The sequence below is a fragment of the Pseudoduganella sp. UC29_71 genome (assembly GCF_042693265.1).
Lineage (GTDB): Bacteria > Pseudomonadota > Gammaproteobacteria > Burkholderiales > Burkholderiaceae_D > Rugamonas.
This window is the reverse complement of the sequence record NZ_CP170549.1, coordinates 3,637,426-3,693,082: the sequence shown is the minus strand read 5'-3', so window position 1 is coordinate 3,693,082 and position 55,657 is coordinate 3,637,426. Positions and strand designations below refer to the sequence as shown.

General features: G+C 64.8%; 49 protein-coding genes, 7 tRNA genes and 2 pseudogenes (2 of these 58 running past the window's edge). 33 read left to right on the top strand and 25 right to left on the bottom strand.

What is annotated here, in order from left to right; genetic code table 11:
- From carB to ACFJI2_RS16250, 3 genes are all read left to right on the top strand, one after another.
- Nucleotides 1-790, top strand: the 3' end of a protein-coding gene (carB, locus tag ACFJI2_RS16260) for a carbamoyl-phosphate synthase large subunit (RefSeq protein ID WP_377700960.1). It extends 2,441 nt beyond the left edge of the window; the window shows 790 of its 3,231 coding nt (coding positions 2,442-3,231); its start codon lies beyond the left edge, outside the window; its stop codon occupies nt 788-790.
- A gap of 96 nt (nt 791-886) precedes the next feature.
- Nucleotides 887-1,363 carry a transcription elongation factor GreA gene (gene greA, locus ACFJI2_RS16255; protein ID WP_028833866.1) on the top strand — a complete coding sequence of 159 codons (477 nt, stop codon included), beginning with the start codon at nt 887-889 and terminating at the stop codon, nt 1,361-1,363.
- A gap of 11 nt (nt 1,364-1,374) precedes the next feature.
- Nucleotides 1,375-1,815, top strand: coding sequence for a DUF4149 domain-containing protein (locus ACFJI2_RS16250; RefSeq protein WP_377700959.1), 441 nt, complete (start codon nt 1,375-1,377; stop codon nt 1,813-1,815).
- Between the two features lie 80 nt (nt 1,816-1,895).
- On the opposite strand, the gene ACFJI2_RS16245 is transcribed toward ACFJI2_RS16250, so the two are convergent.
- Complete coding sequence (locus tag ACFJI2_RS16245; protein ID WP_028833864.1) at nt 1,896-2,363, bottom strand: YhbY family RNA-binding protein; 468 nt, start codon at nt 2,361-2,363, stop codon at nt 1,896-1,898.
- 43 nt (nt 2,364-2,406) lie between these two features.
- On the opposite strand from ACFJI2_RS16245, the gene ACFJI2_RS16240 reads away from it, so the two are divergent.
- From ACFJI2_RS16240 to ACFJI2_RS16210, 7 genes are all read left to right on the top strand, one after another.
- Nucleotides 2,407-3,075, top strand: coding sequence for an RlmE family RNA methyltransferase (locus ACFJI2_RS16240; protein WP_028833863.1), 669 nt, complete (start codon nt 2,407-2,409; stop codon nt 3,073-3,075).
- A gap of 188 nt (nt 3,076-3,263) precedes the next feature.
- Nucleotides 3,264-5,147, top strand: coding sequence for an ATP-dependent zinc metalloprotease FtsH (ftsH, locus tag ACFJI2_RS16235; protein WP_057155559.1), 1,884 nt, complete (start codon nt 3,264-3,266; stop codon nt 5,145-5,147).
- Between the two features lie 74 nt (nt 5,148-5,221).
- Nucleotides 5,222-6,055 carry a dihydropteroate synthase gene (gene folP, locus ACFJI2_RS16230; RefSeq protein WP_377700957.1) on the top strand — a complete coding sequence of 278 codons (834 nt, stop codon included), beginning with the start codon at nt 5,222-5,224 and terminating at the stop codon, nt 6,053-6,055.
- A gap of 17 nt (nt 6,056-6,072) precedes the next feature.
- Nucleotides 6,073-7,422, top strand: coding sequence for a phosphoglucosamine mutase (glmM, locus tag ACFJI2_RS16225; RefSeq protein WP_377700956.1), 1,350 nt, complete (start codon nt 6,073-6,075; stop codon nt 7,420-7,422).
- Between the two features lie 56 nt (nt 7,423-7,478).
- A tRNA-Pro gene (locus ACFJI2_RS16220) sits at nt 7,479-7,555 on the top strand.
- Nucleotides 7,556-7,636: 81 nt separating this feature from the next.
- A tRNA-Arg gene (locus tag ACFJI2_RS16215) sits at nt 7,637-7,713 on the top strand.
- 91 nt (nt 7,714-7,804) lie between these two features.
- Nucleotides 7,805-8,677, top strand: coding sequence for a hypothetical protein (locus tag ACFJI2_RS16210; RefSeq protein ID WP_377700955.1), 873 nt, complete (start codon nt 7,805-7,807; stop codon nt 8,675-8,677).
- Here the strand turns inward: ACFJI2_RS16210 and ACFJI2_RS16205 are convergent.
- From ACFJI2_RS16205 to ACFJI2_RS16195, 3 genes are all read right to left on the bottom strand, one after another.
- On the bottom strand, nt 8,663-9,784 hold the full coding sequence (locus tag ACFJI2_RS16205; protein WP_377700954.1) for a hypothetical protein: 1,122 nt from the start codon (nt 9,782-9,784) through the stop codon (nt 8,663-8,665). The genes ACFJI2_RS16210 and ACFJI2_RS16205 overlap by 15 nt on opposite strands.
- A 178-nt stretch (nt 9,785-9,962) precedes the next feature.
- Complete coding sequence (locus ACFJI2_RS16200) at nt 9,963-10,697, bottom strand: substrate-binding periplasmic protein (protein WP_377700953.1); 735 nt, start codon at nt 10,695-10,697, stop codon at nt 9,963-9,965.
- 52 nt (nt 10,698-10,749) lie between these two features.
- A complete protein-coding gene (locus ACFJI2_RS16195; protein WP_377705852.1) occupies nt 10,750-11,796 on the bottom strand; it encodes a type II asparaginase in 1,047 nt (348 codons plus the stop codon).
- A gap of 174 nt (nt 11,797-11,970) precedes the next feature.
- Here ACFJI2_RS16195 and ACFJI2_RS16190 point away from each other — a divergent pair, with 174 nt between their 5' ends.
- From ACFJI2_RS16190 to ACFJI2_RS16155, 8 genes are all read left to right on the top strand, one after another.
- On the top strand, nt 11,971-12,852 hold the full coding sequence (locus tag ACFJI2_RS16190; protein ID WP_377700952.1) for a LysR substrate-binding domain-containing protein: 882 nt from the start codon (nt 11,971-11,973) through the stop codon (nt 12,850-12,852).
- Nucleotides 12,853-13,138: 286 nt separating this feature from the next.
- Nucleotides 13,139-13,300, top strand: coding sequence for a hypothetical protein (locus ACFJI2_RS16185; protein ID WP_181260071.1), 162 nt, complete (start codon nt 13,139-13,141; stop codon nt 13,298-13,300).
- A gap of 196 nt (nt 13,301-13,496) precedes the next feature.
- Nucleotides 13,497-13,871 carry a LiaI-LiaF-like domain-containing protein gene (locus ACFJI2_RS16180; RefSeq protein WP_132137441.1) on the top strand — a complete coding sequence of 125 codons (375 nt, stop codon included), beginning with the start codon at nt 13,497-13,499 and terminating at the stop codon, nt 13,869-13,871.
- On the top strand, nt 13,861-14,595 hold the full coding sequence (locus ACFJI2_RS16175; protein ID WP_377700951.1) for a LiaI-LiaF-like domain-containing protein: 735 nt from the start codon (nt 13,861-13,863) through the stop codon (nt 14,593-14,595). Before ACFJI2_RS16180 ends, ACFJI2_RS16175 begins: the two co-directional genes overlap by 11 nt.
- Nucleotides 14,596-14,610: 15 nt before the next feature.
- Entirely contained in the window at nt 14,611-15,684 is a 1,074-nt protein-coding gene (locus tag ACFJI2_RS16170) for a sensor histidine kinase (protein WP_377700950.1), read from the top strand.
- A 2-nt stretch (nt 15,685-15,686) separates the two neighbouring features.
- Nucleotides 15,687-16,439: a LytR/AlgR family response regulator transcription factor gene (locus tag ACFJI2_RS16165; protein ID WP_377700948.1), complete on the top strand. Its 753-nt coding sequence runs from the start codon at nt 15,687-15,689 to the stop codon at nt 16,437-16,439.
- Nucleotides 16,436-17,095 carry a hypothetical protein gene (locus tag ACFJI2_RS16160; protein ID WP_377700947.1) on the top strand — a complete coding sequence of 220 codons (660 nt, stop codon included), beginning with the start codon at nt 16,436-16,438 and terminating at the stop codon, nt 17,093-17,095. The genes ACFJI2_RS16165 and ACFJI2_RS16160 overlap by 4 nt, the downstream gene beginning before the upstream one ends.
- A complete protein-coding gene (locus ACFJI2_RS16155) occupies nt 17,062-17,220 on the top strand; it encodes a hypothetical protein (protein ID WP_377700946.1) in 159 nt (52 codons plus the stop codon). Before ACFJI2_RS16160 ends, ACFJI2_RS16155 begins: the two co-directional genes overlap by 34 nt.
- Here the strand turns inward: ACFJI2_RS16155 and ACFJI2_RS16150 are convergent.
- Nucleotides 17,195-19,106: pseudogene (locus ACFJI2_RS16150) on the bottom strand (ATP-dependent DNA helicase). The gene ACFJI2_RS16155 and the pseudogene ACFJI2_RS16150 sit on opposite strands and share 26 nt — an antisense overlap.
- Here ACFJI2_RS16150 and ACFJI2_RS16145 point away from each other — a divergent pair.
- Nucleotides 19,014-19,430, top strand: coding sequence for a hypothetical protein (locus ACFJI2_RS16145; RefSeq protein ID WP_377705935.1), 417 nt, complete (start codon nt 19,014-19,016; stop codon nt 19,428-19,430). The pseudogene ACFJI2_RS16150 and the gene ACFJI2_RS16145 overlap by 93 nt on opposite strands.
- Before the next feature lie 125 nt (nt 19,431-19,555).
- On the opposite strand, the gene ACFJI2_RS16140 is transcribed toward ACFJI2_RS16145, so the two are convergent.
- From ACFJI2_RS16140 to ACFJI2_RS16120, 5 genes are all read right to left on the bottom strand, one after another.
- Nucleotides 19,556-21,199: a VRR-NUC domain-containing protein gene (locus ACFJI2_RS16140; RefSeq protein ID WP_377700945.1), complete on the bottom strand. Its 1,644-nt coding sequence runs from the start codon at nt 21,197-21,199 to the stop codon at nt 19,556-19,558.
- 86 nt (nt 21,200-21,285) lie between these two features.
- Nucleotides 21,286-21,825 (bottom strand): phasin family protein, encoded by a 540-nt coding sequence (locus ACFJI2_RS16135; protein WP_107870425.1) that lies wholly within the window; start codon nt 21,823-21,825, stop codon nt 21,286-21,288.
- A 71-nt stretch (nt 21,826-21,896) separates the two neighbouring features.
- The gene (locus ACFJI2_RS16130; protein ID WP_377700944.1) at nt 21,897-22,091 is read right to left on the bottom strand and encodes a hypothetical protein; all 195 of its coding nucleotides are present in this window, start codon (nt 22,089-22,091) and stop codon (nt 21,897-21,899) included.
- A gap of 7 nt (nt 22,092-22,098) precedes the next feature.
- The gene (locus tag ACFJI2_RS16125) at nt 22,099-23,958 is read right to left on the bottom strand and encodes an ATP-binding protein (protein ID WP_377700942.1); all 1,860 of its coding nucleotides are present in this window, start codon (nt 23,956-23,958) and stop codon (nt 22,099-22,101) included.
- A 138-nt stretch (nt 23,959-24,096) separates the two neighbouring features.
- Nucleotides 24,097-24,528 carry a winged helix-turn-helix transcriptional regulator gene (locus ACFJI2_RS16120; RefSeq protein WP_377700941.1) on the bottom strand — a complete coding sequence of 144 codons (432 nt, stop codon included), beginning with the start codon at nt 24,526-24,528 and terminating at the stop codon, nt 24,097-24,099.
- Between the two features lie 97 nt (nt 24,529-24,625).
- Between ACFJI2_RS16120 and ACFJI2_RS16115 the strand changes: the two genes are divergently transcribed.
- Nucleotides 24,626-25,477, top strand: a complete 852-nt coding sequence (locus ACFJI2_RS16115) for an SDR family oxidoreductase (RefSeq protein ID WP_377700940.1) — start codon at nt 24,626-24,628, stop codon at nt 25,475-25,477.
- A 47-nt stretch (nt 25,478-25,524) separates the two neighbouring features.
- Here ACFJI2_RS16115 and ACFJI2_RS16110 read toward each other — a convergent pair whose 3' ends face one another.
- Nucleotides 25,525-26,529 carry an NAD(P)-dependent alcohol dehydrogenase gene (locus ACFJI2_RS16110; RefSeq protein WP_377700939.1) on the bottom strand — a complete coding sequence of 335 codons (1,005 nt, stop codon included), beginning with the start codon at nt 26,527-26,529 and terminating at the stop codon, nt 25,525-25,527.
- Between the two features lie 99 nt (nt 26,530-26,628).
- On the opposite strand from ACFJI2_RS16110, the gene ACFJI2_RS16105 reads away from it, so the two are divergent.
- The gene (locus tag ACFJI2_RS16105; RefSeq protein ID WP_377700938.1) at nt 26,629-27,507 is read left to right on the top strand and encodes a LysR family transcriptional regulator; all 879 of its coding nucleotides are present in this window, start codon (nt 26,629-26,631) and stop codon (nt 27,505-27,507) included.
- A gap of 53 nt (nt 27,508-27,560) precedes the next feature.
- Here the strand turns inward: ACFJI2_RS16105 and ACFJI2_RS16100 are convergent.
- The 7 genes from ACFJI2_RS16100 to ACFJI2_RS16070 all read right to left on the bottom strand — a co-directional run bounded on the left by ACFJI2_RS16100 (nt 27,561) and on the right by ACFJI2_RS16070 (nt 31,249).
- Nucleotides 27,561-27,645 (bottom strand) — tRNA-Leu (locus ACFJI2_RS16100).
- Nucleotides 27,646-27,717: 72 nt separating this feature from the next.
- Nucleotides 27,718-29,259, bottom strand: a complete 1,542-nt coding sequence (locus ACFJI2_RS16095; RefSeq protein WP_377700937.1) for a S41 family peptidase — start codon at nt 29,257-29,259, stop codon at nt 27,718-27,720.
- 110 nt (nt 29,260-29,369) lie between these two features.
- Nucleotides 29,370-29,454, bottom strand: a tRNA-Leu gene (locus ACFJI2_RS16090).
- Nucleotides 29,455-29,504: 50 nt separating this feature from the next.
- Nucleotides 29,505-29,589 (bottom strand) — tRNA-Leu (locus ACFJI2_RS16085).
- Between the two features lie 164 nt (nt 29,590-29,753).
- Nucleotides 29,754-29,838 (bottom strand) — tRNA-Leu (locus ACFJI2_RS16080).
- Between the two features lie 76 nt (nt 29,839-29,914).
- The gene (locus tag ACFJI2_RS16075) at nt 29,915-31,006 is read right to left on the bottom strand and encodes an NF038122 family metalloprotease (RefSeq protein ID WP_377700936.1); all 1,092 of its coding nucleotides are present in this window, start codon (nt 31,004-31,006) and stop codon (nt 29,915-29,917) included.
- Nucleotides 31,007-31,164: 158 nt separating this feature from the next.
- Nucleotides 31,165-31,249 (bottom strand) — tRNA-Leu (locus tag ACFJI2_RS16070).
- Nucleotides 31,250-31,581: 332 nt separating this feature from the next.
- Here ACFJI2_RS16070 and rnr point away from each other — a divergent pair.
- From rnr to cysE, 3 genes are all read left to right on the top strand, one after another.
- Nucleotides 31,582-34,047, top strand: a complete 2,466-nt coding sequence (gene rnr, locus ACFJI2_RS16065) for a ribonuclease R (protein WP_377700935.1) — start codon at nt 31,582-31,584, stop codon at nt 34,045-34,047.
- A gap of 51 nt (nt 34,048-34,098) precedes the next feature.
- Nucleotides 34,099-34,845 (top strand): 23S rRNA (guanosine(2251)-2'-O)-methyltransferase RlmB, encoded by a 747-nt coding sequence (rlmB, locus tag ACFJI2_RS16060; RefSeq protein ID WP_107870406.1) that lies wholly within the window; start codon nt 34,099-34,101, stop codon nt 34,843-34,845.
- Between the two features lie 122 nt (nt 34,846-34,967).
- A complete protein-coding gene (gene cysE, locus ACFJI2_RS16055) occupies nt 34,968-35,711 on the top strand; it encodes a serine O-acetyltransferase (RefSeq protein WP_377700934.1) in 744 nt (247 codons plus the stop codon).
- Here cysE and ACFJI2_RS16050 read toward each other — a convergent pair whose 3' ends face one another.
- Nucleotides 35,712-36,629 (bottom strand): LysR family transcriptional regulator, encoded by a 918-nt coding sequence (locus ACFJI2_RS16050; RefSeq protein WP_377700933.1) that lies wholly within the window; start codon nt 36,627-36,629, stop codon nt 35,712-35,714.
- A 101-nt stretch (nt 36,630-36,730) separates the two neighbouring features.
- Between ACFJI2_RS16050 and ACFJI2_RS16045 the strand changes: the two genes are divergently transcribed.
- The 7 genes and pseudogenes from ACFJI2_RS16045 (at nt 36,731) to ACFJI2_RS16015 (ending at nt 43,644) form a co-directional block, all read left to right on the top strand.
- Nucleotides 36,731-37,795 (top strand): tartrate dehydrogenase, encoded by a 1,065-nt coding sequence (locus ACFJI2_RS16045; RefSeq protein WP_377700932.1) that lies wholly within the window; start codon nt 36,731-36,733, stop codon nt 37,793-37,795.
- Nucleotides 37,796-37,859: 64 nt separating this feature from the next.
- Nucleotides 37,860-39,224 carry a dicarboxylate/amino acid:cation symporter gene (locus tag ACFJI2_RS16040; protein ID WP_377700931.1) on the top strand — a complete coding sequence of 455 codons (1,365 nt, stop codon included), beginning with the start codon at nt 37,860-37,862 and terminating at the stop codon, nt 39,222-39,224.
- A gap of 160 nt (nt 39,225-39,384) precedes the next feature.
- Nucleotides 39,385-40,632 carry a glycerate kinase gene (locus ACFJI2_RS16035; protein ID WP_377705851.1) on the top strand — a complete coding sequence of 416 codons (1,248 nt, stop codon included), beginning with the start codon at nt 39,385-39,387 and terminating at the stop codon, nt 40,630-40,632.
- Nucleotides 40,622-42,040, top strand: coding sequence for a pyruvate kinase (gene pyk, locus ACFJI2_RS16030; protein ID WP_377700930.1), 1,419 nt, complete (start codon nt 40,622-40,624; stop codon nt 42,038-42,040). The genes ACFJI2_RS16035 and pyk overlap by 11 nt, the downstream gene beginning before the upstream one ends.
- A 63-nt stretch (nt 42,041-42,103) precedes the next feature.
- Nucleotides 42,104-42,781: a YceH family protein gene (locus ACFJI2_RS16025; RefSeq protein WP_107870391.1), complete on the top strand. Its 678-nt coding sequence runs from the start codon at nt 42,104-42,106 to the stop codon at nt 42,779-42,781.
- 87 nt (nt 42,782-42,868) lie between these two features.
- Entirely contained in the window at nt 42,869-43,282 is a 414-nt protein-coding gene (locus ACFJI2_RS16020) for a MerR family transcriptional regulator (RefSeq protein ID WP_377700929.1), read from the top strand.
- Nucleotides 43,263-43,644, top strand: a pseudogene (locus ACFJI2_RS16015) (carboxymuconolactone decarboxylase family protein). The gene ACFJI2_RS16020 and the pseudogene ACFJI2_RS16015 overlap by 20 nt, the downstream one beginning before the upstream one ends.
- Nucleotides 43,645-43,660: 16 nt before the next feature.
- Here ACFJI2_RS16015 and xdhB read toward each other — a convergent pair.
- From xdhB to ACFJI2_RS15990, 5 genes are all read right to left on the bottom strand, one after another.
- Nucleotides 43,661-46,012, bottom strand: a complete 2,352-nt coding sequence (gene xdhB, locus ACFJI2_RS16010) for a xanthine dehydrogenase molybdopterin binding subunit (protein ID WP_377700928.1) — start codon at nt 46,010-46,012, stop codon at nt 43,661-43,663.
- Complete coding sequence (gene xdhA, locus ACFJI2_RS16005; protein ID WP_377700926.1) at nt 46,009-47,496, bottom strand: xanthine dehydrogenase small subunit; 1,488 nt, start codon at nt 47,494-47,496, stop codon at nt 46,009-46,011. Before xdhA ends, xdhB begins: the two co-directional genes overlap by 4 nt.
- Before the next feature lie 11 nt (nt 47,497-47,507).
- Nucleotides 47,508-48,809: an NCS2 family permease gene (locus ACFJI2_RS16000; RefSeq protein ID WP_377700925.1), complete on the bottom strand. Its 1,302-nt coding sequence runs from the start codon at nt 48,807-48,809 to the stop codon at nt 47,508-47,510.
- Between the two features lie 123 nt (nt 48,810-48,932).
- Nucleotides 48,933-50,774, bottom strand: coding sequence for an allantoate amidohydrolase (locus ACFJI2_RS15995; protein ID WP_377700924.1), 1,842 nt, complete (start codon nt 50,772-50,774; stop codon nt 48,933-48,935).
- A gap of 253 nt (nt 50,775-51,027) precedes the next feature.
- Nucleotides 51,028-51,963, bottom strand: a complete 936-nt coding sequence (locus ACFJI2_RS15990) for a LysR family transcriptional regulator (protein ID WP_377700923.1) — start codon at nt 51,961-51,963, stop codon at nt 51,028-51,030.
- A gap of 303 nt (nt 51,964-52,266) precedes the next feature.
- On the opposite strand from ACFJI2_RS15990, the gene ACFJI2_RS15985 reads away from it, so the two are divergent.
- Together ACFJI2_RS15985 and hutH are read left to right on the top strand one after the other, a co-directional pair.
- Complete coding sequence (locus ACFJI2_RS15985; protein ID WP_377700922.1) at nt 52,267-53,544, top strand: urate hydroxylase PuuD; 1,278 nt, start codon at nt 52,267-52,269, stop codon at nt 53,542-53,544.
- 23 nt (nt 53,545-53,567) lie between these two features.
- A complete protein-coding gene (gene hutH / locus ACFJI2_RS15980; RefSeq protein WP_377700921.1) occupies nt 53,568-55,202 on the top strand; it encodes a histidine ammonia-lyase in 1,635 nt (544 codons plus the stop codon).
- A 25-nt stretch (nt 55,203-55,227) separates the two neighbouring features.
- On the opposite strand, the gene ACFJI2_RS15975 is transcribed toward hutH, so the two are convergent.
- Nucleotides 55,228-55,657: the 3' portion of a hypothetical protein gene (locus ACFJI2_RS15975; protein ID WP_377700920.1), read on the bottom strand. It continues 74 nt past the right edge of the window; the window shows 430 of its 504 coding nt (coding positions 75-504); its start codon lies off the right edge, out of view; the stop codon is at nt 55,228-55,230.

The following is a 55,657-nucleotide window of genomic DNA, read 5'->3' as shown; positions in this document are numbered from 1 at the left end:
GAACGTGGTCGGCCTGATGAACGTGCAGTTCGCCATCCAGAAGCAGGAACGCGATGGCCAGCTGCGTGACGTGGTGTACGTGCTGGAAGTGAACCCGCGCGCCTCGCGCACCGTGCCTTACGTGTCGAAGGCGACCGGCCTGCAGCTGGCCAAGATCGCCGCGCGCTGCATGGTCGGCCAGTCGCTCGAATCGCAGGGCATCACCAAGGAAGTCGTGCCGCCTTACTTCAGCGTCAAGGAAGCCGTGTTCCCGTTCGTGAAATTCCCGGGCGTGGACACCATCCTCGGCCCTGAGATGAAGTCGACCGGCGAAGTGATGGGCGTGGGCATGACGTTTGGCGAAGCCTTCGTGAAGTCGCAGCTGGGCGCCGGCGTGAACCTGCCGAAGTCGGGCAAGGTGTTCCTGTCGGTAAAGGCGTCCGACAAGCCGCGCGCCGTGAAAGTGGCGAAGGACCTGGTGGACATGGGCTTCACGCTGGTGGCCACCAAGGGCACCGCAGCGGTGATCGCGGCGGCCGGCATCCCGGTCACCCCGGTCAACAAGGTGGCCGAGGGCCGTCCGCACGTGGTCGACATGATCAAGAACCACGAGATCAAGCTGGTCATCAATACGGTGGAAGAGAAGCGCAGCGCCATCACGGACTCGCGCGCCATCCGCACCTCGTCGCTGGCCGCCCGCGTGACGACCTACACCACCATTGCCGGCGCCGAAGCGGCCGTGGCCGGTATCCGCCATTTGGACGAGTTGCGCGTGTACGATTTACAAGGCCTGCATAAAACCTTACACTAAGCTCCTTTAAGCGATACGCAATCCAAATCGCTGACACAGAGCCCGCGCCGAAGCATGGCGCGGGCTCTGTGCTTTTCGTAACCTAGAGAGACAATTATGACTTCAGTTCCATTGACCAAATTCGGCGCAGAACTCCTGAAGGAGGAGCTGCACCAGTTGAAGACCAAGGAGCGCCGCATCGTGATCGACGCGATTGCCGAAGCGCGTTCGCACGGCGACTTGTCCGAAAACGCCGAGTACGATGCCGCCAAGGAGCGCCAGGCGTTCGTGGAAGGCCGCATTGCGGAACTGGAAGGCAAGCTGAGCGCAGCGCAGATCATCGATCCAACCCAGCTGGACGCCGAAGGCCGCGTGGTGTTCGCCTCCACGGTGGACCTCGAAGACCTGGAATCGGGCGCCAAGGTGACCTACCAGATCGTCGGCCTGGACGAGGCCGACCTGAAACTGAGCAAAGTGTCGGTGACCTCGCCGATCGCCCGCGCGCTGATCGGCAAGTCGGCCGGCGACGTGGTGGAAGTGCAGGCGCCGTCCGGCCCGCGCGAATACGAGATCCTGGAAGTGCGCTACGTCTGATGCGCGATTACATGGTGAAAGTCCGCCTGCTGGTGGCTGCCCTGTGGGCCGGCAGCCTGTGGGCGGTCGGCTACCTGGTGGCGCCCACGCTGTTCGCCACGCTGAGCGACCGCGTGCTGGCCGGCACCATCGCCGGCAGCATGTTCCACGCGATGGCGCTGCTGTCGCAGGGCTGCGGCCTGGCCATGATGCTGCTGCTGTGGCGCGCCACCCCGGACTGGGACGGCAAGCGGCGCCGCACGGTGCTGGCGATTATCGTGCTGATGGTGATGTGCACCGTGGCCAGCCATTTCGGCCTGCAGCCGATGATGGCCGAACTGCGCGCGGCGGCGGGACCGTCCGGCGTGATGGAATCGGCCATGAAAAGCCGTTTCGGCATGCTGCATGGTGTATCGAGCGGCATCTACCTGATCCAGAGCCTGCTGGCCGGCTGGCTGGTGCTGAAGCAGTGATAAAAAAAACGGGGCGCCAACCCCGGTTTCGTCGAACTGTAGGGCGGGTCAGCACGCAGTGCGTAACCCCCCATGCCGGTTCAAGCCAGCGACGATTTTTTGGTGCTTTTCTGGCGCACCTTGGCACGCTTGATGGTGCCACCCTCGGTCACACGCTCATTCCCCTTCAGCAGAACCTTGTTGACCGACGGCTTTTTGGTGCCGCTGGCGCTAGGCTTGACGATGGTAACCATGCGCATGCCCTTGCCGGCCTTGGTGCTGCGTTCCTTCTCCACTTCCTTTTTCGGGCGGTACAGGACCAGCAGTTTGCCGATGTGCTGCACCGGCGCGGCGTCCAGCTGCTCGCAAATGGTGTCGTACATGCCGGCGCGGGCTTCGCGGTCGTCGCCGAACACGCGCACCTTGATCAGGCCGTGGGCGTCGAGGCCCAGTTCGATTTCCTTGATGACGGCAGGCGTCAAGCCCGCTTCGCCTATCATGACGACAGGTTTCAGGCCATGGGCCTCGGCGCGCAGGGCAGCGCGTTCAACGGGTGTGAGTTTGATCATAATATTTTTTTCGGTAGTTCTCTAAAGGCAGTATTCTACGCGAATGGCAAAGAAGAAATTAAACAAAAACTGGTTGCATGACCATATTAACGATCCTTACGTGAAAGCGGCGCAGAAAGACGGCTACCGTGCACGGGCCGCTTACAAGCTCAAGGAGATCGACGAGGACGAACATCTGGTCAAACCAGGGCAGGTGATCGTCGACCTGGGCTGCACGCCCGGCAGCTGGGGGCAGTACGTGCGCCGCAAGCTGTCCGGCAAGGAGGGCGGGGGCATCAACGGCACCATGATCGGCCTCGACATGCTGCCGATGGAGCCGATCGCGGACATGCATTTTATACAAGGCGACTTCCGCGAGATCGAAATCCTGGAGCAGCTGGGCGAAGTGTTGCAGGGGCGCAAATGCGACCTGGTGCTGTCCGACATGGCGCCCAATCTATCCGGTATTGCCACGGCCGACGCCGCGCGCATGGAAGATCTGATCGATTTGGCCATCGAATTCTCCCAATTGCACCTGAAACCGGGCGGCGCGCTGCTGGTCAAATGCTTTAAGGACATGGGCTTCAACGGCATTTACGAGAAGTTCCGGGCCGAGTTCAAGACCGTGACGCAGAAAAAACCCAAGGCCAGCCGGGACAAATCGTCGGAAATCTTCCTGCTGGGGCGCGGGCTGAAGAATCCTGTGGAAAATAAGTCCAATCCCATAGTGTAAAGGCCTTGATATTTGCCGTGCCGGCCGCAAATCCTGCGGTGAGGAGCGGATTTGCGTCTCTTCGCGGCAGGTGCGCGCCGGATTTGTGCACCGTACGGGGCAGGTTTATGGCACGGTAGGCGGTATTGCGAGTAAAATCGGATTTCTAGCTATCGGTCAAAGATGCGCCCCGCATCCAAGGAGTTTTCGTGAATAACATGTTTTCCAAATCAGCCATTTGGGTCGTCGTTGCCCTGCTATTATTCATGCTGTTTAAGCAATTCGAGAATCATGGCACGGCCGCTGGTTCGAAGACGATTGCTTATTCCGATTTGCTGGATGAAGTAAAAGCCCGGCATATCAAAGACGTGGTGATCGAAGGGAATACCATCACCGCCACCAAGGACGACGGCAGCAAGGTCCGCACCACCTCGACCTATCTGGACCGCGGCCTGATCGGCGACCTGCGCGACAACAATGTGCGCTTCGACGTGAAACCGCCCGAGGAACCATCGTTCCTGCAGCAGGTGTTCGTGTCGTGGTTCCCGATGCTGCTGCTGATCGGCGTGTGGATCTTCTTCATGCGGCAGATGCAGGGCGGCGGCAAGGGCGGCGCATTCTCCTTCGGCAAGTCGAAGGCGCGCATGCTGGATGAAACCAACAACACCGTCACCTTTGGCGACGTGGCCGGCTGCGACGAAGCGAAAGAGGAAGTGACCGAGATCGTCGACTTCCTGAAAGACCCCACCAAATTCCAGAAACTGGGCGGCCGCATTCCACGCGGCGTGCTGATGGTCGGCCCTCCTGGTACCGGTAAAACCCTGCTGGCGCGTGCCATCGCGGGCGAAGCCAAGGTGCCGTTCTTCTCGATTTCCGGTTCGGACTTCGTTGAAATGTTCGTCGGCGTGGGCGCGTCCCGCGTGCGCGACATGTTCGAGAACGCCAAGAAGCATTCGCCTTGCATTATCTTCATCGACGAGATCGACGCTGTCGGCCGCCACCGCGGCGCCGGCATGGGCGGCGGCAACGACGAGCGCGAACAGACGCTGAACCAGCTGCTGGTGGAAATGGACGGCTTTGAAGCCTCGTCCGGCGTGATCGTCATCGCCGCTACCAACCGCGCCGACGTGCTGGACAAGGCGCTGCTGCGTCCGGGCCGTTTCGACCGCCAGGTGTCGGTGGGCCTGCCGGACATCCGCGGCCGCGAGCAGATCCTGAACGTGCACATGCGCAAAGTGCCGATCGGCACCGACGTGAAAGCCGACATCCTGGCACGCGGCACTCCCGGCTTCTCGGGCGCCGACCTGGCCAACCTGGTCAACGAGGCAGCGCTGTTCGCCGCGCGCCGCAACAAGCGCCTGGTCGACATGCAGGACTTCGAGGACGCGAAAGACAAGATCTTCATGGGTCCGGAACGCAAGTCCATGGTGATCCGCGAGGAAGAACGCCGCAACACGGCTTACCACGAGTCCGGCCACGCCGTCGTGGCCAAGCTGCTGCCGAAGGCCGATCCGGTGCACAAAGTGACCATCATGCCGCGCGGCTGGGCCTTGGGCCTGACCTGGCAGCTGCCTGAGCACGACAACATCTCCGGCTACAAGGACAAGATGCTGGAAGAGATTTCCATCCTGTTCGGCGGCCGTATTGCCGAGGAAATCTTCGTCGGCCAGATGTCCACCGGCGCGTCGAACGACTTCTCGCGCGCCACCAAGCTGGCCCGCTCGATGGTGACCCGCTTCGGCATGTCCGACGCGCTGGGCGTCATGGTGTACGAGGATAGCCAGAACGAAGGCTTCATGGGCGGCACCAACAAGACCATCTCGGAAGCCACGCAGCAGAAGGTGGATGCGGAAATCCGCAACATCCTGGACACGCAATACGCGCTGGCCCGCAAGCTGCTGGAAGAGAACCGCGACAAGGTGGAAGTGATGACGAAGTCGCTGCTGGAATGGGAAACCATCGACGCCGACCAGATCAACGACATCATGGCCGGCATCGAGCCGCGTCCGCCGAAAGCCGGCGTCACGCTGCGCAAGCAGCCTAGCGGCGACGGCCCCGGCGCCACGCCGAACAGCGCCACCGCACCGGCCTAAGCGCCGCGCGGCAGACAGAAAGGGTGAGGAGCAATCCTCGCCCTTTTTCCTTTTAAGAGCCCTTTACCCGTTTTATGCGACAGACCATACCGTTCGGCCGTTTCAACCTCCCGCTGCATCCGGCGGGCGCCCTCGTCATGGGCATCCTCAACGTCACCCCCGATTCCTTTTCCGACGGCGGCCAGCATGCTTCGCTGGAATTTGCCATCGCGCACGCCGAAGAGATGATAGAGCAGGGCGTGGACATCATCGACATCGGCGGCGAATCGACCCGCCCCGGCGCCCCGGCCGTGCCGCTGGAAGACGAACTGCGCCGCGTGATGCCGGTGGTGTATGCGCTGCGCGACTGCGGCAAAGCCATTTCCGTGGATACCTACAAGCCCGCCGTCATGCGCGAAGCGGTGCTGGCCGGCGTGGACATGATCAACGACATCAATGCTTTCCAGGCCCCGGGCGCCATCTCTGCCGTGCGCGACAGCGACTGCGCGTTGTGTATTATGCACATGCGTGGCGACCCGGCCACCATGCAGCAGCAGCCCGAATACGTCGACGTGGTGCGCGAGGTGGCGGACTTCCTGCGGGCGCGCATCGCCGCCCTGACCGAAGCCGGCATTGAGCGGCGTCGCATCTGGATCGATCCAGGGTTTGGCTTTGGCAAGACAGTCGAGCATAATTATGCTTTGATCAAGGCTGGCCGCCAGCTGGTGGACGAACTGGGTGTGCCGCTGCTGGCGGGCCTGTCGCGCAAGTCCATGATAGGCGCGGTGACCGGCAAGCCGGTCGAGCAGCGCATGGCGGGCAGCCTGGGCGGCGCGCTGGCGGCAGTGGCGCACGGCGCGCAGATAGTACGGGTACACGACGTTGCAGAGACCGTGGATGCATTAAAAGTGTGGCAAGCGGCAAACTAACGATAAAGAGAACTGACATGGCACGTAAATATTTTGGAACCGACGGCGTACGCGGCCTGGTGGGCGTTGCCCCTATCACCCCGGACTTCGTCATGCGCCTGGGCTACGCCGCAGGCAAGGTGCTGGTCAAGAACATGAGCGGTTCGGCCCGTTCGACCGTGCTGATCGGCAAAGACACCCGCATTTCCGGCTACATGCTGGAAGCGGCGCTGGAGGCGGGCTTCGCGGCCGCCGGCGTGGACGTGATGCTGGCCGGCCCGATGCCGACCCCGGCCATCGCCTACCTGACGCGCGCGCTGCGCCTGCAGGCCGGCGTGGTGATCTCCGCCTCGCACAATCCTTACCAGGACAACGGCATCAAGTTCTTCTCCGACCAGGGCGCCAAGCTGCCCGATGCGGTGGAGCAGGACATTGAAGCCCAGCTGGACCTGCCGATGGAGTGCGTGGCGCCGGACAAGCTGGGCCGCGCCAAGCGGCTGGACGACGCGCAAGGCCGCTACATCGAATTCTGCAAGAGCACCTTCCCGAATGCGCTGGACCTGCGCGGCCTGAAAGTGGTGGTGGACTGCGCCCACGGCGCCGCCTACAACATCGCGCCGCACGTGTTCCATGAACTGGGCGCGGAAGTGATCGCCATCGGCAACAAGCCGTCCGGCTACAACATCAACGACGGCCATGGCGCCACGGCGCCGGCCGCCATGGCTGCCGCCGTGGTCGAGCACGGGGCCGACCTGGGCATCGCGCTGGACGGCGACGCCGACCGGCTCATCATGTGCGACGCCAAGGGCCGCCTGTACAACGGCGACGAGCTGCTGTACGTGATGGTGATGGACCGCTGCGCCACCGGCCAGGTGGAGGGCGCCGTCGGTACGCTGATGACGAATATGGCGCTGGAAGTGGCGTTCAGGGAAAAGAACATTCCGTTCGCGCGCGCCAAGGTGGGCGACCGCTACGTGCTGGAAGTAATGCAGGAGCGCGGCTGGCTGCTGGGCGGCGAGGGCTCGGGCCACCTGCTGGCGCTGGACAAGCACACCACGGGCGACGGCATCGTGTCGGCGCTGCAAGTGCTGTCGGCGCTGAAGCGCAGCGGCAAATCGCTGGAGCAGTGCGCCGCCGAGCTGGTGCTGTTCCCGCAGACCCTGATCAATGTGCGCGTGCCGGCCGGTTTCGACTGGCAGAAGAACCCTGCCATGGTGGCCGAGAAGGAAGCCGTCGAGCGCGAGCTGGGCGACAGTGGCCGCGTGCTGATTCGCGCCTCTGGCACCGAGCCGCTGATCCGCGTGATGGTGGAGGCGCGCGACGCCGCCGCAGCCGAAAACTGCGCGCGCCGCATTGCGGACAAGGTGGATGCGAAGTTAGCGGCCTGAAACTTTTCTTCCGCTGCATTGACGCCACAGGGGGCCAGCACCTATAATACGTTCATCGGAGTGTAGCGCAGCCCGGTAGCGCACCTGGTTTGGGACCAGGGGGTCCAAGGTTCGAATCCTTGTACTCCGACCAAGAACTGTTAAGACGGGCTGTCGAAAGACAGCCCGTTTTTCATTTCCGCAGAGCTTCTCTGCCGGCATAAAATTACCCTGACTGCCCATAGCTCAGTTGGATAGAGCATCAGCCTTCTAAGCTGAGGGTCGCTGGTTCGAACCCAGCTGGGCAGGCCACTCCTCTGCGCACGATGACAAGGGTCAAGCGTAAGCAGGTTAGCCTGCTGTCCAGATTGACATCGGCGCCCGCAGGCGTGACCATGGGACCATGAACGCGCGAGACGAATCATGGGAACGCGACCTGTCCGCAGTGAAGATTGCGGTTGAAGTGATTCGTTCAAACTATGCCTCGCACAGCGATGTCCAGTCCGTGAAAACGGAATTGGCCGCAGCAAAGCAAAAACTCGATTCCGAACTCCCGCATTTAGCGACGAAAGAGGACGTTCAGTCCGCCGAGGCAGCGGCGAGCGCAGCAAGGCAAAAGCTGGATTCCGTGCTACCCCATCTGGCGACAAAAGAGGACGTTCAGTCCGCCAAGGCTGAAGCGAGCGCGGTAAGGCAAAAGCTGGATTCTGTGCTGCCCCATCTGGCGACGAAAGAGGACGTTCAATCCGCCAAGGCCGAAGCGACTGCGGTAAGGCAAAAGCTGGATTCCGTCTTGCCCCATCTGGCGACGAAAGAGGACGTTCAGTCCGCCAAGGCCGAAGCGATTGCGGTAAGGCAAAAACTCGATTCCGTCTTGCCCCATCTGGCGACGAAAGAGGACGTTCAGTCCGCCAAGGCGGAGGCGAGCGCGGTAAGGCAGAAACTGGATTCCGTCTTGCCCCATCTGGCGACAAAAGAGGATGTGCAGACAGCTCGAGGCGAGATGAGGGCGCTGGCGGAACGATTCGAAGCAGTCATCCCTCGCTTCGCCACCAAGGCGGATCTGCACGAACTCAGAAGCGACACCCGGACTTGGATTGTCGCCACTGCGATCACGCTGATGGTAGCACTGGGCGGTATGCAGTTTTCCTTTTACAGCATGTTAAAAGACAGCCTTGCTCAGCAAATCGCGGCGACCAAGCGCCTGGAAAACGAGATCTTGCCAGCCAAACCAGCAATGGCGCCGGTGCCTGATACCAACTCAGGCGTCAAATAAGTACTTCTTCACCTTCGGATTGCCCTGCCGCCACAGCACATTGTCGATCAGGTAGTGGTGCACATTGATGAAGATCCAGCAGCAGGCGACGGCCAGGGCGGTGCCGCCGAGTCGGGGCACTTTGCCTGTGCGCGCATAGTCCAGTGCGCCGGGGAGCAGCCAAAAGCCGATAGCGCCGAGCACGGCCCCCGTCACGACAAAACTCAGCAACTGTCCCTTGCCCCACCCGCCGGCTTTGGCTTCATTTGCCTTATAGCGGCCGATAACCGTTAAATATTGCAGCGAATGGAAAAATGGAATGGTCAGCACAAACGCTGCGTCCAGGCTGATCAAGCCCATCCAGACGTACAACGTAACCAGATAAGCCGTCAGGCCGGCCAACGGCAGCTGTTTCCAATTCAATTGCTGTGCGTGCCATTGTTTAATGGCCCGGTATATTTCCAGCCCGCACCACGCTGTTGTGCCAGCGGCGGTGATGCACGCGGCAATGACAACAATGCCGGGAACATTCATTGCGATACCGAGCACGCCCCATAAATCCCGCGCTATTTGTGTGCTGTTCCCTAAGGCCCACGCGGCAACCCAGCAGGCATAGGCGTTCATCAGCAATGCCTTGCGGGTGGCGGCAGGCCAATAGCGTTTTTTGTATGCCGCGTCCATCATGGCCATGCCGAAGCCTTGTTTCACATAATGCCAGCCCACCAGTAATCCCATCAAATTCAAACCAATGCCCAATACCAGCGGATAGCCGTTGAGCCACAGGATGGCGCCGATTGCCAAGCCCAACGCCAGCGCGGCGGGCGCGATAAAGCCCGCCAGCCACCAGCGGCGCGTTAAATCGGCCGGCATGGCGCCATGTTTAACGTCTTTCCATGAGCCGTAGAATAACTGATAGGAATAAGCGAAATGCGGGTGGTTGACGAAATTGGCGAGAACCAGCATTACAATGGCGAGCTGGGCGACTATTGCGGCATTCAGATGCAGCGCTTTAAAGATCAGCAATGCAATCACCGAGCCGCCGCCCAGCAATATAACGTCGGTCCAAGGGGTGAATAATGCGCGGTGCTGGACTGGGGAATGGAAATCCGTTTGGGTCTGGGTTAGCATGGCGGGACTCGAGAGGGTGTTGCTTCATGGTATCACTGGCGCCGCTGGTGTCAAGGAATGGCGGCGGGCTGTTGCTCGCCAGGGCAGGCCGCTCGCATATCGTGCCCGAAACTGGTGTGAGTAAGCCAACATCTGGCATGGTTTCGCCGCAGTCAGGCGGCTAGCGGGGCCGGATGCCTTAATTCGATGCCGGCCGGTAACGGGAGTGCATGGCCTGGATGTCGCCCCGGCTCTTCATTGCCTGAATGGCGCGGTTCACTTTCGCTGCCGGCCACTTGCCTTGCGGGGCCAGCGCGCAGTAGGTATCAAACGAGGTGATTTTAAAAGAGACGTCATTCAATTGTTCGCGCTCGGGATGCGCCTTGCGCTGATAGTCGAAATACAGGGAATTGGTCAGCATGTAATCAAAACGGCGCGTCAGCAATTTGCTGAGATTGTTATCGTCCGTCAGTGCTTCGTCGCGCAAGAAGGCTTTGCCGAGGATATATTCGATTTCCTGATACCGGTATCCGAGCAAAGTGCCTACGCGAATATTCGCCAGGACGTCCAGCTGCGAAACCGGTGGCGTATCTTTGCGGCTGGCTACGGTCATATTGTTGGTGAAGACGGTATCGGTCCAATGCCAGTCTTTATGGTCCAGCCATTCAGGGCGCAAATCGCAGATCAGATCAACCTGGTGCGCAACCAATGCAGATTCGACCCGCTTGCGGGGAAAGGTAATATAACGCGGCGTGGCCTGTAATTGGCGTGCCAGTGCATCACCGAAATCTTTTAATAGCCCGGCTGTCAGCGCGCCGTTGCGGAATTCCGTCATCGGCATGGCGCTGCCGGTGGAAACGCCGAAAACCAGGTCTTCGGCCAGACAAGGCTGGCCGAACAGGAGGCTGATAAGAAAAAGGGACGGGTGTTTCATAATAAAAAGGCCTTCCGCAAGGAAGGCCTTATGTCTTCAATGCAGCTCTGTCTTAGTAAGTGTAGAACATGCGCTGCAGTTCTTTGGTGCTATTGGTCTTGGTCAGGCCCAGCATCAGCAGGATACGTGCTTTTTGCGGGCTCAGCGTGTCCGACACAACGAAGTCCAGTTCGTCGTCGTTGGCTTCGCCGTTACGTGCCAGGATACCCTGGCCGACGCGGCTGGCGCGCACGATGATGGCGCCGCCTTTGCGCGCCGCAACCAGGCCAGGTTTGACCTTGGCGGCAACGCTGCCGTCGCCGGTACCGGCGTGGATGATGCCCTTGGCACCAGCGGCCACGAACGCGTCCAGCGCCACGGTGTTCATGTTGGCGTAGCCGTAGACGATGTCCACTTGCGGCAGCGCGCTCAGGTTGGCGATATCGAACTCGGTGTCAGCCGTGTGCTTGCGGGTGGTCACATGGTAGAAGTAGGGCTTGCTGCCCTGGATATAGCCCAGCATGCCCAGTTCGGTGGTCTTGAACGCATCCGGCGTGGACGTGTTGGTCTTGCTCACGTCGCGCGCGCCGTGGATCTGGTCGCCCATGGCCACCAGTACGCCTTTGCCGGCGGCGGATGGATCGGCTGCCAGCAGCACTGCGTTGTACAGGTTGATCGGCCCATCGGCCGACATGGCGGTCGATGGGCGCATGGCGCCGACCAGCACGACCGGCTTACGGCTCTTGACCACCAGGTTCAGGAAGTAGGCGGTCTCTTCCAGCGTGTCGGTGCCGTGGGTGATAACGACGCCGTCGACATTGTTCTGGGCCAGCAGGGTGTTGACGCGCTTGGCCAGCGTCAGCCAATGGTCGTTGGTCATGCTCTCGCTGGCGATCTGGAATACTTGCTCGCCGTTAACATTGGCCACTTTGGCCAATTCCGGCACGGCCTTGATCAGCTGCTGTACGCCCACCGTGGCGGCGGTGTAGCCGACCGTGGTGGTGGACGTGGCGCCGCTGCCGGCGATGGTGCCGCCGGTGGCCAGTATGGTCACGTTGGCAAGCTTGGGGGCCTTGGCCGCGTCCTGGGCATGGACCTGGGCGGTGGCAATGATGAACATACCAACTACAGCGGCCATGAATTGAGCCGTCTTTTGTTGCAGCATTTTTTCTCTCCTGTTAAAGCTGACGAGCGGCGATGGTAACAAATCTCGCCGTATGTTGTCAGTTTTTCAGGATTGTCGTCTGGCGGTTCCTAAATTCAACAATGCCATGTGTGCGGTCTATAATCCGGCATGGATATCAATTCGGACGACCTGAAGATCTTCGTTGCCGTGATCGACAGCGGCACGCTCAGCGCCGCTTCGGTACATCTGGGGCAGACTACCTCGGGTGTGAGCCGCGCGCTGTCGCGGCTGGAGGAGAAGCTGGCCACCACGCTGCTGACCCGCACCACGCGCCGCATGGAGCTGACCGAGGAAGGCCAGCTGTTCCTGGAGCAGGCGCGGGCCATCCTGGCCGCGATGGAGGAGGCCGAGGAAACCATCCGCATCCGGCGCCAGAAGCCGGCCGGCCGCCTGTGCGTCGATGCCGCGTCGCCCTTCATGCTGCATTGCGTGGTGCCACACGTGGCCGAGTTCCGCGCCATGTACCCGGACATCCGCCTGGAACTGACCAGCAACGACCAGATTGCCGACCTGATCGAGCACCGCACCGATATCGCCATCCGCATCGGCACGCTGAGCGATTCCACCCTGCATGCACGCGCGCTCAGCTCCAGTCCGCTGCATGTGCTGGCCAGTCCCGGCTATCTCGAACGGCACGGCACGCCCTCCACGCCGGAGGAATTGGCGCAGCATGAGCTGCTCGGCTTTGCGCAGTACGAGCTGGGCAACGTCTGGCCGCTGCGCCACGCGGCCGGCAACAGCTTGCAGGTGACGCCGGCCCTGGCCGCATCCAGCGGCGAGACCTTGCGCCAGCTCGCGCTGGCAGGTCAGGGCATTGTCTGCTTGTCCGATTTCATGACGCGCGCCGACATCGCCGCCGGCCGCCTGGTGAAGCTGCTGGAAGCGCATTCCACCGGCTTCCACCAGCAGATCCACGCGGTCTATTACCGCAACACGCAGCTCTCGCAACGTATCAGCTGCTTCCTCGAATTCCTGCAAAAAAAGCTCTGAAAATCGTCTGTAAGAATTTGCACTAGCCCTTACAGCGCTTAGTCCTACAGGGTTTTGACCTATCTCAAAGAATCGGCGCGCAAAGTGTGCGTTAACGTACGGTCTGCAGCGCGCTACAGGAATAATATGAACTTGCGTGATTGATGCAGGGCGCCGCGAAAAAAGCGCAGCGCAAACGCTCCTCCGCAGGTTAGCCGGCCGCCTCGAGTACCGGCACCAATTCCAAAGTAGTGAGCCGGTTACGGCAGCGCCGGACCGAATTGCAGACAGACATACGGAGGCCATCATGACGCAGGCAAACCATCCATCGAAGTACGTGGTCCGCGAGTATCTCGAACGCCGCTCGCAGGAAGTCAAACCTCCTCCCACCCCGGAGGAAATCCGCCGCCAGCTAGGCTGGGGCCTGATGATGTATGACCAGAAAATGAGCACAGGCGACCGGGTATGAAACGTCGCCGCAGCGCCGCCCAGGGTTCGCACCGCAAGGTCCGGACCCTTTTCTTTTGCCGCATTCTCCGCCCCCGCACCGCCATTCGCTGAAAACAGCGTCATTCACCGACGCCGGCCCGCCATTAACCGAATGGCGGTATCGCCGTGCGCGCTTCCCCCGTATTGTTACGTCACACATTCACACGGAGGCGGCAATGAGCAACGAGAACGAGCAAAACTGGCGCAAACAGCTAACCTGGGGCATTATCCTCACCGGCGCCGGCGTGGCCTTCTTGCTGGACCGGTCCGGTGCGCTGCACCTGGGCACCATCTGGCGCTACTGGCCGGTGCTGCTGGTGGTGGCCGGCATCAGCAACCTGGTGCCGCCGACCAATGTCAAGCTGGTGCTGGACGGCCTGTCGCACATTTTCTTCGGCGCCTGGTTCTACTGCGCTTTCGAGCATGTCTGGGGACTGACCTTCGGCAACAGCTGGCCGCTGCTGCTGATCATGTGGGGCGTGACGCTGGTGCTCAAGCCGGTGCTGCACAATTACTTCGAATCGAACAAGGAGCATTACGATGGAAAATAGGCGTCCACAACATGGCGTGGGCCAGGTCCTGATAGGCGTGGCGGTGATTGCCCTGGGCTGCTTGTTCCTGCTCGAAAATCTTGGCATCCTCGACTTCGATTACACGCTGCAGTTCTGGCCGGTGCTGCTGATACTGGCCGGCGCGCTGAAGCTTTCGCAAAGCAGCGACACCCGCAGCAGGGTCGTCGGCGGCGTGCTGATCGCCTTTGGCGCCACGCTGATTTTGAAAAGCACCGGCCTGCTGCATATCGGCTGGCGCACGCTGGGGCCGCTGCTGCTGATCGCGGTGGGCTTGCTGGTGATCTTCAAGTCCAACTATTACCGCAAACCCGGGCAGTCCTACGACAAACTGGGCAAGCTGGACAAGATGGACGGGCACGACGGCCATGCCGGCGACGACAGCGTCATCAACGTTACCGCCATCCTGGGCGGCATGGAGCGCCGCATCACCACCAGCGATTTCCGTGGCGGCGAAGTGACGGCCATCATGGGCGGCTGCCAGCTGGACCTGCGGCATGCGTCGATGCAGGGCGGGGCCGTGCTGAACGTGTTTGCCTTGTGCGGCGGCATCGAGATCAAGGTGCCGGACGACTGGACCGTCAGCCTGCAGGGCACGCCTTTGCTTGGCGGCTTCAGCGAGAAGACTCTCCCCAACCGGGACGCGGGCAAGCGCCTGATCGTCCGGGGCTACGCCATCATGGGCGGCCTGGAAGTGCGCAACTAAAGGGGCGCCGCAACGATGCAAGGCCTGATCTCCAGCCGCCGCGGCGCCGCGCTCTATCTGCTAGCCTGGCTGTTCCTGGGCGCGGCGCTGGGCGGCGTCACTGTGGCGGTGGAGGACGCACCCTGGCCCAATGCGATGCTCTTTGCCATCCCGGTCACGCTGGTGTATGCCGTCAGCGCCGGTTTCTCCGCTTATTACTTGTGCCGGGCCTACCCGCTGGCCGAGCGCGGCGCCGCCAACGTGCTGCTGGCGCTGAGCGCCGCCGCCATCGTCTCCACGCTGCTGTGGAACGCCGTCGTGCGCGGCTGGAACGAAGCCTGCCTGCTGCCGGGCGTGCCGTGGGCCGGCGTGCCCTTCAGGCCGCAGCTGGCGATCCTGATCTTCGGCCTGGGCATGCTGCTGTATGGCCTGCTGGCCGCCATCAACTACCTCGTGACGGAATTCGACAGGGCGCGCGTCGCCGAACACCGCGAACTCGAATCGCGCCTGATGGCGCAGGACGCCGAACTGCGCATGCTGCGCACGCAAATCGATCCGCATTTCCTGTTCAACAGCCTGAACTCGATTAGCGCGCTGACATCGCAGAACCCGAAGGGCGCGCGCGAGATGACCTTGCAGCTGGCGGGCTTTTTCCGCCAGAGCCTGAGCATGGAAGCGCACAAGAAAGTGGCGCTGGAACAGGAGATGGCGCTGATACGCCATTTCCTGGCGATCGAAAAAGTGCGCTTCGGCGAACGGCTGGCGCTGCAGGACGATGTGCAGGAAGGCGCCGGCGATTGCCTGGTGCCGCCGATGATGATCCAGCCGCTGGTGGAGAACGCCATCAAGCACGGCATCGCGCAGTTGCCTGAGGGCGGCTGGATTAAAGTATCGGCACGGCGCGCCGGCTCGCTGCTGCACATCGGCGTGGAGAACGCGGTGGATGAGGACGATGGAGCGGATGGCCTGGAAGGCAATGGCATCGGCCTGGCCAACGTGCGCCAGCGCCTGGCCTGCGCCTACGGACACGAGGCGAGCATACGCTGGGCGCGCGAAGGCGCGGTATTCAATGTGGCGATCACCATGCCGGCAGAGATCAAGGAAGGATAGCTATGCGCATTATCATTGTGGACGACGAGGCACTGGCGCGCGGCGTCGTGCGGGAATACCTGGCCGAGCACGCGGACGTGGAAGTGGTGGCCGAATGCGCCAACGGTTTCGAGGCCGTGAAGGCGATCACCGAACTGGAGCCGGACCTGGCGATACTGGACATCCAGATGCCCAAGCTGGATGGCTTTGAAGTGGCCGAGCTGGCGGCGGGCAAATGCCGCTTCATGTTCGCCACTGCGTTTGACCAGTACGCCATCAAGGCCTTCGAGTATCATGCGCTGGACTATCTGCTCAAGCCCTTCAGCCAGCAGCGTTTCGACCAGGCACTGGCCCACGCGCGCGCCAGTATCGGCAAGGCGGACCCCGCGCAGCCACCGGCGCAGGAGGGCGTGCAGGAAGTGGTGCGCGACGCGGCGGCGCGCAAGGGGCCGCTGGGTCGGGTGCTGATACGCGACGGCGCCAGGGTGCATGTGATCGCGGCCGGGAAGATCGACTATATCGAGGCGCAGGACGATTACGTGCAGATCCGCACCGAGGGCAAGTCCTATCTGAAGAACCAGCGCCTGTCGGACCTGGAGCGCCAGCTGGAGGCGGACAAGTTCCTGCGCATCCATCGTTCCTACCTGCTCAATATCGAATGCATGAGCCGCATCGAGCAGGCCGGCAAGGATAGCCACGTGGCCGTGCTGAAGGACGGCACCAAGCTGCCGATCAGCCGCAGCGGCTACCAGAAAGTGCGCAGCGTGATCCAATGAACAGGCTGACCGACATCCCGGTGGCGGCGCCTTGGCCGCAGCCGCGTCTGCGGCCTCCGGCCCCGGGGCCGGCCTCGGCCCTTGCCTTGGGGCTGGCGTTGGCGCTGGCGGCGGGCTGCTGCGGTGCGGCGCAGGGAGCGGCGCCAGGAAAGGCGCCGGACAGGGCGCAGGACAGGGCGCAGGACAGGGCGCGCCAGCCCGCCGCTGCGGAAACGCGCGCGGCCACCGAGGCGGAAATCAAGTCCTTTGAAAGCTGGTTTGGCCAGCGTGCCGCAGCAGCAGGTGGCGGCCCCGCGCCGAAAACGTCCTACGAGGTTCAGCGTGCCGAGGGCGCGCGCGATTGGAGCGTGACGGCATGGGCCGAGCGCGCGCCGCAGCGCGCCGCATGGCGCCTGTGCCTGGTGCAGAGCGATGGCTTTGACTATGACCCGAAAGCGCAGCGCTGGAGCGAGAGCGGCCGGCAGCGCAAATACGTGTGGCTGGACCGCTCATCCGACTGCGGCGTGTCGCCCCAGCGCGTGCACCTGAAGCAGCCGCTGGGCGACCGCGACATCGTCACCGTGCTGGAACAGCAAGGCACGCTGCTGCAAGGCGCGCGCCTGCTTTTCGCCGGCAACACGCAGTGCGCCCGCAGCGCGCCCACAAATTCCAGCTGACCGCCATCGACGTCACGCCCGACCAGTTCTACCAGCTGACCTACGCCAGCGACCGTGGCGGCAGCGCCGTCATCACCGTGCGCAAGCGCGCCCGCGAACTCACTGCCTGGGCTGCGCGCTGCTGATGCTCCACCACGACGGCAGTAGCGCCTGGATCTCCGGCCGCGCGTAGCGGTCGTCGATCAGGTAGACCGTGCCCCGGTCGGTCTCGGTGCGGATCACGCGTCCGGCCGCCTGCACGATCTTTTGCATGCCGGGATAGGTGTAGGTGTAGTCGTAGCCGGAACCGAAGATGGCGTCCATGCGCTGGCGGATCTGTTCGTTCACCGGATTGAGCTGCGGCAGGCCCAGCGTGGCAATGAAGGCGCCAATCAGGCGCGCACCCGGCAGGTCGATGCCTTCGCCGAAGGAGCCGCCCAGCACCGCGAAGCCGATGCCGCTGCTCTCGGCGCTGAAGCGCGCCAGGAACTGCTCGCGGCCCGCCTCGTCCATGCGCCGCGTCTGCAGCCACACCGGCACGCCGGGATGCTTTTCGGCGAACAGCGTGGCCGCCTTTTCCATGTAGTCGAAGCTGCTGAAAAATGCCAGGTAGTTGCCGGGTTGGCGTTGGTACTGTTCGCCCATCAGTTCCGCTATCGGCGCCAGCGAGCGTTCGCGGTGCTGGTAGCGGGTGGAGATGTGGCCGGCCACGCGCACTGACAGCTGCTCGGCAATGAAGGGCGATTCCACGTCCACCCAAGCGGTGTTGTCGGGCATGCCCAGCGTGTCGCAGTAGTAGTTCCACGGGCTGAGCGTGGCCGAGAACAGTGCGGTGGAATGCGCCGCGTCGAAGCGCGGCTTCAGGAACGGCGCGGGCACGATGTTGCGCAGGCAAAGCACGGAGTTGATGCGCGTGCCGGCGCCGCTGACGGTGATGTCGAACAGCGAGTGCTGGCCGTAGCTCTCGGCCAGGCGCGTGAAGCCCATGGCGTCGAAATAGAAGCGCTGCAGCTTCTTCGTCCACGTAGGCGGGGTGCTCCGCGTAGTATTCGCCGATGGCGGTAACGGCCGTCTGCAGCGCGTTCATGAATTTTTCCGGCAGCTCGGTGTAGACCTGGTATTCGCTGCTGTGGCTCTGCTGCTGTTCCTTTTCCAGCGCGGACCACTGGCGGTGCACGCGGTCGAGCGGCTTTTTCAGCGTCTCGGGCGCCGTTTTGCGCAGCATGCGCAGGCCGGCGTGTTCCAGTTCGGCCGAGTACATCTTGCGCGCGCGCGACACCATATTGTGCGCCTCGTCCGCCAGCACGCTGATCTTCCAGTCGTTTTGCAGCGTCAGGCTGTAGAGCATGGCGCTGATGTCGAAGTAGTAGTTGTAGTCGCCCACCACCACGTCCGCCCAGCGCGCCAGTTCGGTGCCGAGGTAGTAGGGGCAGACCTGGTGCGCCAGCGCGATCTCGCGCACGGCGGCCTTGTCGAGCACGGGCGCCGCAGCGTGCTGGGCTGCGTCCCCTGCGTCCCCTGCCTCGGCCTGGACGGCGCCGGGAGCGGGCCTGCCGCAGGCGGCGAGAGCCGCGCTGCGGGCAGCAGGCAGGCGGTCGTAGAAGCCCTGCGCCAGCGGGCACGATTCGCCATGGCAGGCTTTGTCCGGATGCTCGCACGCCGTATCGCGTGCCACCAGCTCCAGCGCGCGCAGCGGCAGCAGCGGCGCGGACGCACGGATGGTCTCCACCGCGTCCAGCGCCATGCGGCGGCCGGAGGTCTTCGCGGCCAGGAAGAACACCTTGTCCAGCTTGTGCTCCGCGCTTGCCTTCAGCAGCGGGAATAGGCTGCCCACCGTCTTGCCGATGCCGGTGGGCGCCTGCGCCAGCAGCGAGCAGGCGCGCGTGCTGGCCTTGTACATGGCTTCCGCCAGCTGGCGCTGGCCGGGCCGGAAGTCCGCGTGCGGGAAGCGCATCGCCTTCAGTTCGGCGTCGCGCTGCGCGCGGTGCGCCATCTCCTGCTCGGCCCAGGCGAGGAAACGGCCGCAATGCAGTTCAAAGAAGGTACGCAGGCTGTCCGCGTCGGCGTTCTCTGTGAGCAGCGTCTCCTTCTGGCTGCCCACGTCGAAGTACACCAGTGCCAGCCGCACCGACGTCAGCCCGCGCGCGAGGCACAGCAGATGGCCGTAAATCTTCAGCTGCGCCCAGTGCAGCTGGCGGTGGTTGTCCGGCATGCGCGCCAGGTCGCCGCGGAAGGTCTTGATTTCCTCCAGCTGGTTTTGCTGCGGGTCGTAGCCGTCCGCGCGGCCGCGCACGTGCAGCGGGCCGAAAGTGCCGGACAGGCTTACTTCCTTCTCGTAGCTGTCGCCGCGCCGTGACGCCACCAGCGCATGGCCGGCGATGCCTTCCTGCGCGGTGGGCGTGGGCGTAAAGCGCAGATCGAGGTCGCCCGCCTTGGCGGTGAACTCGCACAGTGCGCGCACGGCGACCGTGTAGCTTGCCGTCATGCGTCCGCCCATTGCAGGTAGCACACTGTGATCGGCATCTGGTGCTCGGCGCAGTAGCTGATCCAGCGCAGCTGGTTGTCCTGCAGGCGGTCGCCCGGGCCTTTCACTTCGATCATGTGATAGCGCCGCTCGGCCGGCCAGAACTGGATCAGGTCCGGGAAGCCGCTGCGGTTGGCCTTGATGTCCAGCAGTATGCGCTCGAACCACTTCTTCAGGTGCGCGGCCGGGATGCAGGCCAGCGCCAGTTCCACCAATTCCGCGTCCAGCGCGCCCCAGAACACGAAGGGCGACTGGATGCCATCCTTGGCCACCAGGTTGCGGCGTATCGTGTCCAGGTAGCTGCCATCGTCCAGCTGGCCCAGGCAAGCCGCGAACTGCGCGGCGCGGCGGCGGTGGAAGTCGGCACTGTGCAGGTCGGCCGGACCGTGGTGGAAGGGATGGAAGAAGGCGCCGGGGATGCTGGTGAAGACCGCGTCCCAGCACAGCAGGCCGAACAGGGAGTTGATCAGCGCGTTTTCCACGTAGTAGACGGGCGCGTCCTCGCGCGTCAGGTGGTCGCGCACCACGCCTTCCACCCACCAGTCCTCGGATGGCATCGGCAGCGACAGGTCCAGCCGCACCACCGGCGCCGGCTGCGCGCGCGCCGGCTTGGGATGGCCCAGCTTGCGCTTCAGGCGCGGCAGCATGCGCAGCAACTGCTGGCGCTCGTGCTCGCTCTCCGGCTGGGCCATGGCTTGCAGCAGCAGCGTGTGCGCGGCGCCGCAGCGCTCGCTCTTTTCCAGCACGCGGATGGCGCGCGCACGCGCGCCCGGATAGGCGCTTTCGGCGTAGATGGCGTGCGCGCCGTCCCAGTCCTGCTGTTTTTCCAGGTGCTGCGCCATCTGGAACAGCAGCTTGTCGCGCCGGCTGTTGAGCCATTCGTTGCCGCTTGTGGCGGGCGGCAGGTCGCGCAGCACGTCCCGCGGCGGCTCGCCTTCGGCAAACCGTTCGCGGCAATGGTGCAGGGCCAGGTAGTCGTCGATGTCGCGCCGGCTGCGGAAGCCGCGCGCGGAGGGCGAGAATTCCACCTTTTCGTATTTGTACACGCCCAGGTCGGACAGCACGAATTCGGACCAGTCCTGGTGGTAATTGCCGAAGAAGATAAGGCGCAGGCGGTCGCACAGTTCCTGCGCCAGCACCTGGTAGACATGGTCGAAGGCCGCGCCGCACCAGGCCGAAAAGCGGTGCGCGCCGTCGTGGCGCTCGCGCAGCGCTTCCAGCTGCTCGGGCTTGCGGGCGCTCTTTTCATGCCCGGCCAGCTGGAACACGCGCACGATTTCCGGCTTTTGCAGCAGCGCGAACAACTGGTCCAAGGTCAGCACCGGGTCGGCGTCTATCCAGCCCAGTTCGGCCAGCGGCCGCGCGGCTTCATGGGCGCAGCCGATTTCGGCGTACACCAGTTTGCTGGCGCGGAACAGCTGGCCCTTGCGCATGACCATGCGCACGAACAGCGCGCGCGACGCGCGGGGCAGGGCGGGGAATTGGGTGAGAAAGGCGCGTTCCTCGGCATTGAGCAGGTCGTCGTAGCGCTCGCCGATCCACTGCAGTACCTGGTGGAAGTTATCCAGGTAATAAAACTCGTTTTCCAGAACTCTGATCATTGCAACGCGCTGCGGACTGTATGTTCATACAGTGTAACGCGTTACCGGGCCGGGAGCAACCGGCGGCGCCGGCCGGCCCGTGGGGTTTATTTCTGCGTTGGCGTCACGGTGGCGGCGGCTTTGGCAATTTGCGCCTCCACGTTGGCGACAGCCTGGCGCGTGGCATTGGTCACCTGCTCATAGCCTGCGAAGGCATTGTCGATGGCTTGCTTGACGATCTGCACCGCGTTTTCCGAACCGGGGCGCACATTCTTGGTGACGTCGCAGATCAGCGCGCTCAGCGTGCTTTTTGCTTCGGTCATATGGGCGTCGGCGGCGCGGGTGAATTCCTCGCGGATCTCGGCGATGATGCCGCCCAGCTGCTCGTTGTAGGCGGCGGCGTTGGCGATGCCGGGCTGGACCTTGGCTGCGGCCACGGCCAGCACGGCTTTCGGGTCGCGCGCCACGCTGATTTCCTTGCCGGCGGCCAGTTGCTCCTCCACGCTGGTCTTCGCGGTCGCCATATTCAGCGCCACCACCTGCTCCACGCCTTGCACCGCTTTCGTGGTCAGCGTGTTGAAGGTTTCTAGCTGGAATTCAAACAGTGCCTTGGTGGTGGCTGCGAACTGCTCTGGACTCGTAAACATTCGTTCTCCTCGGTGATGGGAATAGAACTACTACTTACCGGCCTGCATCAGGGCGTATTGTTATGGCCCCATTATTTGGCAAACGCTAATTTTTCGCAACGGCTATCTTTGTAGGGGCGCTCCACCCGTTCCCAGCCCGCGCCCAGCGGGCCTTGCGCGCATACGCGCGAGCCGTCCACTTTGCTCACCCACCAGTAAAACGGGGCGGGCGCGGCATTCAGGGCGGTGCTGCACAGCAGCAGCACGGAGGCGATCAGTCTTTTCATGGGACGATTATAGCGGCGCGGACGGCGGCAGCAGCAGTGTGAAGGTGGCGCCCTGGCCAGGCTCGCTGGCGACCCTGATGCGCCCGCCCAGCACGCTGGTGACGATGTTATGCGCTATATACAGGCCCAGGCCGGACCCGCCGGTGCCGCGCCGCGTGGTGAAGAAGGGGTCGTACACATGGCCCAGGTGCTGCTGCGCGATGCCGTTGCCGTCGTCGGCGTACACCAGCACCACTTCGCCCTTGCCGTTCAGGCTGGCGCTGATGCGCACATGGCCTTTGGCGCGCCCTTCGAAGCCGTGGGTCACGCTGTTTTCGAACAGCGCCTGCAGCACCTGGTTCAGCTGGCCGGGATAGCTGTCCAGTTCCAGATGCGGCGCAATGTCCAGCTCGACTTCCACCGCTACGTGCTTGGCCGCGGCCTGCAGCGCGGGAATCTGGCCGGCCACCAGCGGCGCCAGCTTGAAGCGGCTGCGCTGGCTGTTGTCGTGGTCCACGGCAATGGCGCGGAAGCTGTGCAGCAGCGCCGCCGCCCGCTTCAGGTTGCGCACCACGATGTCGTCGGCCTGCGCCGCTTCGTCCAGATAGGCGTCCAGTTCCGATGGCCTGGCGCCGCCGGCCATGGCGGCGCGCAGCGCCTGGGTGCGGTCGGCCATGGTGCCGGCCGCCATCAGGCTGTTGCCGATGGGCGTGTTCAGCTCGTGGGCCACGCCGGCCACCAGCGCGCCCAGCGCAGCCAGCTTTTCGCGCCGCACCAGTTCGTCCTGGGTCATGCTCAGGTTGTCCAGCGCGGTGGCCAGCTCGTCGTTCACCTGCTCCGCGCGTTCCTTGGCCTTGCGCAGCTCGGCCGTGCGTTCGGCCACCAGCGCCTCCAGTTGCGTGCGGTGGCGGCGCAGTTCGTCCTCGTGGCGGGTGCGGGCGATGGCGATGCCGGCCAGGTGGGTGGCCACGCCGATCAGGCGCATGTCGCCCGCGCTGGGGCTGCGCACTTCGCGGTAGTACATGGCGAAGGTGCCAAGCACGGTATCGCTGTCGAGCAGGATGGGCACGGACCAGCAGGCGCGCAAGCCATACTGCGCGGCGATGGCGGCATACGGCGCCCACAGCGGGTCCGTCTGCGTATCGGAGACGATGACCGCCTCCTTGCGGTACATGGCCGTGCCGCACGAGCCGGCCACCGGGCCGATGGGCAGGCCGTCGATGGCTGCCATGTAATCGCTTGGCAGGCTGGGGCCGGCCCCGGTGCGCACGGTGCGGCCGTCGCTGTCGAGCAGCAGGGTGGAACACAGCACGCCGGGCGATTGCTCCTCGATCAGCAGCATCAGCTTGTCCAGTGTGGTTTGCAGCGGCGCGCCGCGCGCCACCAGTTCCAGCAGCTGGTTCTGGCCTTCGCGCAGCGCTTCGGCCAGCTGATGGCTGGCGGCGTCCGCCAGCCGCAGCTGGCGCAGCTGCGCAATGCTGGCGCTCAGCTCGTCCGCCGATCGCGGCGCGGGCAGGTGGGCCAGGATCTGTTCGAGCACGGCCCCGGTACTGAAGGGCAGGCGCAGGCAGGCGCAGGCGCCGGCAGCCCGGGCGCGTTTTTCTTCGTCGTCCAGGTCGGCGGGAGAGCCAGACCCGGCCGGTGTCAGCAATATGATGGGCAAAGCCGGCGCGGAACTGGCGGCTTGCAGGTAGCCGCACAGCTCGTAGCTGGAACTGCCTGCCTGCGCCGCATCCAGCAGCACCATGGCCACGCCGCCTGCGCGCACGGCATTGAGCGCGCTGTCGGCACGGGTGACCGCGAGCAGGCCCAGACCGGACGTCGCCAGCGCGCCTTCCAGCGCCGCCAGGTCAAAGCTGGCGCCAGTAACGATCAGTATGGTTTGCAATTTAATAGGCGGTATCGACGTCATTGCCCGTTCCGTAATGCGGGGTGTCAGGGGCAAGTGTAGTACAGGATGCCGCGCGGCGGCGCTGTAATTGGTAAGCAAATGATGCTAGCAAACCGCAAGTAATCGCCAGACAAGCTAGGCGGCCTCGGCTGAACCGGCGGCCGGGGCCGCCCCCGATGCGGCGCGGGCCTCGGCGATTCTCGGATAGTTCTCCTCTATCCAGTCCACCAGCGCTTCCAAGCGTTGCGCCAATTCGCGGCCCATGGGCGTCAGGCTGTATTCCACGCGCGGCGGGATCACCGGGTGGGCGTAGCGCAGCACGAAGCCGTCACCCACCAGCGCGTCCAGCGTCTGCGCCAGCATCTTTTCGCTGACGCCGCCCACTTCGCGGCGCAGTTCGCTGAAGCGGTGCATGCCGCCCAGCAGGATCACCAGCACCAGCACGCCCCAGCGGCTGGTGACGTGGCTGAGCACGGCGCGCGAAGGGCAGGCCGCCACCATCAGCTGGCCGCGGCGTGCTTCATTGTGCGCGGCCAGGGCGGCGCGCAGGGTTTTCGGTTCGGACATCGGAGCCTCCTGGGTACTTACTAAAATGTGCGTACTTACAAATAGTAAGTATAGGCGCTAAGATGGATTTACTCCAACTGAATTGAAAGGAAGCACCATGATCGTCATCACCGGCGCCAACGGCCAACTGGGCCAACTGATTGTTGCGGAACTGCTGAAAACCCATTCCGCCTCGTCCATCGCCGCCGCCGTGCGCGACCCTGCCAAGGCAGCCAGCCTGGCAGCGCTGGGCGTACAAGTGCGCAAGGCGGACTACAACGATCCGGCCACGCTGGACGCGGCCTTCGCCGGCGCCGACAAGGTCTTATTGATTTCGTCCAGCGAAGTGGGCCAGCGCCTGCCGCAGCACCGCAATGTGATCGAGGCGGCCAAGCGCGCCGGGGTGGGCCTGCTGGCCTACACCAGCCTGCTGCACGCGGACACTTCGCCGCTGGCGCTGGCCGGCGAGCACAAGGCCACCGAGGAACTGCTGCGCGCGTCGGGCCTGCGCTACAGCATCCTGCGCAACGGCTGGTACTACGAGAACTACACGGCCGGCCTGGGCGGCGCGCTGGCGCATGGCGTGCTGCTGGGCAGTGCGCAGGATGGCCGCGTGTCGGCCGCCACGCGCGCGGATTACGCGGCGGCCGCCGCTGCCGTGCTGAACAGCGCCAACCCGGAGCCGGTGTATGAGCTGGCGGGCGAGCGCGGTTTTTCGCTGCCGGAACTGGCGGCCGAACTGTCGCGCCAGGCGGGCAAGCACGTGCCTTACAAGGACCTGCCGGAGGCCGAATACAAGGCGGCGCTGCTGGGCGCAGGCTTGCCCGATTGGCTGGCAGCGCTGCTGTCGGAGTCGGATGCCGGCGTGGCCAAGGGCGCGCTGGAGGACAACAGCGGCACGTTGTCGCGCCTGATCGGCCGGCCTTCCACGCCGCTGGCTGACGCGGTGCGTGCCGCGCTGGCGCAGTAAGCGCGGCGGCGCATCAGCAGCGCCATCGATGCGCCATCACCGCGCCATCAATGCGCAATGGCGAGCTTGCCGAAGTGGCGGCCGCCGGCGGCCAGTTCCGCGTACGCTGCAGCGGTCTCGCCGATGTCGTACACGCGGTCGATGGCGGGCACAATCTTGTGCGCCGCCACCGCGCGTGCGGCCTCGGCCAGGTCCGCCACCGAGCCCGTGTTGTTGCCCACCACGCGCAGGGCCTTCACGATAATCGGCAGCAGGTCGATCGAGGCGGCTGTGCCCGCCACGAACCCCACCGTGAATACCGTGCCGCCCATCGCCGCCGCATTCAGCGAGCGCGCCAGCGTGGCGGCGCCAGCCGTTTCCACTACCAGGTCGGCGCCGCGTCCGCCGGTCAGTTTCAGCACTGCCTCGTCCCAGGCCGGCGTGGCGCGGTAGTTGATCAGGTGGTCCGCGCCCAGCTGCCCGGCGCGTTCCAGTTTGGCTTCCGACGACGACGCCAGGATCACCGTCGCGCCCGAGGCCTTGGCAAACTGCAAGGCGAAGATGCTCACGCCGCCCGTCCCCAGCAGCAGCACTACCGACCCCGGCCGCAGCTGCGCCGCGCGCACCGCATTCCAGGCCGTGGTGGCGGCGATCGGCAGCGCCGCGCCGTGGACATAATCCAGGTGGGCGGGCAGCGCGGCCAGGCTGCTGGCGGGCACCGCCACGTACTCGGCCAGCGAGCCCGGCAAGCTCAGTCCGCGCATGGCGGCCACATTGTGCGGCGTGATGCCGCCGCCCTGCCAGTTCGGCATAAAGTGCGGAATCACGCGCTCGCCCACGGCCCAGCCGCTCACGCCTTCGCCCAACGCGGCAATCTCGCCCGCGCCGTCCGCCACCGGCACCAGCGGGAAGGCCGGCGCCGGGAAGTTGCCGGTGGCGATGGCCACGTCCAGATAATTCAGCGTCGCGGCGCGCATGCGCACCAGCACCTGGCCGGCGGCCGGCGCGGGATCGGGCAGCTCCGCCCGGCGGAAAGCGTCGAGGGAGGGAGCGGTCAGTTGGATGGCTTTCATGATGTCTTTCTACGAGTGCAGGAAAGGCTTCAGTGTTATTTAGAATTCATTCGCGATAAACTGCGTTCCATTTGATGTATTCATAATTGAGGCTTTTAAATGGATCTGCTGGAAAGCATGAAGGTCTATGTCCTGGCGGTGGAGAAGGGCAGCCTGAGCGCTGCGGCCGTGGCCGGCGGCATCTCCGCGACGATGGCGGGCAACCATTTGCGCATGCTGGAGCAGCGCCTCGGCATGCGCCTGCTGAACCGCACCACGCGGCGGCAGTACCTCACCGCTTTCGGCGAGGACTACTACCAGCGCTGCAAGGACATCCTGCGGCTGGTGGCGGAAACGGACGCGCAGGCGCAGAACCTGCAACTGGCGCCGGCCGGCAAGCTGCGTGTCACCGCGCCGGTCACCTTCGGCGCGGAAGCGCTGATGCCTGCGCTGGCCGGCTATCTGGAGCGCCATCCGCAGGTGGATGTGGACGTGGTGCTGAGCGACCGCGTGGTGGACCTGGTGGAGGAGGGCTGCGAGGCGGCCATCCGCATCGGCCACCTGCCGGATTCGGCACTGATCGCCAGGCCGCTGGCGCCCTATCAACTGATGATCTGCGCCTCGCCCGGCTACCTGGCGCGCAGGGGCACGCCGGCCCGGCCGGAAGAGTTGGGTGGCCATGAATGCCTGTCGTTCTCGACCGCCGCGCTGGCGCACTGGCGCCTGACAGGCGAGGATGGCGACCTGTGCGTGCCGGTGGCCGGCCGCGTGCAGGTGAACAACGGCCAGGCCTTGCGCGTGGCGGCGGTGCACGGCATGGGCATCGTGCTGCAGCCGGCGATCTTGCTGGAGGAGGATGTGAAGGCGGGGCGCCTGGTGCGGCTGTTTCCGGAGCATGCGCTGCCGAGCCGGCCAATGAACCTGGTCTACCTGCAGGACCGCTATCGTTCGCCCAAGCTGCGCAGCTTCGTGGACTTCATGGCGGAACGTTTCGGTTAATTGCGCCGGAAATGAAAAACGCCTCCCGGGGGAGGCGTTCTTGCGGAATTCTGTGGTGCCCACGGAGGGACTCGAACCCCCACACCTTGCGGCACATGGACCTGAACCATGCGCGTCTACCAATTCCGCCACGTGGGCACTGTTACTGCTTGCTTCGCTGCGCTGTTCTGCAACAGAAGGCACGCATAGTAATGGACGGATGAGCAGCCGTCAAGGGGTGGCTTGCAGGCGCGGCTTCGCATTGGCCGAGGCCGCCATCGCGGCCAGCGCGGCCAGCGTTTCAGCGCGCACGGCCGCGTCGTCGTCCAGGTCCGCCTTCAGCACGATGCCCGGCGCCAGCGCCTCGTCGCTGCCGCGCAGGCGGTTGCGCCATACTTTTTGCGGCACCACCAGCACATTGCCGCTCGGGAGCGTGGCGCGCCCGGTATCGATGTACAGCGTGTCGGCGCTGGTGGTGCGGCCCGCGTGGATGGCGCCGGGGACGCTGAGCACCAGGTCGGCGAAATCGAGGCAGGCGCTGGCGCAAGCCGAGTCCGTCAGCAGCACCACGGGGCCGCTGTAGCGCCGCAGCTTGCCGCCGCGCCTGGCGATCTCGGCGCGCGTGAGCAGGTGGCCACCGGGCTGCTCCACCCAGGTTGCGCCCTTGGCTTTCGCCTCCTGCACCTGCTTGAGGAAGGCGCTGGACTGGCGCGCCTGCGCACTGTCCGGTCCGTAGCGCTCGGCGAAGCTCAGGGCGAACTTGCTCGTGGTCTCGAGCAGCAGATCGGACACGCGCCATTGCGCGTAGGTGCGCGGCAGCTTGTCGATGTCTTGCTTGTCGTAGTCCAGCCCGCCGGTGGCTGCGGTGAAGATCCTGTCGCCGATGGCGCTGCTGCCGCCGCCATTGCCGCGCACGTCGAACACCATCAGGCGCACCCCTTCCAGCCTGGCCAGCCCGGCCAGCATGGCATCGAATTCGGCAATCTGGGGTTTGGACGGCAGCGTGTTGAAGCTGGCCGCGCTGACCCACAGCACGCCGTCCTCGAAAGTGAACTTGTTGCTGCGCCGCTGGGGCTGTGGTCCGGTCTGCGGCGCCCGTTCCCAGCCGCGGAAGTAGCGCTGCGCCGGCACGCCCTGGTAAGTGATGGGCATGTCCATCAGCGCGCCCTCCACGGTGCGGAACTGGCAGCGCTTGAGCTGGAGATCCGGCAGCGCGGGCAGGGTGAGCGCGCTGGGCAGATGCTCGGCCATCGGGCCGGTGGCGCGCCGGTCCAGATAGGGCGCCACGTCCTCGGCCAGGATGGCGTCCGGTTTGCGGCCATCGCATTGCAGCAGCGCCGCGCCGAGAGGTGGCAGCGGCGCCGGCCAGTCCTTCAGGTGGGCATCGACCACGTAGCTGCCGGCTTGCCTGCGCAGCCGCCAGCCGTTGACGAGCATGGTGTAGTCGCGGCGCGCATTGTCCGAATAGAGCAGGTGTCCGTCGCGGAAGCCGGTGACGTAGTAGCGCACTGCCGCCATCATGGAATCGTAGCTGTTCACGCGCGGCAGCAGTTGCCCGGCTTCGCGATAGCCTTGCTCGGCCCAGACCTTGAAGCCGGGATTGAGTTCGTCGATGCTGCCGGGGTGGGCGGTCAGGATGAGCTGGTGAACCGCGTCCAGATCGGCCCGCGCGGCGGCTTGCCAGTCGGCGGCCGTTTTGTCGGCGGCGCCGGCGGCCGAGGCAAGCAAGGAAAGCAGCAGGGCGGCGCGGGCGCGCAGGGCAGGCAGCGGCATGGGCATCCTTATTGATAAAAGAATAATCATGCTATGACGCCTGTTTTGCCGCGTCAATGAAAAAAACGCCGCAGACCGGTGAAGGTCTGCGGCGTTCTTTGCGGAATTCTTGGTGCCCACGGAGGGACTCGAACCCCCACACCTTGCGGCACATGGACCTGAACCATGCGCGTCTACCAATTCCGCCACGTGGGCAATGGTACTGCTGGTACTGCTGGTACAACGCGACATCGAAAACAGAACTGTGGTGCCCACGGAGGGACTCGAACCCCCACACCTTGCGGCACATGGACCTGAACCATGCGCGTCTACCAATTCCGCCACGTGGGCTCTGTTTTCTTTGTCTTTGCTGCGGTGTTCTGCAACAGAGGCACGCATAGTAAGGGCTGGCAGCGATGGCGTCAAGAGCGCAAGCAAGATTTCTCCGCCGGCGCGCAAAAAGCGGCGCGGGAATGCAAAAAGCCTCCCGAAGGAGGCTTTTCTGCGGAATTCTGTGGTGCCCACGGAGGGACTCGAACCCCCACACCTTGCGGCACATGGACCTGAACCATGCGCGTCTACCAATTCCGCCACGTGGGCACTGGTGCTGCTTTCCGTCGCGTTGTTCTGCAACAGAGGCCCGAATCTTAAAGGCCCCGCAGCCCTTGGTCAAGCGTCAATTGATGTTTCCATGAAAATATTTCCTGCGGCCCGCCCAGGCCAGCGCCATCAGCAGGCCGGCGCCATACATGGCCGCCCGCGACGGCTCCGGTATCGGCGCCAGGTTGTAGCCCAGCGCATCCATGGCCATGCGGTCGTTCTGGGTGATGAGCAGCAGTTCGCCCTGCGCGGCGGTGGGGTCCATCAGGCCGAGCATCATCAAGTCCTTCCAGTGGCTGGCCTGGCGGCCGTCGCCGAAGGTGGTGCCGGTGGAGAATTGCGCGCCCAGCGTGGCGCCGCCGTCCACCGAGAAGTATTTCTCGCGGCCGTCGGCGGTCCAGTCGATCACGCCGCTGGCGCTGCTGAGCGGCGAGTAGCGGAACATGTCCAGCCCGGACACATAGGTGAACTCGTTGTCGTTGAAGGGGCCGTTGTTGGGCGGCGCATTAAAGTCCAGCACGTCCACGCCGCTGATGAAGCCCAGCGTGTGGCCGATTTCATGCGCAGCCATGCCGACGAAATCGTATTGCGTGGCGCCGATGCCGTTGCTGCTGTCGAAGTCGAAGGCCAGGTTGCTGTTGAACTGGATGAAGCCATCGCAATTGCCGATGCAGCCGGGCAGGGACTGTTCGGCCACCGCCATGCCCAGCGCCTTGGCTTCGGCGTTGGTGATGAAGACGGTGCTGTTGTTGTCGCTGCCGTTGTTGTCCACGTAAGGCGTGGCGCTGGCGGCGCCGTTGGGATTGTTGGCGGTGCGGTTGATCAGCAGGCCGAAGCTGTTGAGCGGCAGGTGGGCCACTGCCGTGTTGTCCAGCGCCGAACTGCGGTCGGCATCGAGCGCGTTGCGGAAGCTGGCGTAGGAATGGAAGTCCTGCGTGCTGGCGGCCTGGCCCAGGATGCCGCCGCCCAGCGCGCCGAAGCCGACTGTCAGGTTGACGGTGATGTCGTCGGTGAGCAGCGCGGACCAGCGCGCGCCGGCCGCAATGAAGCCTTGCTGCGCCTGCAGGCTGGTGCCGGGAATGAACTGGAAGTTGAAGATGGGCACGGCCCGGGCCGGCGCGGCGGCGAGCAGGGCGGCGCAAAGGGCGGTTGCGGTGAGAATTTTCATGGTGGCACTCCTGAGTGGAATGCCCGGATTGATGCAAGAAGCGTGCGGCGCAATGGAATCAAGGACTTGCACGCCGACCGCTGCCGCGCTGGGGTGGACTGTCAACGCGTCCGACAATGAAAAAAGCCTCCCGAAGGAGGCTTTTTTGCGGAATTCTGTGGTGCCCACGGAGGGACTCGAACCCCCACACCTTGCGGCACATGGACCTGAACCATGCGCGTCTACCAATTCCGCCACGTGGGCACTGATACTGCATAACAACTTCTGCTATTATAACGACTTGGAGAGTTTCGCGCCAGATGAACGTTTCCGTTCCATACTGCGCATCGACTCGCCGTTTCCTCAGCGTTGCCGCTGCGGAAGACCAGAATTATAGAGGATTCTTTTGAGAAGTCAAATAGCCTGGAACAACTTTTTTCAGGCGCCGCGCGGCGCGTCGCCGGGCACACAGCCAGCCCACCGCGTTAGGCAAATAGCGCGACCTCCGGTACACTACGCCCTGTTCCATGTCAACGTGGCTGGTCAGGGCGGTACACGATTTTTTCTCCATCAATAATAAAACCATAGAAATACTTTTGAACCAATCTACCCACATCATTCCTAGCCGTGAGGAAATTCTCGGCATCTTCCGCAGCGCCAAGGCGCCGCTCGATCTGCGCGCACTGGCGTTGTCGCTCGATGTCAAGGCCGAGTCTCACGCCGTATTGACCCGCCGTCTGAACGCCATGGAGCGCGACGGCCAGATCGTTTCCGACCATAACGGCTTCTTTGCGCTGGCAGACCACTCCGGCTTCGTGGCCGGGCGCGTGCAAAGCCACCGCGACGGTTTCGGCTTCGTGATCCCGGACGAGCCGGGCGAAGACCTGTTCCTGTCCGAGCGCGAAATGGCCAAGGTGCTGCACGGCGACAAGGTGCTGGCCAAGGTGGTCGGCCTGGACCGCCGCGGCCGTCCGGAAGGCACCATTGTCGAAGTGGTGCAGCGCGCCAACACCCACATCATCGGCCGCCTGCTGAAGGAAAACGGCGTGTGGCTGGTGGCGCCGGAAGACAAGCGCATCGCGCAGGACATCATCGTGCAAGGCCCGGTGGGCAAAGCCAAGGTGGACCAGATCGTCACCGTCGAGCTGACCGAGCAGCCGGGCCGCTTCAAGCAGCCGGCCGGCCGCATCACCGAAGTGCTGGGCGCGCTGGACGACCCCGGCATGGAAATTGAAATCGCCGTGCGCAAGTTCGGCGTGCCGCACATCTTCTCGGATGCCGCGCTGAAGCAGGCCAACAAGCTGCCGGACCATGTGCGCGAAGCCGACCTGGCCGACCGCGTGGACTTGCGCGACGTGCCTTTGATCACCATCGACGGCGAAGACGCGCGCGACTTCGACGATGCCGTGTACTGCGAACCGGTGAAGATCGGCCGCACCAACGCCTTCCGCATGATCGTCGCGATTGCCGACGTGAGCCACTACGTCAAGCCGAACGACGCGCTGGACGCGGACGCGCTGGAGCGCAGCACCTCGGTCTACTTCCCGCGCCGCGTGATTCCCATGCTGCCGGAGAAGCTGTCCAACGGCCTGTGCTCGCTGAACCCGAACGTCGACCGCCTGACCTTGGTATGCGACGCCGTGGTCACCGCCAAGGGCGAAGTCAAGGCCTACCAGTTCTATCCGGCCGTGATCCACTCGGCTGCGCGCATGACGTACAACGAAGTGGCCGCCATCCTGGGCAACACCAAGGGGCCGGAAGCGGCGCGCCGTCCGGGCATCGTGCCGCACCTGCAGAACCTGTACGACCTGTACCACGCGCTGGCCAAGGCACGCGCCGAGCGCGGCGCGATCGATTTCGAGACCACCGAGACCTACATCGTCTGCAACCCGGCCGGCAAGATCGAAAAGATCATTCCGCGCACCCGCAACGATGCGCACAAGCTGATTGAAGAGTGCATGCTGGCCGCCAACGTCTGCGCGGCCGACCTGCTGCTGCGCCACAAGCACCCCGGCACCTACCGCATCCACGCCGGCCCGACCAAGGAAAAGCTCAAGCAGGTGCGCGACTTCCTGAAGCAGGTTGGCCTGAGCCTGGCCGGCGGCGACACGCCGGCCGCCGGCGACTACGCCGAGCTGATGCGCAAGATCAAGGAGCGTCCGGACGCATCCCTGCTGCAAACCATGCTGCTGCGCTCCATGCAGCAAGCGGTCTACAGCCCGGACAACATCGGCCACTTCGGCCTGGCGTACGAGGCCTATGCCCACTTCACCAGTCCGATCCGCCGCTATCCGGACTTGTTGACGCACCGTGCCATCAAGGCCATCCTGCTGGGCAAGAAGTACGAGCCCAAAGTGGCCGACACCAGCGTGCTGAACACGGCCGTGTCGAACGCCACCCGCCGCCAGCAGGCCAAGGACAAGGCGGAAGGCAAGCAGCCCAAAGCCGCCGCCGACCTGACCGTGTGGGACGCGCTGGGCGTGCACTGCTCGGCCAACGAGCGCCGCGCCGACGAAGCTTCGCGCGACGTAGAATCCTGGCTGAAGTGCTACTTCATGCAGGACAAGCTGGGCGAGGAATTCACCGGCATGATCACCGGCGTGACCACCTTCGGCATCTTCGTGCAGCTGCAGGAGCTGTTCGTCGAAGGCCTGGTGCACATCACCGACCTGGGCGCGGACTACTTCCAGTTCGACGAAGCGCGCCATGAATTGCGCGGCGAACGCACCGGCAAGCGCTACCAGCTGACCGACAAGGTCAATGTGCAAGTGGTGCGCGTGGACCTGGAAACCCGCAAGATCGACCTGCGCCTGGCGCAAGCCGAGCAGCTGGCGGCAGGCGTGCGCCCCGGCTCGGGTTCCGGCGACGAGCCGGCGACCGGCCGCAACCGCAAGCAGCCCACCAAGGCCGACACCCGCAGCAACGTCAAGCCCGGCCCGAAAGTGCAGTCCCGCACCCCGGCCGCGGCCAAGCAGAAAGCACAACCGGCCGCCAAGCCGAAACGCAGCAAATCCGCAGCCCCGGCAGCCAAGCCTGCCACCAAAAGCAAAAAGAAGCGCTAAGCACTAACCGCCGCCCCGGCTCCGGCCCGGGCGGCTTCACTGAAGAAAAGCATGTCCAAGAACAAAATGATTTTCGGCTTCCACGCCGTCACCTCGCGCCTGCGCCACGAAGCATCCTCCGTGGAGGAGATCTTCGTCGACATCGGCCGTAACGACCGCCGCATGACCGACCTAGTGGCCAACGCCAAGTCGCTCGGCGTGCGCGTGATGCCGGTGGATTCCACCCGCCTCGACAAGATCGTCGGCACCCACCGCCACCAGGGCGTGATCGCCTTCGCGCAGCAGATTTCGCTGGCGCGCAACCTGGACGAGCTGCTGGACGCCATCGAAGGCCCGCCGCTGCTGCTGGTGCTGGACGGTATTACCGATCCGCACAATCTGGGCGCCTGCCTGCGCGTGGCCGACGGCGCCGGCGCGCACGCGGTGATCGTGCCGAAGGACCGCGCGGTGGGCCTGAACGCCACCGCCGCCAAGGTGGCGTCCGGCGCGGCCGAGAACGTGCCTTACATCACCGTAACCAACCTGGCGCGCACGCTGCGCGACCTGAAGGACCGCGACATCTGGCTGATCGGCACCTCCGACGACGGCGAGAAGAACCTGTACCAGTCCGACTTCACCGGCCCGACCGCGCTGGTGATGGGTTCGGAAGGCGAGGGCATGCGCCGGCTGACCCGCGAGACCTGCGACATGCTGGTCAGCATCCCCATGTTCGGCACCGTCGAGAGCCTGAACGTCTCGGTCGCCTCCGGCGTCTGTCTGTACGAAGCGCGCCGCCAGCGCCTCGTCAAAGAAGGCTGATTCCAGCCTGACCGGCGACGGCGGGTTACGCGCAGCCGTAACCCGCCGGCTCCGCCACCATCCCAAGCAACCCCGAACCGAATACGCTACCATGCGTAGATCGGACTAATCCCTGTGCCGCCATGTTCCGCAACCTGCGCCAAGACATCAACAGCATCATCGAACGCGACCCCGCCGCCCGCAACGGTTGGGAGGTGCTGACCTGTTATCCCGGCTTGCAGGCCATCGTGCTGCACCGCTGGGCGCACTGGTGCTGGACGCACGGCCTCAAATGGCCGGGCCGCTTCATCTCCTACCTGGCGCGCATCATCACCGGTATCGAAATCCACCCCGGCGCCCACATCGGCCGCCGCGTCTTCATCGATCACGGCTTCGGCGTGGTCATCGGCGAAACCGCCGTGGTGGGCGACGACTGCACCATCTACCAGGGCGTGACCCTGGGCGGCACCTCGCTGCACACCGGCAGCAAGCGCCACCCCACGCTGGAGCGCGGCGTCATCGTCGGCGCCGGCGCCAAGGTGCTGGGCGCATTCACGGTGGGCGAGTACGCCAAGGTGGGTTCCAACGCTGTGCTGCTCAAGCCTGTGCCGGCCGGCGCCACAGCGGTCGGCAACCCCGCGCACATCATCGACAAGCAGACCGTCAGCGTCAGTCCGTCCGCCAAGATGTTCTCGGCCTACGGCATCACCGCCAACGGCGACGATCCGCTCATCAAGGCCCTGCGCGCACTGATCGACCAGGCCGCCGCGCAAGAGCAGCAAATTGAGCGCATGGCCGCCATCATGAAGGCGTCGGGGCTGGATTGTCCATCCATCCCCGAGTGCGACAAGTTCGATTCCGCCCAGCTGAACAAGCTGGTGGAGTAACTACCACGCCGACGCGGGCTTCGTGCCCGCCGGCCCCTGGAAGCTGGTCGCCAAAAACTCCACGAACACCTTCACCTTGGGCGACAGCTTGTGCTTCTCCGGGTAGATGGCGTGGATATCCGCCGACGGCGTGGCGTAATCCTCCAGCACGATTTGCAAGCGCCCCGAGCGCAGGTACTTCGCAATATCCCATTCCGCCCGCAGCAGCAGGCCGTGGCCGTCTAGCGCCCAGTTCAGGGCCACCTCGCCGTCGTTGCTGCTCAGCGTGCCGCGCACCTTCACCGTTTCCGTCTGGCGGCCCTTGGTGAAACGCCATGTCCCGTAAGCCGCGTCGTTCTGGCGCAGCACAATGCAGTTGAAGCGGGCCAGGTCGTTCGGCACCCTGGGCACGCCGTGCTGCTTGAGGTAGGAGGGCGCCGCGCACACCAGGCGCCGGTTGTCCGCGATCTTGGTGGCGATCACGCGCGCGTCCGGCACGTCGCCGAAGCGGATGCCGATATCGTAGGACTCGTCCACCAGGCTCAGCGGATGGTCGCTCAGCTGCAGCTGCACCTCCACCTCCGGGTAGCGCTTGACGAAATTGGACACGATGGGCGTGATGTAGGTGCGTCCGAAGCCCAGTGGCGCGTTCACCCGCAGCAGGCCTTTGGGCGCGGCCCGGTCCTGCGACAGCAGCCGCTCCAGGTCCTCCAGCTCGGCCAGGATGCGCAGCGCGTTGGCGTAATACAGCTCGCCCGCGTCGGTCACGCTCAGGCGGCGCGTGGTGCGGTTCAGCAGCGGCACGCCGACCGCTTCCTCCAGCCGCGTGAGACGCTTGCTGACGGCGGCCGGCGTGACGCCCAGTTCGCGCGCCGCGCCCGACAGCGTGCCTTCCTTGACGATCTGGACGAAAAACGCCAATTCGGACGGGTCGATCATCTTTAACTCCAAGGAACAAGTAGCATAACTTTACACCTAATCCATGAATTGTGATGCGGCCTACACTGGGCGCCTCAACTCACTATTCAAGGAGACCCAACATGCGTGTACATAAAATTGCCGCCATCCCAGCCGACGGTATCGGTCCTGAAGTCATCGACGCGGGCCTGGAAGTGCTGAGCGCCCTGGCCGAGCAGGACGGCGGCTTCAAGTTCGAAGTGGAACACTTCCCCTGGAGCTCGGACTACTACCTGGAGCACGGCTACTACATTCCCGAAGGCGGCCTGGAAAAGCTGAAGCGTTTCGACGCCATCTTCTTCGGCGCCGTCGGCAGCCAGCAGGTGCCCGACCATATCTCGCTGTGGGGCCTGCGCCTGCCGATCGCGCAAGGCTTCGACCAGTACGCCAATGTGCGTCCGGCACGCGTACTGCCGGGCGTGACCAGCCCGCTGAAGGGCGGCGAAGCCATCGACTGGGTGATCGTGCGCGAGAACTCGGAAGGCGAATACGCCGGCAACGGCGGCCGCACCCACCGCGGCCTGCCGATCGAAGCCGCCACCGAAACTGCCGTGTTCACCCGCGCCGGGGTGGAGCGCATCCACCGCTTCGCCTTCGAACTGGCGCAGAAGCGTCCCGCCAAGCACCTGACCCTGGTCACCAAGTCCAACGCGCAGCGCTTCGGCATGGTGATGTGGGACGAAATCTTCTACGAAGTGGCGGCCGACTATCCGGACGTGAAAGTGGACCGCGAACTGGTGGACGCCGTCACGACCCGCATGGTGCTGAAGCCGCAGACGCTGGACACCATCGTCGCCACCAACCTGCACGCCGACATTCTGTCCGACCTGGCGGCCGCGCTGTCGGGTAGTCTGGGCATCGGCCCCACCGCCAACCTGAATCCTGAGCGTACCTTCCCGTCCATGTTCGAGCCTATCCACGGCTCCGCGTTCGACATCACCGGCAAGGGCGTGGCCAATCCCATCGCCACCTTCTGGACCGCCGCCATGATGCTCGAGCACCTGGGCGAAACCGCCGCCGCCGCGCGCCTGATGAAAGCCGTGGAAGCCGTCACCGCCGACAAGGTGCATACGCCAGACCTGGGCGGCACCGCCAAAACGGTGGACGTGACGCGCGCGGTATGCGCCTTCATCCGCGCTGGCAAGTAAAAATCCCCCGCGCGCCGAGGCGGCCGCAGAGCCGCCGCGTGCACACTCATATTGGAGACTGATCATGAAAAGAACCCGCAAGTTCCTGGGGACGCTATATGTGCAAGTCCTCATCGCCGTGGCCGCAGGTATCGTTCTCGGCGTGCTCGATCCCGAGCTGGGCGCCAAGCTCAAACCGCTGGGCGACGCCTTCATCAAACTGATCAAGATGGTGTTCGCGCCGGTGATTTTCGCCACCGTGGTGCTGGGCATCGCCAAGATGGAAAGCATGAAGGACCTGGGCCGCGTTGGCGGCCGCGCCCTGATCTATTTCGAGGTGATGTCCACTTTCGCACTTGGCCTCGGCCTGCTGGCCGTGAACCTGGTGGGGCCGGGCGTGGGCATGAACATCGATCCGCATACGCTCGATACCAAGAGCATTTCCACCTACACGGCGGCTGCCGCCAAGCCGGCCAGCTTCATGGACTTCGTGCTGGGCATGATACCGGGCAGCGTGGTGGACGCCTTCGCCAAGAACGAGATCCTGCAGATCCTGGTGTTCTCCATTATGTTCGGCGTGGCGCTGGCGCACCTGGGCAGCCGCGCCAAGCCGGTGGTGAGCTTCCTCGAGAGCTTCTCCAACGCCATGTTTTACATCGTCGGGTTGGTGATGCGGGTTGCGCCAATCGCGGCATTCGGCGCCATCTCCTTCACGGTGGGCAAATACGGCTTCTCGTCCATCGCCAAGCTGGCGCAGCTCATGGGCACCATGTACCTGACCTGCTTCCTGTTCGTGTTCCTGGTGCTGGGCGTGGTGGCGCGCATCTCGGGCTTCAGCCTGTGGAAGTTCCTCAAGTACCTGCGGGCGGAAATCTTCACGGTGCTGGGCACCAGCTCGTCCGAATCCGTGGTGCCGCAGCTGATGCACAAGCTGGAGCAGGTGGGCTGCTCGAAGCCGGTGGTGGGGCTGGTGGTGCCGTCGGGGCTGACCTTCAATCCGGACGGGCAGTGCATCTACTACACCATGGCCGCCATCTTCATTGCGCAGGCCACCAACACCCATCTGTCGCTGATGGACCAGCTGCTGGTGCTGGGCGTGCTGATGCTGACCTCCAAGGGGTCGGCGGGTGTGACCGGGTCTGGCTTCATCACGCTGGCCGCCACGCTGGCGTCCATGGGCAAGATTCCGGTGGAAGGCATGGTGTTGCTGCTGGGCGTGGACCGTTTCATGTCCGAAGCGCGCGCCATCACCAACACCATCGGCAACGCGGTGGGCACCATGGCGATCGCACGCTGGGTCGGCGGCCTGGACCGGGCCAGGGCGGACGCGGTGCTGAACGGCACGGCTGATATGGATGTGCTGTACGGCGAGCCTGCCGCCCTGGAGCCTGAGGACGCGCCACAGCCCGTCGTGCGCATGGCGATGGAAGGGGCGGTGCGCCATGGCTAAGCTGATCGAAGCGGCGCACGGCGAGGCCAGCGTGCACGATGCCGCTGCCGCTGCCGCTGCCGCTGCCGCTGCCGCTGCCGCTGACGGCGAAGGCAAAGGCGAAGGCGAAGGCGGCGTGGCATTTGGCGCCGGGCTGCGCGAGCGCCGCCTGCTGCGCGACATGTTCGACGCGGCCATTGCCGCCGCGCAGCCGGCGCTGTGCGTGCCGGCGAATCTGCCGCCGGCGCCGAAGGGCCGCACCATCGTTATCGGCGCAGGCAAGGCCAGCGCGGCGATGGCGCAGGCGCTGGAGCGCAACTGGCCCGGTCCCCTTGAAGGCCTGGTCGTCACCCGCTACGACTATGGCGTGCCCTGCGAGCGCATCGAAATCGTGGAGGCCGCCCACCCGGTGCCGGACGAGGCAGGCCACCGTGCCGCCCGCCGGATGCTGGACATGGTGCGGGGCCTGAGCGCGGACGACCTCGTCATCTGCCTGATCTCCGGCGGCGGCTCGGCGCTGCTGTCGCTCCCCGCGCCCGGCATCACCATGGCAGAGAAGCAGGCCGTCAACAAGGCGCTGCTGGCAAGCGGCGCCACCATCTCCGAGATGAATTGCGTGCGCCGCCACATCTCGGCGATCAAGGGCGGCCGGCTGGCGGCGGCTTGCGCCCCGGCCCGCGTGGTCACGCTGCTGATCTCCGACGTGCCGGGCGACGATCCCATCGACATCGCCTCCGGCCCGACAGCGCCCGACCACAGCACCTGCGCCGACGCGCTCGCCATCCTGTCCCGCTACGGCATCGACACGCCGGCCAGCGTGAGTGCCGTGCTGCAAAGCGGACTCGGTGAAAGCATCAAGCCCGGCGACGAACGCCTGGCCGCATCCGAACTGCGCATGGCCGTGACGCCGCGCATGGCGCTGCAAGCGGCAGCCGCCGTCGCCCAAGCCGCCGGCGTGCGCTGCCATCTGCTGGGCGACAGCCTGGAAGGCGAAGCGCGCGACGTCGGCAAGGTCATGGCAGGCGTGACCCGTCACATTGCAGCCCACGGCGAGCCGTTCGCCACGCCCTGCATCCTGCTCTCCGGCGGCGAAACCACCGTTACCGTGAAGGGCCAGGGCAGGGGCGGGCGCAACGTGGAGTTCCTGCTGTCGCTGGGCGTGGCGCTGGAGGGCCTGCCGGGCGTGTACGCGCTGGCAGGCGATACCGACGGCGTGGACGGCGTCGAGGAAGTCGCCGGCGCCATCCTCACGCCCGACAGCCTGGCGCGCGCCGCCGCGCTCGGCCTGCGCCCCCGCGAGAGCCTGGACCGCAACGACGGCCACGGCTTCTTCGAAGCGCTGGGCGACTCGGTCATCACCGGCCCCACGCTCACCAACGTCAACGACTTCCGCGCCATCCTGATCACCGGAGTACAACATGCATCGTAACCGCCACGCCAAGATCGTCGCCACCATCGGCCCCGCCAGTTCCGACGGCGCCACTATCGAAGCCCTTTACCGCGCCGGGGCGGACGTGTTCCGCCTGAACTTCAGCCACGGCACGCACGCAGACCACAAGGCCCGCTACGACATCATCCGTGGCCTGGAAACGAAGCTGGGCCGCCCCATCGGCGTGCTGCTGGACCTGCAAGGCCCGAAGCTGCGGGTGGGGACATTCTCCCTCGGCTCGGTGAGGCTGGAGCAGGGCGCAGCCTTCCGGCTGGACCTGGACGCCGGGCGCGCTGGCGACGTGGAACGCGTAGCGTTGCCGCATTCCGAGATCTTCGCCGCACTGGAAAACGGCACGCGCCTGCTGCTGGACGATGGCCGCATCGAGCTGCGCGTGGAGCGCTTCGGCAGCGATTTCGCCGACACCACCGTGGTGGTGGGCGGCATGCTGTCCGACCGCAAGGGCGTCAACGTGCCCGGCGTGGTGCTGCCCCTGTCCGCACTGACCGCCAAGGACAGGCGCGACCTGGAATTCGGCCTGGCGCTGGGCGTGGACTGGGTGGCGCTGTCCTTCGTGCAGCGCCCGGAGGACATCGAGGAACTGCGCGCGCTCACGGGCGGCAAGGTAGGCATCATCGCCAAGCTGGAAAAACCGGCCGCCATCGACCGGCTGGAAGCGGTGGTGGAGGCATCGGACGCGCTGATGGTGGCGCGCGGCGACCTGGGTGTGGAGATGCCCGCCGAGCTGGTGCCGGCCATCCAGAAGCGCATCGTGCGCCTGTGCCGCAAGTTGGGTAAGCCTGTCATCGTCGCCACGCAGATGCTGGAGTCGATGGTGGCGGCGCCCGTGCCCACCCGCGCCGAAGCCTCCGACGTGGCCACCGCCGTGTACGACGGCGCAGATGCGGTGATGCTGTCGGCCGAATCGGCCTCCGGCCGCTTTCCGCTCGAGGCGGTGAGCATCATGAGCAGCATCATCGCGCAGACCGAGGCCGACCCCTACTACGGCGAGACCATCAAGGCCACGCAAAGCCCGCCGCGCGCCGAGATCCCCGACGCCATCGGCCTGGCCATGCGCTCGGTGGCCGAGCTGCTGCAAGTGGCCGCCACGGTGGCCTACACCACCTCCGGCCAGTCCGCGCTGCGCATGGCGCGCGAGCGGCCGCGCGCGCCCATCATCGGCATGACGCCCAGGCTGAGTACCGCGCGCCGGCTGGCGCTGGTGTGGGGCGTGCATGCCGTGCTCACGCACGATGTGGACGCGGTGGCCGAGATGACGGACTTCGCCTGCCGTACGGCGCGCGAATCCGGCTATGCGCAGCCGGGCCAGACTATCGTCATCGCGGCGGGCACCCCGTTCGGGGAGCCGGGCAGCACCAACCTGCTGCGCATTGCCCAGCTGGAGTAGCTGTGAGGGAGGGCCGTAGTGTGGTAAATTCGGCTAAGCAACTCGTCGAATGAAGGAATATGCATGACTACCGAAGCGGACAACGCCAACCTGCTGGACCCGTTTGAAACCCGCGTGCTCGCCGTGCTGGCGGAAAAAGAAGCCCTCACGCCCGACAACTACCCGATGTCGCTGAATGCCATCACCAACGGCTGCAACCAGCTGTCCAGCCGCGACCCGGTGATGTCGCTGTCCGAAGAAACCGTGGCCGACGTGCTGCAGCGGCTCATGCAGCGCAAGTTCGTCAACGGCATCACGCAGGCCGGCGCGCGCGTCACCAAGTACGAGCACCGCATGCGCATCAAGTGGTCGCTGGAGCAGGACAAGGTGGCCGTGCTCACCGTGCTGATGCTGCGCGGCCTGCAGACCGCTGGCGAAATCCGCACCCGCACCGGCCGCCTGCATGACTTCAAATCCGTGGCCGACGTCGAGCAGGCGCTGCAGTTCCTGATCGACAAATACCCGCCGCTGGCCGCCAAGCTGCCGCTCGCGCCCGGCACCAAGGAGCCGCGCTACGGCCACCTGCTGCAAGGCGAAGAAGCGCTGGCGCGCGAAGAGACCGCCGCCAGCTACGGCGGCAGCACCAGCACCCCTGCCCAGGGCAGCCGCGTCGCCCAGCTCGAAGCCGAAGTCGCCCAGCTGCGTCAGGACTTCACCGACCTGGCCGCGCAGTTCGAGCAGTTCAGGAAACAGTTCGAATAAGCCATTCGGGACGGGCTGGGGGTCTCTAGATTATGCTATCGAAAACCCCCTTGACTTAGAGTGCGCTCTAACTTCTACCATGCCTCCATGACTGCTGCACTTACGATACAACAGACGGCGGAGGCGTGTGGACTGAGTGTCCATACGCTGCGGTACTACGAGCGGATAGGCTTGATCAAGCCGATTCCGCGCCGTAGCAACGGCCACCGGCTTTACCGGGCGGATGACCTCAACTGGATCGATTTCCTGTTGAGGCTGCGCGCCACCGGCATGTCTATCGAAGAGATGCAGCGTTATGCGCAATTGCGGGAGCAGGGCGAACTGCTGTCCAGCGTGGCCGAACGCAAGACCATGCTGGTGCAGCACGCGGCCGCCGTGGAGGCGGAAGTGAAGGCGATGCAGGAAACGCTGGCCTTTCTAACCCAGAAAATTGCGCTGTACTCCACTTTGGAATCCGAACTGCAATCAAAGGAGAAACAGCATGGAAAGCACGCGCTATGAACGGGGACTGGCAAGGCTGCGCGAAGTAGACGGCAGCGCCGGCGACAAGGTGATCGAGTCGCTGGCGGACATCAGCCCGGACCTGGGCAAATACATCATTGAATTCGGCTTCGGCGACATCTATTCCCGCCCCGGCCTCACGCTGCAGCAGCGCGAGCTGGCCACCGTCGCCGCGCTCACCGCGATGGGCACGGCGCAGCCACAGCTCAAGGTGCACATCGCCGCCGCGCTGAACGTCGGCCTGTCCCGCACCGAGATCATCGAAACCATGCTGCAGATCGAGCCTTTACGCCGGCTTCCCGGCCGCATTGAATGGCGTGTTCGCGGCCAGGGAAGTGTTCGCATTGCACGAACAGGCGTGATGTAGCGCGCTTAAGCTCAGGCTTGCGCCAGTTCGCGTACCGCGTCAACCGCATCCAGGATGGCTTCGCTGGTGGCCGGGGCGCGCAGCGGCGGGTTGATGCGGTAGTCGCCCACCGATGCCACCGCGTCGCGGATGGCCAGGAACACGGAGAAGGGCAGCAGCAGCGGCGGCTCGCCCACCGCCTTGGAGCGGTGGATGCTGTCGAACGCGTTACGGTTCTTGAACAGCTGCACGTCGAAGTCTTCCGGGCAGTCCGATACGCCCGGAATCTTGTAGGTGGACGGCGCGTGCGTCATCAGCTTGCCGGCCTTGTTCCACCACAGTTCCTCCGTCGTCAGCCAGCCCATGCCCTGGATGAAGGCGCCTTCCACCTGGCCCACGTCGATGGCCGGATTCAGCGAGTTGCCCGCGTCGTACAGGGCGTTCACCTTCAGCAGTTTCCATTCGCCGGTCAGCGTGTCGACCACCACTTCCGACACGGATGCACCGTAGGCGTAATAGCCGAACGGATTGCCGGTCATGGTTTCGCGGTCCCAGCTCAGGCCCGGCGTGGCGTAGAAGCCGTCGGACCACAGCTGCACGCGGGCCAGGTAGGCCTTCTGCACCAGGTCCGGGAAGCTGAGCGTGGCCTCGCCGGCGTAGACCATCCCGTTGGCGAAAGTCACGGCCGCAGGTTCGCAGTTGCAGGCCCTGGCGGCGAACTCGCGCAGGCGGCGGTTCAGCGTGGCGGCGGCGTCCTGCGCTGCCTTGCCGTTCAGGTCGGCGCCGGTGGAGGCGGCCGTGGCCGAGGTGTTGGCGACCTTGCTGGTATCGGTGGCGCTGGCGCGCACACGGGCCAGCGGAATGCCCAGTTCATGCGCCACCACCTGGCACACCTTGGTGTTGATGCCCTGGCCCATTTCGGTGCCGCCGTGGTTCACCAGCACCGAGCCGTCTGTGTAGATGTGCACCAGCGCGCCGGCCTGGTTGAAGTGGGTGACGTTGAAGGCGATGCCGAACTTCACCGGCGTGAGCGCCAGGCCTTTCTTCAGCACCGGGCTGGTGGCGTTGAATTCGCGGATCGCCTCGCGCCGCGCGCGGTAGGCAGAGTCGTTCTCCAGCTGGCCCACCAGCTCGTGGATCACGTTATCGACCACCTTCTGGCCGTACTGCGTGGTGTTGCGGCCTTCCTCGTCGTTGCGGCCGTAGAAGTTGATCTTGCGGACGTCCAGCGCATCCTTGCCCAGGTTGCGCGCGATCTCGTCCACGATGTATTCGATGGCGATGGCGCCCTGCGGGCCGCCGAAGCCGCGGAAAGCGGTGTTGGACTGCGTGTTGGTCTTGCCGGCCATGGCGCGGATGTCCACGTCGCTCAGGTAGTAGGTGTTGTCGAAGTGGCAGATGGCGCGCGTGGCCACCGGCGCGGACAGGTCGGCCGAGAAGCCGGCGCGCGTCACCATCTCCACCTTGGCGGCGGTGATCAGGCCATTGTCGTCATAGCCCATCTCGTACTCGTAGTAGAAGCAGTGGCGCTTGCCGGTCACCATCATGTCGTCGTCGCGGTCGGCGCGCAGCTTGACGGGGCGCTTCAGGTGCGATGCGCTGACTGCGGCGCAGGCAGCCCACAGTGCGGATTGCGATTCCTTGCCGCCGAAGGCGCCGCCCATGCGGCGGCATTCGACCACCACCGCGTGCGAGGCGATGTGCAGCGCGTGCGCCACCACGTGCTGCATCTCGGTCGGGTGCTGGGTGGAGCAGTACACATGCATGCCGCCCGCTTCCTTCGGCAGGGCGTAGGAGATCTGGCCTTCCAGGTAGAACTGCTCCTGGCCGCCGACGTGCAGCTTGCCCTTCAGTATGTGCCTGGAGCGCTCGAAAGCGGCCTTGGCGTCGCCGCGCGTGAGGCGCATCGGCGGCACCACGAAGGACTCGGCGTCGCGCGCCGCTTCCGGCGTCAGGATGGCTGGCAGCTCTTCGTACTGGATGTCGGCCTTGCGCGCGGCGTGGCGTGCCTGGTCGTGCGTCTCTGCCACGACGATGAAGATGGGCTGGCCCACGTATTCAACCTTTTCCTCTGCCAGGATCGGATCGTCGTGGATAATCGGGCCGCAGTCATTGGTGCCGGGGATGTCTTTGTAGGTGAACACGGCCACCACGCCCGGCATGGCCTTCACCGGTTCCAGGTTGATGGACAGGATGCGCGCGTGCGCTTTCGGCGACAGGCCCAGCGCGGCGTGCAGCGTGCCTTGCGCTTCGGGGATGTCGTCGGTGTAGGTGGCTTCGCCCAGCACGTGCAGGATGGCCGACTCGTGCGGGTGGTTCTGGCCGACTTCGGCCCAGCCCTGGGCTGCGCCGATAGTCATGAACGCTTCGGACTTGCTGTTCATGCGGCGGTCCTTTCTTTGAATGCAAACGCGTTGATCGAGGTGACGGGCAGGGTGCCTTCAGGGCGCGACTCCAGCCAGAAGCGGCGCAGCAGGTTCTGCGCGGTCTTCATGCGGTAGCCGGCGGTGGCGCGCATGTCGGTCAGCGGGGTGTAGTCCTGCGCCAGGGCGGCCATGCCGGCCTTGAGCGTGTCTTCGTTCCATGGCTTGCCCTCGATGGCAGCTTCGGCCAGCGGGGCGCGCCTGGAGGTGGCTGCCATGCCGCCGTAGGCGATGTGCGCGTTGCGCACGATGCCGTCTTCCAGCGTGATGCAGTAGGCCGCGGCAACGGCGGAAATGTCCTGGTCGTAGCGCTTGGCCAGCTTGTAGGTGCGGAACTGCTGGTTCGCTTTCGGCAGCGGAATGCGCACCGCCTCGACGAACTCGCCCGGCTGCCAGTTCTTCTTCATGTAGTCCAGGTAGAAGTCCTGCAGCAGCATGCTGCGGCGGCCTTGCGAGCCGTTCAGCACGATCTCTGCACCGAGCACGATCATCCACGGCGCGGAGTCGCCGATGGGCGAGCCGTTGGCGACGCTGCCGCCCAGGGTGCCGGTGCTGCGGATGGGCTGCGAGGCGAAGCGCTGCCACAGCTCGTGCAGCGAGGCGTTCTTATACAGGCCGCCCACCGAGCGGTAGGCGTCGTCCAGCGACACGGCGGCGCCGATTTCCAGCATGCCGTCCACCATGCCCATCTGGTGCAGTTCCTGCACCTGGCGCACGTAGATCACGTCGCCCAGGTCGCGCATCTGCTTGGTCACCCACAGGCCCACGTCGGTGGAGCCGGCCAGGATGGTGGCGGTGGGCTTGGCGGCGCGCAGTGCGGCCAATTCGGCCAGGGTGCGCGGCGCGTGGAAGGTCTGGCCGTCGTGGGTGTAGCTGAACATGGTATTTCGTTGCAGGTCTTGCAGGGTGGCCGCCAGGGCCTCCCGGTCGAAGCGCGCCGGCGGCAGTTCGCCCATGCGGTGCGCCGCGTCGATAATGGGGCGGTAACCCGTGCAGCGGCACAGGTTACCGGACAGCGTCTCGTCGACTTGTTTCCGGCACAGGGGTTCCGTCTGCGTTTCCTGCTTCAGGTACAGGCTCCACAAGGACATGGCGAAGCCCGGCGTGCAGAAGCCGCATTGCGAACCGTGGCATTCGACCAGCGCTTCCTGCACCGGGTGCAGGCTGCCGTCGTTCTGCTTCAGGTCCTCCACCGAGAACACGGCCTTGCCGTCCAGCGTAGGCAGGAACTGGATGCACGAGTTCACATTGCGCATTTCCAGTTCACCGTTCACCAGCGAGCCGATGACGACGGTGCAGGCGCCGCAGTCGCCTTCGGCGCAGCCTTCCTTGGTGCCGGTGCAATGCTGGTCTTCGCGCAAATGCTGAAGCAGCGTGCGGGTGGGCGATGCGGACGCGACTTCCTGCACGCGCCCCTGATAGTAAAAACGAATCGGGTGAGACATGAACTACTCCTTCAACCTGCGATATAAATGGTCTTGAACAGGAACACCGCGGCAATGCCCCAGATCATGCCGCTGACTTCCTTGTGCTTACCGGTCAGCAGTTTCAGCGCGGCGTAGCTGATGAAGCCCAGCGCCAGGCCGTTGGCGATCGAATAGGTGAATGGCATGACCAGCGCGGTGATCACGGCGGGGATGCTTTCCGTGGTTTCGCTCCAGTTGATTTCCGCCAGTTCGCGCAGCATCAGGCAGGCCACGAAGAACAGGGCGGGTGCGGTGGCGTAAGCCGGTACCACGCCGGCCAGCGGCGCGATGAATAGCGCCATCAGGAACAGCACGGCCACGGTGACGGCGGTGAGGCCGGTGCGGCCGCCCGCTTGCACGCCGGCGGCGCTTTCGATGAAGGCCGTGGTGCTCGAGGTGCCCATCACGGAACCGGCGATGATGGCGCCGGAATCGGCCAGCAGGGCCTTGTTCATCGACGGCGGCAGTTTGCCGTCCTTCATCAGGCCTGCGCGCTGGGCCACGCCCATCAGCGTGCCGGTGGCGTCGAACAGTTCAACCAGGAAGAACACCAGCACCACGTTGAGCAGGCCGTGCGAGATGGCGCCCATGATGTCCAGCTTGAAGGCGGTCGGTTCGATCGATGGCGGCATGGAGACCACGCCGTGGAAGGCGTTACCGGCGAAGAAGAAGCTCAGCACCGTTACGGTCATGATGCCGATCAGCAGGGCGCCGGTGACTTTCAGCCGGTCCAGTGCGACGATGACGAGGAAGCCGACGATGGCCAGGATGGGCGCGGGCTCGTGCAGGTTGCCCATGGTGACAAAAGTGGCCGGGCTGGAGACGACGATGCCGGAGTTTTTCAGCGAGATCAGCGCCAGGAACAGGCCCACGCCGGCCGGGATGGCGGTGCGCAGCGAAGCGGGGATGGCATTCATGATCTTCTCGCGGATACGCAGCAGGCTCACCACCAGGAAGCAGCAGCCGGAAATGAATACTGCGCCCAGTGCGGCTTCCCATGGGAAGCCCATGCCTTTGACGACGCCATAGGCGAAGTAGGCGTTCAAGCCCATGCCCGGCGCCAGGCCGATAGGGAAGTTGGCGTACAAGCCCATGATGAGCGTGCCGACTGCCGCAGCCACGCAGGTGGCCACAAAGACCGAGTCCTTGGGCATGCCGGCGTCGCCGAGGATGGAGGGGTTGACGAAGATGATGTAAGCCATCGTCAGGAAGGTGGTGAGGCCGGCCAGCACCTCGGTGCGAACGTTGCTGCCGTTCTCACTGAGCTTGAAGTAGTTATCCAGGAAGTTCATGATGTTTGTCTCGTGTTTAGTTTTTATACGTCCGAAATTCCACTTCTTGCGAGTGGAAAAATATGACGTCCCGCGCTTTGTTTTTTGCGCTGCTTTCTTGTATCGTCGTCTATACGCTCCTTGTCAGCTTATTTGCTGGGGAATATGGGTTATCTGTTTTTCGGTATAGTCCGCGCTGTTCCTGGCTGCGGCTTTCGGCCTGGCCTTGAAATGGCGCAGGAAGTCGAGCAGGATGCGGGCGGCCACGTCGGCGTCGTCGGCGGTCATCGTCTCCAGCGGGTTGTGGGAGATGCCGCCATTGCCGCAGCGGGTGAACAGCATGGCCACATCGGTAATGCGGGCCATCAGCATGGCGTCGTGGCCTGCGCCGGACGCGAGCTGGAATGCGGGAACGCCGGCCCGTTCGGCGGCGGCTGCAATCTGCTGCATCAGCCAGGGCGCGCAGGGCGCCGAACTGGCGGAAACGGTACGTTCAACATTGACATCAATGTGGCGCCGCTGACACACCTTCTCGATGTGCGCCAGGATGTCGGCCACCGCCGCGTCGCGCGCGGCGTCGTTGGCGGCGCGGATGTCGAGCGAGAAGGTGCACGCGCCGGGGATCACATTGGTGGAGCCTCCCGGCACGTGCAGCTGGCCCACCGTGCCGACCAGCGCCGATTCCTGCGCGCCCGGCTGGTGCGCGCCGCAGCGGTCCTCCACGGACAGCACGATCTCGGCAGCGGCTGCTGCGGCGTCCTTGCGCATGCCCATGGGCGTGGTGCCGGCGTGGCTGGCCACGCCCTTGAGCTCCACCAGGAAGCGGCTGCTGCCGGCAATCGACGTCACCACGCCCACCGGCAGGCCGCGGTCGAGCAGCACCGGGCCTTGTTCTATATGCACTTCCACATACCCCAGCAGGTCTGCCGGGTCGCGCGCGATGGCGGCGATGGTGTTCACGTCCTGTCCCGCTTCGGCCAGCACGTCGCGCAGCAGGATGCCGTCGCGGTCGCGCAGGTTCAGCAGGGCAGGATCGAACTGGCCGATGACGGCGCTGCTGCCCAGGAAGGTGCTCTTGAAGCGCACGCCTTCCTCTTCCGAAAAAGCGATCACCTCGAAGTGGAAGGGCAGCGTTTCGCCGCGTTCGTGCAGCTGCTTGACCACGGCGATGGCGGTCAGGATGCCTTGGCGGCCGTCATACTTGCCGCCGTTGCGCACCGTGTCGTAGTGCGAACCGGTGAGCAGGGTGCGCGCCTGCGGGTCGGTGGACAGGTAGCGGCCCACCACGTTGCCCACCGCGTCGATGTGCGCGTGCATGCCGGCTTCGCGCATCCACTGCGCGATCTGCACCGCCGTGCTGCGGTGGGTTTGCGTCATGTAGGTGCAGGTCAGGCCTTGCGCATCCTCGCTCAGCGCGCCGATCTGCTCGGCCCACGCCATGATGGCCTGGCCCATGGCCGGCTCGTGCTGCAGCAGCGCGTTCAGGCGCATCTCAGCGATGCGGTTGATCTGGCGCAGCGCCTCGCGCGTTTCATCCTCCACCTGGTTGCGCAGGCGGCGGCGGAAGGCGGCGATGATGGCCTGGCGCGTGAGGCCTTTGCCATCCGCTCCTTTCACCGCGATGATGAAGGGGAAGGTGAATTTCTCGTTATAGGCCGCGTTCAGTTCCTGCAGCGCCGCGAATTCTTCCGGGCTGCACAGGTGCAGGCCGGCCTTGGCTTGTTCGCCGCTGGACTCGGGCGTCAGTTCGCCCGCCACGGCTGCCTTGCCGGCCAATTCCGGGTGGGCGCGGATCAGGCCCAGTTGCTCGTCGCGCGTGGCCTCGGCCACCACCTTCTGCAAGCCCAGCTTCAATGCGTCCACGGTGCGGAAAGGGCGCAGCGCGGCGGCACGCTGGGGTATCCACGGAGAGTGTTCGTACAGTCCGTGCAGCGTTGCGCTGAAATCCAGCACGCCGCAGGTGTTCAGTTGCTTCAGAGTCGTCATCGTGCATTCGGGCCGCTGGTCGGGAGCGGCCCGCTCCATGTTGGGTGGTCTGGGAGGTGGCGATTTGATAATAGAGGGCTGGCTGGCGGGATGTATATCGCTGGCGCGATATCAGCTATGCTGTGCGGCGGCTTCGGCGGCTTGGCGGCTCGGCGGCTCGGCGGATTACGCGCTGCGCGCTAATCCGCCCTACGGTCGCCCGGGCCTCTGCTTTTCGTAGGGCGGGTTAGGGCCGCAGGCCCGTAAGCCGCCGCTACTTCGCCAGCAGCCGCGCGGCCGTGCTGATCTGCGCGCGCAGCCATTTGTGCTCGGTGGCGTGGTGCGCGCGCTCGTGCCACAGCTGGTAAAAGCGCAGCGGCGGGAACTTCACCGGCACCTTGTACGACTTCAGCCCCAGCGTGTTCTCATAGAAGCTGGCGAACTGCTGCCCGGCCGTCAGCACCAGATCGGTCTGCGCCACGATATAAGGCAGCATGCGGAAATGCGCCGACTCCACCACGATGTTGCGCTCCATGTTCTGCTGCTCCAGGAAGGCGTCGATGTTGCCGTGGTAGCCGGGCAGGATCAGCGCCGGCGCCGCGTGCGGCAAGGTCAGGTAGTCCTCGATGGTCATGCCGTCCTTGGGCGTGCGGCGCGCATAGGCGCTGTTGGCGCGCATCAGGCACACGATCGGGTCGTCGAACAGCTTGGAGATGTGCAGGTGGTGCGGCGGCTCGTCCCAGTTGGCCACCACCAGGTCCAGCTCGCCGTCCGACAGCAGGCGCACGTAGTCGGCGTCCGGTCCCAGCGCGTGAATCACCAGGCGGCTCCTGGGCGACTCGCGCCGCACGCGGGCGATCACCTCGGTGAAGAACTGCGTATTCATATAGTCCGGCGCAGCGATGTGGAAAGTGCGCGCCTCCTCCTGCGGCACGAACGCCGTCTTGGGACTGAACAGGCTTTCGGTTTCGTCCAGGATGCGCTTGGCCGGCTTGAGCAGGCTCTCGCCGTGTTGCGTCGGCACCATGCCGCGCCCGCCGCGCACCAGCAGCGGATCGCCCGTCAGCTCGCGCAGCTTGCGCAACGAGGCGGAAATGGAGGGCTGCGGCTGGTTCAGTTTCAGCGCCACGCGCGAGACGTTTTTCTCGCACAGCAGCAGGTAAAGAATGCGGATCAGGTGGATGTCCAGGTGTTCTGGCAAGCGTGACATATCGGTCTCCCAAGGTTGGATATTTAAACTTATGCATAACAGAGTCGCACATCCCGGCCTGTAACAGCTATAACGCGAATCGTATGCAAGTTATATGTGCAAGCGCAGGACTCGCGCCCGCAAGACCGCTATCGTTCCACCATCCCGGCAAGAGAGGAGACACTTTCCATGGCCGGGGGCAGGTTGATGGCCGCAGGCCATCACGATCGTAGCGGCGGCAGGATAACGATCGTTCCGGAGGTGACAACCTCGCTCATCTGAAGTGCCCGCCAGAGGCAGATGAACAGACTAATTGGAAAATTCATGGAAGCTTTATTCGGATCGTATGGGGTGGAGTGGCTCAATCTCCTGGTACGCTGGCTGCATCTGATCACCGGCATAGCGTGGATCGGCGCTTCGTTTTACTTCGTCTGGCTGGACAACTCGATCCGGCCGCCCAAGCCCGGCAGCCCGCTGGCCAAGGCCGGCGTCTCCGGGGAACTGTGGGCCGTGCACGGCGGCGGTTTCTACAACCCGCAAAAATACTTGGTCGCCCCGGCGGAACTGCCGTCCGACCTGCACTGGTTCAAATGGGAAGCGTATGCGACCTGGCTGAGCGGCTTCGCCATGCTGTTCATCGTCTACTACTTCAACGCCTCGGCGATGATGATCGATAAAAACGTGGCCGATTTGTCGTCCCTGCAAGCCGTTGCCGTGGGACTGGGCACGCTGGCCGGCGGCTGGATCGTCTACGACCTGCTGTGCAAATCGCCGCTGGGCGAAAAGCCTGCCGTTCTCGGCTCCGTGCTGTTCGTGCTGATCGTCGCCGCAGCCTACGTGCTGACGCACACCTTGAGCGGCCGCGCCGCCTACATCCACGTGGGCGCCATGATAGGCACCATGATGGTGGGTAACGTGCTGTTCGTGATCATCCCCGGCCAACGCAAGCTGGTGGAAGCGATGGAGAAGGGCCAGTCGCCCGACCCGATCTACGGCAAGCGCGCCAAGGTGCGTTCGGTGCACAACAACTACTTCACGCTGCCTGTGCTGCTGATCATGATCAGCAACCACTACGCAATGACCTACAGCCACTCGTACAGCTGGCTGATCCTGGGCGCCATCATGGCGGCCGGCGTGCTGATCCGCCACTTCTTCAACCTGCGCCATGCGGGCAAGGTGTCGCTGGGCTTCCCGGTGGCGGGCGTGATCCTGCTGGTGGCCGTGGCCATCGCCATCGCTCCGGCGCCGCGCAAGGCGGTGGCGGCGCAGCCGGTGGCTGCCGCCGATGCCCATGGCCATGGCGCGGAAGGCGCCGCGCCGAGCGCAGCCGACATCGCCCGCTCCGGCCACGACATCGGCGCCGTGCAGCAAGTGGTGACGGCGCGTTGCGCATCGTGCCACTCGGCCCAGCCTACGCAAGCCGGCTTCGCCTCGGCGCCGGGCGGCGTGATGCTCGATACGCCGGACCAGATCAAGCAGCACGCTGCCAAGATCTACCAGCGCGCCGTGCAGAACAAGGACATGCCACTGGCAAACATGACGCAGATGACCGACTCCGAGCGCCAGATGATCGGCACCTGGTTTGAGTCCGGCGCCAACTGAAGCGCCCACACGAAGGAATGACTATGACTACCGAAACGACCGTTACCATCGATGGCTTCAACCTCACCGCGGAACAGGTGATCGCCGTGGCGCGCGCCCCGCATGCCAAGGTGGCGCTGGCCGCGTCCTCGCGCGCAGCGCTGAAGGAAAGCCGCGACTACATCGAATCCACCTGGATGCACGATGAAGCGCCGATGATGTACAGCTTTAACACCGGCGTGGGCCTGCTGAAGGACACCCGCATCAAGGTCGAGCACATCGAACTGTTCCAGACGCAGCTGATCATGGCCCACAGCGGCGGCATCGGCGAGCCGTTCCCGGAAGAGGTGAGCCGCGCCACCATGCTGCTGCGCGCGAACGCTTTCGCCTCGAACTACTCCGCGCCGCGCGTGGAAGTGGTGGACCGCCTGCTGGCCTTCATCAACGCCGGCATCCACCCCATCATGCCGCAGAAGGGTTCCGTCGGCGCGTCCGGCGACCTGGCGCCGCTGGCCTACCTGGCAGCGGCCATCGCCGGCTTCGACGAAGCCGAAGTGATGTACGACGGCAAGCGCATGTCGGCGCCGGAAGCGATCACCAAGTCCGAAATCGGCCCGGTGAAATTCGACCTGAAAGCGAAGGACGCATCGGCCCTGATCAACGGCTGCACCGCCTCGCTGGCCGTGGCCGTGCTGGCCGCCGACGACGCGCGCAACCTGCTGACGGACGCCTGCCTGTCGCTGGGCCTGACGCTGGAAGCGATGCGCGCCGAGATGGCCGCGTTCGACCCGCGCATCCAGCAGGCGCGCCCGCACCCTGGCCAGATCAAGACTGCCAAGGTGGTGCGCAAGCTGCTCAAGGGTTCCACCCGCACCACGCACGAAGCGCGTGCCGTGCAGTTCCCGGACGAGCTGCGCCGCACCGACATCCCGTACACCGCCCGCATCCAGGACGTGTACTCGCTGCGCTGCACGCCGCAAGTGTACGGCCCCGTGTTCGACGCGCTGGACTACATCGACACCATCGTGAAAAACGAGATCAACTCGGCCACCGACAACCCGCTCATCTTCGGCAAGGACGGCGGCGGATTCGAGATTATCTCGGGCGGTAACTTCCACGGCCAGTACCTGGCGCAGGCGATGGACTTGCTGGCCATGGCCATCACGGACCTGGGCAGCATCTGCGAGCGCCGCGTGGCGCGCCTGATCGACCCGACGCTGTCGTGGGGCCTGCCGCGCAACCTGATGAGCGGCATCCGCGGCGTGAACACCGGCTACCCGGTGGTGCAATGCTCGCTCAGCTCACTGGTGATGGAAAACCGCACGCTGAGCATGCCGGGCAGCGTGGACAGCATTCCGTCCAAGGGCAACAGCGAAGACCACATCTCCAACTCGACGTGGTGCGCGCGCAAGGCCGCGACGGTGGTGCAGAACACGCAATACATCATCGGCGTGGAAATGCTGCTGGCCGCGCAGGCGCTGACCATGACGGAAGACCTGCTGCCGGGCTTCAAGCTGGGCGAAGGCACGCAAGCGGCGTATGACGAGATCCGCAAGCAGATCCCGGCATGCCTGGACGGCGACCGCTGGTTCCACAACGACATCCAGGTCGCTCACTCCTTCGTCACCAGCGGCTCGGTGCGCGAAGCGGTGGTCAGCAAGATCGGCGAGTTCGTCTAAACGCCGCCGCGTTCCGCAGGGCGGGTTAGGCAAGGGCGGCAGCCCTTGCCGTAACCCGCCGTTCCCCCGCAGCCCGCAGCTGCGCCATGACCGCCGTCAGATCGACGGCAGCTCCCGCCCGTACGGCATTCACCACATCCAGCGCCGCATTCACAGCGGCCGCAGCGATTCTCTCCATCCGATAGGGCAGCACCAGGCGATAGCGCCCCGGCATGCGCGGCAGTGCGCCGATGAATCCCACAGTCACCTCGCTGCCGGCAAGCCGCTGCAGCTCAAGCGTGACCGCCTGGATCAGGCGCGCCAGTTGAAAATGTCCGGCGGGTGCCTTCTCGGCATCCACCGGCCCTATGACATTGATCAGCCGCTCCAGGCGCGGCAAATTTCCCAGCACGCCCTTCAGCTTAGCGGCGGTCGAACGCACGTCGGCCGGCGACGCGGAAGCGTCATCCAGTTCA

What these genes read in the sequence shown, in the direction of transcription:
- greA (WP_028833866.1), top strand. Translation starts at nt 887, where the DNA reads ATGACTTCAGTTCCATTGACCAAATTCGGCGCAGAACTCCTGAAGGAG.
- ACFJI2_RS16250 (WP_377700959.1), top strand. Translation starts at nt 1,375, where the DNA reads ATGGTGAAAGTCCGCCTGCTGGTGGCTGCCCTGTGGGCCGGCAGCCTG.
- ACFJI2_RS16245 (WP_028833864.1), bottom strand. Translation starts at nt 2,363, where the DNA reads ATGATCAAACTCACACCCGTTGAACGCGCTGCCCTGCGCGCCGAGGCC.
- ACFJI2_RS16240 (WP_028833863.1), top strand. Translation starts at nt 2,407, where the DNA reads ATGGCAAAGAAGAAATTAAACAAAAACTGGTTGCATGACCATATTAAC.
- folP (WP_377700957.1), top strand. Translation starts at nt 5,222, where the DNA reads ATGCGACAGACCATACCGTTCGGCCGTTTCAACCTCCCGCTGCATCCG.
- glmM (WP_377700956.1), top strand. Translation starts at nt 6,073, where the DNA reads ATGGCACGTAAATATTTTGGAACCGACGGCGTACGCGGCCTGGTGGGC.
- ACFJI2_RS16210 (WP_377700955.1), top strand. Translation starts at nt 7,805, where the DNA reads ATGAACGCGCGAGACGAATCATGGGAACGCGACCTGTCCGCAGTGAAG.
- ACFJI2_RS16205 (WP_377700954.1), bottom strand. Translation starts at nt 9,784, where the DNA reads ATGCTAACCCAGACCCAAACGGATTTCCATTCCCCAGTCCAGCACCGC.
- ACFJI2_RS16200 (WP_377700953.1), bottom strand. Translation starts at nt 10,697, where the DNA reads ATGAAACACCCGTCCCTTTTTCTTATCAGCCTCCTGTTCGGCCAGCCT.
- ACFJI2_RS16195 (WP_377705852.1), bottom strand. Translation starts at nt 11,796, where the DNA reads ATGTTCATCATTGCCACCGCCCAGGTCCATGCCCAGGACGCGGCCAAG.
- ACFJI2_RS16190 (WP_377700952.1), top strand. Translation starts at nt 11,971, where the DNA reads ATGGATATCAATTCGGACGACCTGAAGATCTTCGTTGCCGTGATCGAC.
- ACFJI2_RS16185 (WP_181260071.1), top strand. Translation starts at nt 13,139, where the DNA reads ATGACGCAGGCAAACCATCCATCGAAGTACGTGGTCCGCGAGTATCTC.
- ACFJI2_RS16180 (WP_132137441.1), top strand. Translation starts at nt 13,497, where the DNA reads ATGAGCAACGAGAACGAGCAAAACTGGCGCAAACAGCTAACCTGGGGC.
- ACFJI2_RS16175 (WP_377700951.1), top strand. Translation starts at nt 13,861, where the DNA reads ATGGAAAATAGGCGTCCACAACATGGCGTGGGCCAGGTCCTGATAGGC.
- ACFJI2_RS16170 (WP_377700950.1), top strand. Translation starts at nt 14,611, where the DNA reads ATGCAAGGCCTGATCTCCAGCCGCCGCGGCGCCGCGCTCTATCTGCTA.
- ACFJI2_RS16165 (WP_377700948.1), top strand. Translation starts at nt 15,687, where the DNA reads ATGCGCATTATCATTGTGGACGACGAGGCACTGGCGCGCGGCGTCGTG.
- ACFJI2_RS16160 (WP_377700947.1), top strand. Translation starts at nt 16,436, where the DNA reads ATGAACAGGCTGACCGACATCCCGGTGGCGGCGCCTTGGCCGCAGCCG.
- ACFJI2_RS16140 (WP_377700945.1), bottom strand. Translation starts at nt 21,199, where the DNA reads ATGATCAGAGTTCTGGAAAACGAGTTTTATTACCTGGATAACTTCCAC.
- ACFJI2_RS16135 (WP_107870425.1), bottom strand. Translation starts at nt 21,825, where the DNA reads ATGTTTACGAGTCCAGAGCAGTTCGCAGCCACCACCAAGGCACTGTTT.
- ACFJI2_RS16130 (WP_377700944.1), bottom strand. Translation starts at nt 22,091, where the DNA reads ATGAAAAGACTGATCGCCTCCGTGCTGCTGCTGTGCAGCACCGCCCTG.
- ACFJI2_RS16120 (WP_377700941.1), bottom strand. Translation starts at nt 24,528, where the DNA reads ATGTCCGAACCGAAAACCCTGCGCGCCGCCCTGGCCGCGCACAATGAA.
- ACFJI2_RS16115 (WP_377700940.1), top strand. Translation starts at nt 24,626, where the DNA reads ATGATCGTCATCACCGGCGCCAACGGCCAACTGGGCCAACTGATTGTT.
- ACFJI2_RS16110 (WP_377700939.1), bottom strand. Translation starts at nt 26,529, where the DNA reads ATGAAAGCCATCCAACTGACCGCTCCCTCCCTCGACGCTTTCCGCCGG.
- ACFJI2_RS16105 (WP_377700938.1), top strand. Translation starts at nt 26,629, where the DNA reads ATGGATCTGCTGGAAAGCATGAAGGTCTATGTCCTGGCGGTGGAGAAG.
- ACFJI2_RS16095 (WP_377700937.1), bottom strand. Translation starts at nt 29,259, where the DNA reads ATGCCGCTGCCTGCCCTGCGCGCCCGCGCCGCCCTGCTGCTTTCCTTG.
- ACFJI2_RS16075 (WP_377700936.1), bottom strand. Translation starts at nt 31,006, where the DNA reads ATGAAAATTCTCACCGCAACCGCCCTTTGCGCCGCCCTGCTCGCCGCC.
- rlmB (WP_107870406.1), top strand. Translation starts at nt 34,099, where the DNA reads ATGTCCAAGAACAAAATGATTTTCGGCTTCCACGCCGTCACCTCGCGC.
- cysE (WP_377700934.1), top strand. Translation starts at nt 34,968, where the DNA reads ATGTTCCGCAACCTGCGCCAAGACATCAACAGCATCATCGAACGCGAC.
- ACFJI2_RS16050 (WP_377700933.1), bottom strand. Translation starts at nt 36,629, where the DNA reads ATGATCGACCCGTCCGAATTGGCGTTTTTCGTCCAGATCGTCAAGGAA.
- ACFJI2_RS16045 (WP_377700932.1), top strand. Translation starts at nt 36,731, where the DNA reads ATGCGTGTACATAAAATTGCCGCCATCCCAGCCGACGGTATCGGTCCT.
- ACFJI2_RS16040 (WP_377700931.1), top strand. Translation starts at nt 37,860, where the DNA reads ATGAAAAGAACCCGCAAGTTCCTGGGGACGCTATATGTGCAAGTCCTC.
- ACFJI2_RS16035 (WP_377705851.1), top strand. Translation starts at nt 39,385, where the DNA reads ATGTTCGACGCGGCCATTGCCGCCGCGCAGCCGGCGCTGTGCGTGCCG.
- pyk (WP_377700930.1), top strand. Translation starts at nt 40,622, where the DNA reads ATGCATCGTAACCGCCACGCCAAGATCGTCGCCACCATCGGCCCCGCC.
- ACFJI2_RS16025 (WP_107870391.1), top strand. Translation starts at nt 42,104, where the DNA reads ATGACTACCGAAGCGGACAACGCCAACCTGCTGGACCCGTTTGAAACC.
- ACFJI2_RS16020 (WP_377700929.1), top strand. Translation starts at nt 42,869, where the DNA reads ATGACTGCTGCACTTACGATACAACAGACGGCGGAGGCGTGTGGACTG.
- xdhB (WP_377700928.1), bottom strand. Translation starts at nt 46,012, where the DNA reads ATGAACAGCAAGTCCGAAGCGTTCATGACTATCGGCGCAGCCCAGGGC.
- xdhA (WP_377700926.1), bottom strand. Translation starts at nt 47,496, where the DNA reads ATGTCTCACCCGATTCGTTTTTACTATCAGGGGCGCGTGCAGGAAGTC.
- ACFJI2_RS16000 (WP_377700925.1), bottom strand. Translation starts at nt 48,809, where the DNA reads ATGAACTTCCTGGATAACTACTTCAAGCTCAGTGAGAACGGCAGCAAC.
- ACFJI2_RS15995 (WP_377700924.1), bottom strand. Translation starts at nt 50,774, where the DNA reads ATGACGACTCTGAAGCAACTGAACACCTGCGGCGTGCTGGATTTCAGC.
- ACFJI2_RS15990 (WP_377700923.1), bottom strand. Translation starts at nt 51,963, where the DNA reads ATGTCACGCTTGCCAGAACACCTGGACATCCACCTGATCCGCATTCTT.
- ACFJI2_RS15985 (WP_377700922.1), top strand. Translation starts at nt 52,267, where the DNA reads ATGGAAGCTTTATTCGGATCGTATGGGGTGGAGTGGCTCAATCTCCTG.
- hutH (WP_377700921.1), top strand. Translation starts at nt 53,568, where the DNA reads ATGACTACCGAAACGACCGTTACCATCGATGGCTTCAACCTCACCGCG.